Here is a 42,823-nt window from a genome sequence, read left to right on the forward strand (position 1 = left end):
CGCCACAAGCGCGCCGCGTCGCACTTTCCCAGAGGAAAACATGAACAAGACTTTTGCATTGGTGTGGAGCGAACCACGCGGAGGCTGGGTCGCCGCCGGTGAAGGCGCGCGCCGGCGCGGCAAACCGCCGGGCGCGTTGCGGCGGGTCGCGGTCGCGGTGGCGCTGATGGGCGTTGTTGGCATTGTCCATGCTCAGGATTTTCCGAAGGACGGGGTGGTCAAGCTCGGCGCTGTCGACTTCACCGTGGATGCCGACAAGAAGACCATGCGGATCAATCAAAAGACGGACAAGCTGATCATCGATTGGCATCGGTTTGACGTGGGCGCCGGCAAGCACGTGGTTTTCAACCAGCCCGGCCGAGAATCCGTCGTGCTGAACAAGGTCCTAAGCGACTTCTTCAGCGACATCCGGGGGGAGATCAGCGCCAACGGCAGCGTATTTTTGATCAATCCCAACGGGATCGTGTTCGGTCAATCGTCGCGGGTAAACGTAGGAAGCCTGCTTGCCTCGAGCAAGCCTGTCAGCCACGACGATTTTCTTAGTGGAGGCCCAATGCAATTGACAGGTGCAGGCAACGCCGGCATCACCCACTTGGGTTCGATCACCGCCCATGGTGGCGGCAGTGTCATCCTGGTCGCCGACAATATCAAAAGCTACGGCAGCATCCAGGCGGACCGGGGCAGCGTCGCGCTGGCATCCGGCAAAACGATAACCGTGTCTTTGGCCGGGAATTCGTTGATAGACCTGCAAGTGGAAGGGGCCACCTTGAACCCCTTGATAGAAACTACCGGCTTGCTGCGCGCGCATGGCGGGCAGGTACTGCTCAAGGGGCCGGCCAAAGACGCCATGTCGGCCCTCGTGGTCAATAATCGTGGCGTGATCGAAGCCAACTCGCTGGACGGAAAATCCGGCACCATCGTTCTGGACGGCGGCAACTTCGGCCATGTCCAGGTCGGTGGACGCCTGACCGCTACGGGCGGCGACACCATGGCGGGCGGCACGATATCCGTCATCGCAAAATCCCCCTCCATCCACCCGTACGCCGACATCGACACACGCGGCGCGCCCGGACAAACCGGCCTGCTGTCGATAGCAGCGCACAACGTGAACGTTGCCGGGGACGACTCCGAAACGGGCGCCACGTTGTCCGCCAGCGTGCTGAACAAGAACCTGGCCACCACCAACGTTGCGCTGATCAGCCCATACGGCAACGTCGCGATCAACGCGCCCGTGCAGTGGAATGGCGCCACGTCGCTGACCTTGCAAGCCGCCAGGGACGTAGAGTTCAACGCCCCGGTAATCGCCCACGGAGACGGCGCGGGCCTGGCCGCCAAGACGCTGGGCGGCGATCTGCGCATCAATGCCCGCATGACGCTGGCAGGCGACAACGCGGCGCTGGCATTGATTGCAAGATCAGACTTCGACCTGAACAACGGCGTGACCATCGAACTGAGCGGTAAGGGCACCACCTACGAAACCCGCCAGGGACGCTATGACGTCATCAACGATATCAGCCAGTGGGAATCCATGAACAAGGATCTGGCCGGGCGCTATGCGCTGGGCAAGAGCCTTGAGGCGGGCGGCAAAGTCGCCACCATCGGCGATGACCACAACGTATTCACCGGCGAATTCGAGGGCATGGGCCACACACTAAGCCAGTTCGAGGTCGACGCCGACAACCACGCGGGCCTGTTCGCCCAGTCCTCGGGCAACATCCGCAACCTGAATCTGTCGGACATATCCGTGACCACGGCCAAAGGCGCGCGATCGATCGACAAGGCCGCCGGCGCGCTGGTGGGCACCAACTCCGGCGCCATCACCAACGTGCATGCGACGGGATCGCGCATGACCGACCTGGGCGCGGGTATCGGCGCGGTCGGCGGTTTGATCGGCCGCAGCAATGGCGGAACGATCGACAGATCGAGCGTCACGGCTTCGACACTGCGAGCCACGGGCGGACGCGTCGGCGGCATGATCGGCGACAACAACGGGGGCTTCATCAGCGACTCGGTGGCCAACGTCGCCGTGCAGGTATCGGGCAACGTCCACGCCGGTGGCTTTGCCGGCTATCACGAGGCGGCCGGTGCGCTCTACAACGTGCAAGCACGTGGCTCGGTCACCCATAGCGGCGAATCCGGCAATGGTCACTTTGGTGGCCTGGTCGGCGCCAACCAGGCGATCATCGCCAGTTCCGCCGCCTACGGCCGCGTCCAAGTGCAAAGCGGCTCGGCGTTTTCCGTGGGCGGGCTGGCCGGATACAACGGCGGCATGATCGAGAACGCCACCGCATACGGCCACACCAGCGGGGGCCATCACAGCGCCGTTGGCGGCCTCGTCGGGTACAACAACGGGAAGCTGACCCATACCGAAGCCAGGGGCAATGTCGCGGGGCGGGATCGGGGCGACGTGGGTGGATTGGCCGGCGTGAACCGCGGCAGTATTGAACATTCCGTCGCGAACGGCACCGTACGCGGCGAATACAAGAGTCGGATAGGTGGCTTGGTAGGCCGCAATCTGGTTACCGCCGAGATCATGGGCGGCACCGCGCACGGTGACATCAGCGGCGGCCTGCACGTCACGATGGGCGGCCTGGCCGGTGTGAACGAAGGGCTGATCCATCAGTCGCATGCGCGCAATAGCGTGAATTACTGGTGGGGCCAGTGGTTGCTGCAAACGCGCGGCGCATTGGTGGGCCGCAACACCGGTACGGTCTGGTAGGCCGCGATGGTGCGATGACGAAGGTGGCGCAATCCGACAGGACTGCGCCACCTTTTCTTGCGACCGCGATGCGTCGGCTTCGCGGACTGATGCGATACCTAGGGAAATTCGAACGTGAATTCCGCAGCGGCATTGGCTACGCCTCCTTGTACGTCGTCGCGGTCACGCGCCGTGCGGATGTAGCGGGCGGCCAACGACAGTTGCGCGCTACCGTCCATCAGCGTCATCGCATAGTCAGGGCCATAGGCGCCGCCGACGGGCCCAAACCGCACGCGTCGGTCTTGCGCATCGACCACGATGATGCCGATGCCCCGGGCCGGCTTCTCGCCCTTGGCGTTCGCGCCGTGCAGCGCCAGGACCGTATCGGTACCCGCAACGAGGCCGCTTTTTGCCCGGAACTTGACCTGTGGCCGCGCCAGTGCGCTGCATTTATTCAGCCGGATGTTGAAGGGTTTCGGCGCGGCGGTCGCGCCCTCAACGGGAAAGTCCGCGACAAAGGCGGGGGGCATGTCGACCCTGATGTCCTGATGCGCGCCGGCGTCGCACTGGTGCTTGATATCGATGCCGGGTACCGTCCCCCCGGCTCCGATCTCCAGAATCTGGCTGCCCTGATACACGGCCTTCATGGCGCACAACTTCAGCCCGGGAGGAATCGTCTGGGGTGGCGGTTGCCACGTAGGCGGGACGATGCCGACCTGGCCGGGCTTGGTAGCACCGACGCGGTTCGTGAATATCTCCAGGACCAACGCGGTATGGGGCGCTACCCCCGTTACCTTCAAGTCGCGAGGCAGATCTTCCGGCCTTGCCATCAACACCAACTGCTGGACAAACGGCATGTATTGCATCCCCCCCAGCCCGGCGACGCCAACGTTGAGGTCCGCCGCGTCTATAACCAACGAGACGCGATCCAACGCGATGACGGTGTCGCGATAGATGATCCTCATGCCTATGCCGGCCACGTTGGTGGCGACAATGCCCTCAGCCAGGTACGTCGGATTGCGCCACATCCCGGTGGTGAACAGTTTGTGCGGCTCGGTCATGCCAGGCAGCCTTGCCACCAAAAACGTGATTGCCAGCGGCGCCACTCTTTCGTACAGCACCTGGTGAATTTGCGACTGCGTCGTCAACGGCTCAACCTGCCGCCACCCTTGGCCGAAGATCACGTCGTTCTTGCAGTCCGCTGCCGCGATCACCGCGTCGGCGCCCCACGCCCATCGCGGCTGTGCGCTTGTCGCCAGCACCGCCGCTATCGCCATTGCGGCACCCCATCCTGTCCAACGCCGCGGGCGGCGCCATCGTTCATGCTGCATCTCGATCTCCTTGCCCTGCCCTGCCGCCCGGCGATAGCCCCCCGGTTGGCATGGGTGTTGGTTTTGCCTTACCGAAGGCCCAGCGCCAGCCGGCCTTCAATGATGTCGCCGTCGTCGTTTGCGGCCTGGTAACGCAGTGCGTCCTTGCCTGCCCGGGGCATCGCCCCCTTTGGCAACGGGAAGCGCGTGCGGGACAGCGGTGCAACGGTCAGCCCCATCAGTGTGATGAACGCGCCGGGCTTTTCCTGGGTGTCCAGCTCCAGCCGCGCCAGCGACACCGCATACGGCGCCGCGTTGACTGCCTCGATTTCGTGATCCGCCGCGTGATACGTCCACAACACCTGTCCGATAGCTTCGTAGGCGGATCCCGACAGGCCGTCGGGCCGATACAGCACTTTCATGCGTAGCCGATACGACAGCTGAAGCAGGTTGTTTTGCGTGCGATCCCGCGCGGGCACTTCCAGGAAATTGATCCAGAAAACGGATTCGCGATCTGACGGCAGGCGTTCTCCCGTGTGCCGCAGCAACAGGCTCGCGCGCTGCCCCGGGTCCAGTCGGTACACCGGCGGCGTCAATAGGAATGGCACGGTTTGCAAGCTGGGGTCCGAGGTGAAGTCGCCGGTGTCCAGCCAGCTTTGCACCAGGATGGGATGCTGGCCGGTATTGGCGGTGCGCAAGGTCAGTGACTGTTGCGTGGCCGGGTAGATGAAGCGCGTGCCGGTCACGACCAGATCGGCCTGCGCACTCCCAGGGCACCAGACGCACCAGGCAGCCGTCAGGGCAAGCACCAGCGTGAATCGCCAGCGGCCCCATGCGCGCGGCCGGCTCATCGGAGCGTCAGCGGTCCGACGCCGCCTTGAGGTGGGGTGGAGGGCGGATCGGCCTGCGCCGCCTGCACGCATTCCCGCTCCAGGATGTCGTAAGCGCTGTCGCCCCGCAACGCGCGGTCAGGCAATGCGTACTCAACAAAACAACGTTCGCCGTCGCCCTCTCCCCATTCGACGCGTACCGTGCCACGGTCTTTTTCCGCGCGCATGACGATGCGGCTTCCCTGCCCCACCGCGCCCACCGCCACGCCGGTGTCCGGGTCGATGACTTCGGCGCCGAAAGGCAACGGCGACCCGTCTTCCAGCTTGCCCACAATAAGCACCTGGCGAGCGCGCAACGTCGGGTAGACCAGCTTGATGATCGCCCCGGCTCGTGGCGCGATGTTCAGCGAGCTTGCCTTGAGTTCGATGTCGGCGGGCAGGTCCGCCGGGTCCACGTCCACGGCGTTCAAGCGGTACGGGCTCAGGCTGCCCACCACGGCGTAGCCAGCCGCGTCCACGCGGTTCAAGCCGTATCCCACCCGCATACCCTGCGCGTCCTTGGCCTGCACCAGCGCCACCGTTTCGCCCAGGGTCTGTGCCAACGTCAGGCCGCCACTGTGCAAGACCATGGCGCCCATGGCGTTCAACGACGCCTGGCGATATCCGCGCCCTTGGCCCACGCTGGCCGACACCGCGGCTTGCGGAAAGTTGTAGCCCAGGCCCGCGTCCGCCGAATTGGCGTTGGTGCGGCCGTTGTGCGACGCCGATAAGGAATACGAGCCCGCGCCGGCATCATCCAGCGCGCCGCTGACGCTGGAGGATACGCGCGCACCCTCGCGGCTGTCGGCGGTGTAGACGGCGCTGACGCGCGTTGCGCGCGATGACGTCGCCCGGCCAAGCGGAATGGCCACGTTAAGCGTCATCTGCGTGCTTTTGACGCTGCCGCCGCCCCAATAGTCCGAGCTGGCGCCGTGAACGCGTTGCAGCGCAATGGAATACGACACATCCTTCCAGTCGTTGTTGTAGCCCACGGAGAAGTTCATGTCGTTGCCGGCCTGCTTCCAATAGTTGGCCGTGGATGCCGACGCATACAGGCTGCCCAGGCTGCCGCCCAGGCTTTGGCTGACGTTCAGGTCGAAGCGGCTGCGCATGCGACCATCGTTCTGGTAGCGCGTGTTCTGCGGCAGGTTGCCCAGCGCCACGGCGTCGCGCAAGCCCAGGTAGCCGCTGGTCGAATAGCGGTAGGCCAATAATGAAAAGTTGGTGCCGCTGTTGGGCAGGTCGCGGCTATAGGTCAGCCGGTAGCTGGCCCCGGCGCGCGATTCCCGCGAGGGCAACTTCGCACGCGCGCCCGTCACATCAAACGCAAAGGCGCCTATCGCCGTGCTCATCGCGGCGCCCAGCAGCGCCGAGCCATAGTGGTCGGTAAACGCCAGCCCGCCGTAGCCGGTCACCGAGTCGCCCACTCCGCGCTTCAGCGTGCCCTGCAACACGTAGCGGGAGCTGCTGCGCAAGCCGGGGTCGGCCGCGCGGCCCGCCGTTACGCTGTATTGCGTCACACCCGGGCGCAACAGCTGCACGATGGTGGCAAGCGGCACCACAAAGCTGCGCAAGCTGCCATCGGCTTCCGTCACGCGCACGTCCAGATCGCCACCGTAGCTGGCGGCGCGCACGTCTTCGATGGCAAAGGGGCCGGGGGCCACGGTGGTCTCATAAATAAGGAAGCCACGTTGGTACACGGACACTTTCGCGTTGCTGTTGGCCGTGCCGCGCACGATGGGCGCGTAATAGCGCATCGTCTCGGGCAGCATGCGGTCGTCGCTGCCCAGCTGCACGCCCCGGAACGACACCGCGTCGAACAGTTCACCGCTGGTTGAGCTTTCGCCCACCAGCAACTGCGACTTCCAGGTCGGGATATCGGTTTGCAGAAAATAGGAATTGGCTTGATAGCGCGCGCCGCTGGTCTGCGACCAGGACGCCGAGCCGCTGTGCCGCAACCGCACCGCGCCCAGATTCAGCCCGGCATTGATACCGGCGTAGCCACGCGTCGTGCGGCGGCCATTGCTTTCGGTGCTGAAGACGTTGGTGTTGTAGTTCAGCCGTGCGGCGGTGATGCCGCTGTCCCACTGCGACGGGTCCACGTAGCGGTTGGACGCCGCCAGCCGTTGGAGGTACTCGGGATACGTCACGTACAGGGCCAGCTGCGCCATATCGACCCGTATCTTTGCGCCGGGCACATACCGACCCAGGTCGTCGCAGGCAAGCACCTCGGGCAGCGGCTCGACGCCATCCGCGCGCGACACCTTGCCCAGGTCCAGCCCGCCACGCTCCAGCATCAATGCGTCGTAACAGGGCGCGGCGCTGTCTTGTCCCGGCACATTGCGAAATTCGATGTCGTCGACGCCGCGCCATTGCCCGTTGAAATACAAGTCCAGGCGATGCATGCCGGGATCGGCAAAGTTCACCCGCTGAAAGCGGCGCGTGTCGATCGTGGCGCCGCCCACTTCCTGCATCAGCATGTAGGGGTCGAAAATCGCGACTTCGTCTTGCGCCGCCGCGCTGCTGGCCGTGACCGCGCAGGCGGCCGCAAGCAAGCAGCGGCCGGTGCGCCGCCAGGGGCGCATGCGTCGCCGCGCCCCGACAGGCGTGAAAACAGGATGGCGAACCGAAGGTCGCGCAAGTCGAACGTTGATCAAACCGGAGAAACTCCCGCGACAAAGGCCAGGTAAAGCGCTCAGTCCAGCAAGCGTTTGTTGATTTCGCGTCGTCCGCCAAAGTCGTTGATGGCTTCGTACTGGACGGTGGATTTCGCGCTTTGCAAGCCAGCCGCATTGGAGGAAAGCGCAAAGTTCGTTTGCCCAAACGGGGCAACCATGCCGTTATCCACGGCTATCGTCTTGCCTCCCGACACCAGCCCGACACGCGCAAACGACACATGGAACGGCGTGGGGTTGGTGACTTCAAGCTGGCGCTTTCCGCCCGCGCCGCCCACCAGCTTCCAGGTCAGCTTGTCGGGCGCCGTCGCGGCCTCGTCGGGCAGCGTGACGGGCCGAAAGAAAATCTTGATGCGGGTATGAAAGGAAAATTGCAGCACGTTGACGGTGGCTGGATCTCGCGGTGGCGTTTCCACGACGTTCAGATAAAACAGGGTCTCGCGATCGGACGGCAGCGGTTCCTTGGTGTAGCTGATGCGGATATTGGCCGCGCTGTTGGGTTCGATTCGCATGATCGGCGGCGTCAACACGAACGGCAGGCGCAAATCGGTAGGCAGCACGCCTTCCTTGCCGTCGTCGATCCAGTTTTGCGCCAGCACGGGGCTTGCCCCGTTGTTGCGGACAATCATGATGGCATCGCGCGCGTCGGACTTGATGACCAGGCGCGTGCCTTGCAAGACCAATGCGGCCTGGGCGGAAAACGCCCAGGCGCACAGGACCAAAGCGAGCGATAGCACGCGCGTGAACGCATGGCGGGCAAGCGCCCCGATGATCGTTTTCATTGCGGTCGCCGAGCTTAGTTGTAGCGCAGCGTGTAGGTCACGAAGGAATCGCCGCCCCCCATGCCGACCGAAGTAGCGGAGGGATCCTGCGGGACGTATTTGGCCGAGTAGTACAGGATGGCCTGATTGTTCTTGACCTCGGCGACTTGCGGGTTGGGGTCGGTGATGCCCAGCCGGATCGGCGTGGTGTTGGCGGGGGCTTCGCTGCGGTTGTTGCGGATCTGGATCTGCACGCCGGCAGCCGGGTCTGCGCCCACCAGCTTCAGGTTGCCCGTCACCTTGTCGACGTTCGGGTGGTTGGCATGAAATTGCAGCCGCACCTTGGTGTCATCCGTGCAATCGACAGAGCCGTGCACCTTGATCTGAAAGTCGCGTTCGGGCGCGGACCCATTCACGACGTCCGCGGGATTGACCGTGCCGAACGAAGGCACGTCGGTGACGCCATTGGCGCCGCCCGCGCTGCCTTCAACGTCGCACGTCACGTCGCTGATCGTGCCAAAAAAGTTGACGGTGCCGCCGGCGGCGAAACTGGCGCCCGGCGCGAATGCGGCGAGCAGCAAGCCAGAGGCGGCAAGGGATGTCACGATACTGCGCTTCATGCGTATTCCTTTTGTGAAGATGAATATGGCGGCTGAAAAAGGCGACGCGGTGAACCACGGGTTTGCGGATACGCCGCGGGCGCGATATGCCGCCGAAGCCTTGATGACTGCCAGAACCCGGCACACCGTGTCCTGGCAACAGGGCTCGCCAACCCCGGCAAGACAATGCCGCGGGGATGGGTTGGTACGAGTCCATGAACGATACGATTTAGGCGCGCGGATTTAACTAGGAAGATGCTTAATTGGCGCTCTGATAAATCAGAAAAGCAGCCCTTTTGCTGAATGTCGAACGCCATTTGTATTGCTGCATTGCAAAACAGCTTTCATCCCTTTGCCAAAGCGGTCCCACGCTTGAATTGATGCACTGCCACAGGCGCGTCCACGGCTTGTTCAAGCGCGACATATTCGGGTCGCAATCAGGCTGGCCATCAACCTCGCTACACTGGCCAAGCGCAGACTGCCCCGCGCCGCTTTGATTCGACCCCGCCCGCGCTGCCGGCCGGGGCCATGCAATGCAACCCCGGAGGTAATGTGAACACCGACATGGTCAATCTCTCGATCACCGAGGCCTATGAGTTATCGCTTGATGTGTTGAGCCGCAACGGCTTTTCAATGGCGCACGCCAAGGCCATCGCGCAAACGATCACGGCGGGTCAGCGCGATGACTGCCAGTCTCATGGCATGTACCGCCTGCTCGCTTGCGTGCGCACCTTGCAGTCCGGGCTGGTTGACCCTGAAGCCCTGCCCATCGTCACGCACCCCACCGCAGCCGTGGTGCAGGTCGATGCGCAGCGCGCGTATTCCTTGTTGGCATTTCAAGAAGGCTTGCCGCATCTGGTGGACAAGGCCAAGCGCAACGGCGTGGCCGTGCTGGCCATCAACAATTGCTTCCACTTTTCCGCGCTGTGGCCGGAAGTCGAAGCCATTGCGCAGCATGGCCTTGCGGGCCTGGCGATGACGCCCAGCCATAGCTGGGTGGCGCCCGCGGGCGGTACGCGTCCGGTGTTCGGCACCAACCCCTTGGCGTTCGCCTGGCCGCGCCCTGGCCCCTCCCCGTATGTGTTTGACTTTGCCACCAGCATGGTCGCGCGCGGCGAAATCGAATTACACCGCCGCACCGGGCGCGCCATTCCAGAAGGCTGGGCGATCGATGCGCAAGGACGGCCCACCACCGACGCCGCAGCGGGACTGGCGGGCGCGATGCTGCCGTTCGGTACCTACAAGGGGTCGGCACTATCCACGATGATCGAGCTGCTGGCCGGACCGCTCATCGGCGACTGGACCAGCATGCAGTCGCAAGCGCACGATGCCGGCAAGGGCGGCACGCCCCTGCACGGGGAATTGGTGATTGCGCTGGACCCGAACATCCTGGGCCGTGGCCTGGCGCCGGCCAACGCCGACGCCGCCGAAGCCATGCTGGACGCCATCAGCGGCCAGGGCGCACGCCTGCCTTCCGAACGCCGCTTCAAGGCGCGCGCCAAGAGCGAACAGGAAGGCGTATGGGTCGGCCGCGCGCTGTATGACGAGATCAGGTCGTTGGGGTCATTGAAGACGCAGGGCTGACACGCGCGTCGCCCAGCCGGCACCTTGGCGCGCTGCCGGCCGCTGGCGGCAGGCGGCGACGCGGCTGGGAATCACTGTCCTGGTCAGCTCAGCTCAGCTCTGGCAAGCCCGGCAGCAGCTTGTCCAACGTGATCGGGTAGTCTCGCACCCGGACACCGGTGGCGTTGTAGATCGCGTTGGCAATCGCCGCGCCCACGCCGCACAGGCCCAGCTCGCCCACGCCCTTGGCTTTCATGGGCGAGGAAATCGGGTCGGTTTCATCCAGGAAGATGACCTCCTGGCTTGGGATGTCGGCGTGCACCGGCACCTCATACCCGGCCAGGTCGTGGTTCACGAAGAAGCCGACCCGGTCGTCCACCGCCAGCTCTTCCATCAAGGCCGCGCCCACGCCCATCGTCATGGCGCCGATCACCTGGCTGCGCGCCGTCTTGGGGTTCAGGATGCGCCCGGCGGCGCACACGGCCAGCATGCGCCGGATGCGCGTCTCGCCGGTGGCCGCGTCCACCGCCACTTCGACAAAATGCGCGCCGAAGGTGGACTGCTGGAACTTCTTGTCCAGGTCACCGAATTCCATCGTGTCTTCCGCGACCAGGTCGCCGCCCGCCGCCGCATCGCGCAGCGTTGCCGTTCGGCCATTTGCATCGGTGACCGAGCCGTCCGCGAACACCGCCCCGTCCGTGGCGAAGCCCAGGCGTTGCAGAATCTGGGTGCGCAGCTTGTCGCACGCCGCGTACACGCCCGCCGTCGAGCTGTTGGCGCCCCACTGCCCGCCCGAGCCGGCCGACACCGGGAAGTCGGAATCGCCCAACCGCACGACGACCTTGGCCAGCGGCACGCCCAACATTTCGGCGGCCGTCTGCGCGATGATCGTGTAGCTGCCGGTGCCGATGTCCGTCATATCGGTTTCAACGATGACCTGGCCCGCGGCGTCCAGGCGCACGCGCGCCGCCGAGGTGGTCACCAGGTTATTGCGAAACGCCGACGCCACGCCCATGCCCACCAACCAGCGCCCTTCGCGGCGAGTACCGGGCTTGGCGCTGCGATTGGCCCATCCAAAATGGTCCGCGCCCAGGCGCAGGCATTCAATGAAGCGGCGCTGCGAGAACGGCCGCTCCGGCTTGGCCGGGTCCACCTGCGTGTCGTTGCGCACCCGAAATTCCACCGGGTCCAGCCCGGCCGCTTCCGCCATTTCGTCCACGGCAATTTCCAGCACCATCATGCCCGGCGCCTCGCCGGGCGCGCGCATGGCGTTGCCTTCGGGCAGGTCCAGCTGCATCAGGTTCAGCGCGGTCAGCCGGTTGGCGCCGGCATACAACAACCGCGTTTGCTGCACGGCCAGCTCGGGCTGGCCGCCGGGCAAGTCGCCCGACCAGCTTTCGTGGCCGATGGCGGTGATCTTGCCGTCTGGCGTCGTGCCGATGCGCACACGCTGAATCGTTGCGGGCCGATGCGTGGTGTTGTTCGCTATCAACGGGCGTTGCAGCGCCACCTTGACCGGTCGGCCCGCCGCCCGCGCACCCAACGCCGCCATCAAGGCATCCGCGCGCACAAACAGCTTGCCGCCAAAACCGCCGCCCACATAGGGCGAGATCAAGCGCACCTTTTCGCGCGGCACACCCAGCGTGCGCGCCAGGTCGCCACGCCCCCAGTCCACCATCTGGTTCGACGTCCACACCGTCAGCGCATCGCCTTCCCATTTGGCAACGGACGCATGCGGCTCCATCATCGCGTGCGACTGGTCGGGCGTGGTGTAGGTGTGGTCGATCTTCACCGGCGCCTGCGCATAGGCGCTTTCGAATTCACCCACGCGGTCCTCTTGCGGATCGTTCTTTCCAGCCTTGTCCGTAGACGCCTTCTCGGCGGCCAGATCGAACGCGCCCTGCGTGCGTTCGTACTGCACGCGGATTAGCCGGCTGGCGGCGCGCGCCTGTTCCAGGTTTTCGGCCACCACCAGGGCGATGGCCTGGTGATAGTGCTCGATGGCGGGGCCGCCCAGCAGCGTGGCGGTGTTCATCTTGCCCTTGCCCAGCTTGCCGGCGTTTTGCGCGGTCACCACCGCCAGCACGCCGGGCGCGCGGCGCGCGGCCTCGATGTCCATCGACGTGATGCGGCCTTTTGCGATGGCAGAACCCAGTACATAGCCCACGGCGGCATCCGGCGCCACGTCATGCCGCTCGTACGCGTAGGGCGCCCTGCCGGTGGTTTTCAACGGGCCGTCGATGCGGTCGACGCCATGGCCCACGACCTTTAGCTGGTCGATGGGATTTTGGGTAGCGGGAGTATCGAATTTCATCGCGTCAGGCCCTCGCTTGCGCCAGCACTGCACTCAGGGTTCTTGCGGCCAGTGTCAGCTTGAATGCGTTGTCGTCGGTGGGCCGGGCGTCGGCCAGCAGGCGGTCGGTGACCGCCCGCGCGCCTTGCGGCAACGCGGCGTCGGCGGCGTCCAGACGCCACGGTTGCGGCGCCACCCCGCCCAACGCCACCCGGCCGCTGCCGTCTGGCTGCACCACGGCGGCCACGGACACCAGCGCAAACGCGTAAGAGGCGCGGTCGCGCACCTTGCGATACACGTGCGTGCCACCTGCCGGCTTGGGCAGGGCCACCGCCGTGATCAGCTCGCCGGCTTCCAGCGTGGTTTCAATGTGCGGCGTATCGCCGGGCAGGCGGTAGAAGTCCGCGATCGGAATCACGCGCGTGGCGCCGTCCGGGCGCACCGTTTCCACCTGCGCGTCCAGCACGCGCATGGCCACCGCCATGTCGCTGGGGTGCGTGGCGATACAGGCGTCACTGGTGCCTATCACGGCTAATTGACGCGTCACGCCGCCGATGGCCGAACAGCCCGTGCCCGGCGCGCGCTTGTTGCACGGCATGTTGGTGTCGTAGAAATACGGACAGCGCGTACGTTGCAGCAGGTTGCCCGCCGTGGTCGCGCGATTGCGAATCTGCCCCGACGCGCCGGCCAGAATGGCGCGCGACAGCACGGCGTAATCGCGCCGCACGCGCTCGTCGGCGGCCAGATCGGTGTTGCGTACCAGGCTGCCGATGCGCAGCCCACCTTCAGGCGTCGGCGTGATCTGGTCCAACGCCAGCCCGTTCACGTCGATCAGGTGCGTGGGCGTTTCCACTTCCAGCTTCATCAGGTCCAGCAGATTGGTGCCGCCCGCAATGAAGCGGGCGCCGCGTGCCTGGGCGGCGCTGGCGGCGGCGTCGGCGGGGGTGCGTGCGCGTTCGTAGGTAAACGGCCTCATGCTTTGCTCCCCGCCACCTCGGTGATGGCTTCAATGATGTTTGAATACGCGCCGCAGCGGCAGATGTTGCCGCTCATGCGTTCGCGGATTTCGTCCACGCTAAGCAGCGGGCGCTCGGTCAGGCTCTCGCTGACGTGGCTGGGCACGCCTTGCGACAATTCTTCCAGCATGGCCACCGCCGAACAGATCTGGCCCGGCGTGCAGTAGCCGCACTGATAACCGTCGTGCTTGACGAAGGCGGCCTGTAGCGGATGCAGCGCCGTGGGCGAGCCCAGCCCTTCAATGGTGGTGATCTCGGCGCCGTCGTGCATCACGGCAAGAGTCAGACAGGAATTGACGCGGCGTCCGTCCAGCACCACCGTACAGGCGCCGCACTGGCCGTGGTCGCAACCCTTCTTGGTGCCGGTCAGATGCAAGTGTTCGCGCAGCGCATCCAACAAGCTGGTGCGCATGTCCAGCGACACTTCGCGTGACGCGCCATTCACCCGCAGCGTCACGGTGGCGGACATCGGCTGCACGCCGGTCTGCGCGGCCTGCTGGGCCAACGACACCGACGATGAGGCAGCCATGGCGGTTGCGGAAACGGCGCCCGCCTTCAGCAGGTTGCGCCGGGTGATCTTGATTGCTGATGAGTTTTCCAAGTCTGCCCCTTTCGTTTAGTCGGCGACGCGGATGGCGGCGCGTTGCGGGTCGGGTTGCGGGTCGGGTTGCGGGTCGCACGGCGGGTCGCACGGCGGGTCGCATTGCGGATCGGATTGCGGTCCGGCATGCAGCAACCCGCATTCCCATTCCCGCCGGGAATGCGCGGCGGCCTGTGTCGTATGTTGAATACGTTGCTGCGTCAGCTCCGCCAGGATCGACACCGCGATCTCTGGCGGGGTGCGGCTGCCGATGGGCAGGCCCACCGGGCCGCGCAGGCGCGCAACCTGCGCTTCTGTAAAACCGAAGTGTTCACGCAGACGCGCGCGTCGCTGTTCGTTGGTGCGGCGCGAGCCCAGCGCGCCCACAAAGAACGCCGGCGACGGCAGCGCCTCCAGCAAGGCCATGTCGTCCAGCTTCGGGTCATGCGCCAGCACGATGATCGCCGTGCGCACGTCGGGCGCAAGGGCCATCACCGTGTCGTCCGGCATCGTCGTGACGAGTCGTGTACCCGGCACGTCCCACGATGCGGCGTATTCTTCGCGCGGATCGCACACGGTGACGTCGAATCCCAGGGCTACCGCCATCGGCGCCACATAGCGCGCGATGTCGCCGGCGCCCACCAGCAGCAAGCGCCATTGCGGGCCGTGCAGCGTGGTCAACACTTTGCCGTTCCAGTCGAACCGGTCGCCCGGCTGCGCCGGCGTCAGCTGCGCGGTGCCATCGGCCAGGCTCAACGTTCTTTTGACGAGTTCGCCCTGGCGCAGTCGGTCGGCAAGGCTATGCAGCTGCGCCGCATCCGGCTTGGGTTCGATCAGCAGTTCCAGGATGCCGCCGCAGGGCAGGCCAAAGTTCAACGCTTCGTCGCGGGTGGCGCCGTAGGTCAGCGCATAGGGGCCGGCGCGCCAAAGATCGCCGCGCCGCATCTTGTCGATGAGATCATCTTCGATACAGCCACCGGATACCGACCCGGCAATGCGCCCATCGTCGCGCACCGCCAGCCACGATCCGCGCGGCCGTGGCGAGGCGCCCCAGGTTGCGGCTACCGTCGCCAGGACAAACGCGTGGCCCTGGCGCCGCCAGTCCTGGATAGCGGCCAACACTTGTAGATCAAGACTTTCCATGTTGGTGCCTTTGGAAATATCGGACTCACTCTACCAGTGGCCCGCCCGGCAAGAAAAGAGGCAAAATCCGCATACACCGTTGAGTGAAATTCACGAATCAACGGGGGAATGTCAGGAGTGGCGCGGGTTGTCCAAGACGCCACGTCTCCACCCCCCAGTTGCCCACTGTCAACCGTGATCGCCCAGCAAGCGCCATGCCTAAGCCGTTACCGTCTTCGTCAGCCTCTGCTTTGTCAGCCTCTGCTTGGTCAGCCCCTTCCTTGTCCGCCCCTTTCTTGTCAGCGCCTTCCTTGTCAGACCCTTCCTTGTCAGCCCCTTCCTTGTCCGCCCCTTCCTTGTCAGCGCCTTCCACGCCCCCCTCTTCCGCGTTGCGCGCTTTGCCCTCGGCCGCGTGCGTCGGCATCTTGCTGGCGGCGGGCCATGGGCGGCGCTACGCCGCAGACGCCCCTGGTCAAGACAAGTTGATGGCCCGGCTGGAAGATGGCACGCCGGTGGCGGTGGCGTCCGCCCGCGCGCTGGGCAGCGCCACGTCACGCACCATTGCGGTGCTTCGACCCGACCAGGCGGCGCTGGGCGCGCTGCTGCAAGCGGAAGGATGCGAGCTGGTCATGGTGGGCGCGAACGCGGACGGCATGGGCGATAGCCTGGCGATTGCCGCCCGCCACTTGCTCGGCCTGGGCATGGGCCGGGGCGAAGATTTTCCACCCGGAGGGCGAGACGTTCACGCTAAGACGCAGCGCTTGCCCGCGGCATCGTCGTGCCTGGTCGCCTTGGCGGACATGCCGTGGTTGCGCGCCGACACCTGCATGCAAGTGGCCGCCGCAGCCCCGCACCATCGCATCGTGACGCCCACGAGGCAAGGCAAGCGCGGCCACCCCGTCGCCTTCGCTCGCGAGCTCTGGCCTGAGCTTGCCGCGCTATCGGGCGACGTGGGCGCGCGCCGCTTGCTGCTGCGCCATCCCGTGCACGAGTTGGCAGTGGACGATCCCGGCGTGCACGCCGATGTCGACACGCCGCAAGATCTGCAAGGCGGTCATTGACCCTGCCGGATCGTGGCGATGTCTTTCATCGCGCGCCTTCCCGCCCCTTCTCGCCACTTCTCGCCCCTCCCCGCGCCCACTTCGTGCCCGCGCTTGCCCACGCTTGCCCACGCTTGCCCGCGCCACAGGCCGACGTTTGCACGGCTGCCGGTGTTGAACCTTGCGCCCGGGCGCGCCACCTGCTCAGGGGGCGTCGGTAATGCCTGCCTCGCTAACGATCTTGCTCCAGCGCGCCTCTTCCTGCTTCACGTAGTCCCCCAGCGCGGCGGGCGTGCCGACATTGGCCACCAGCCCCTCCAATTCCAGCGCCGTCTGAAAATCCGCCTTGCCCGACACGTTCTTGATGGCGGCGTTCAGCCGGTCAATGACGGCGGCGGGCGTGCCTTGCGGGACGAACACGCCGTACCAGCTGTCCACGTAGTAGCCCGGCACCCCTGCTTCGGCCACGGCGGGCACGCCGGGGTACGACGGTGAACGGTCTTGGGTCGTGACGGCCAGCGCGCGCAACTGCCCGGTCTTGACGTGGCCGCTGACGCTGGCCGACGTAGAGAAGATCATGTCGATCTGCCCCCCCATCAAGTCATTGATGCCGGGGCCCGCGCCCTTATACGGCACATGCAGGACGTCGACCTTGCCCAGGCTTTTGAAGAGCTCGCCGGCCAGATGCGCCGACGTGCCATTGCCGTAGGAACCGAACGTCAGCTTGCCGGGATGGGCGCGCGCGTACGCCAGGATGTCCGGCACGCTCTTGAATTTGGACTTGGGTGACACCACCAGCACATTGGGCGACTTGCCGATCAGCGCAACGGGCGCAAACGCCTTGTCGGTGTCGTAGGGCAGCTTCTTGTGAATGGCCGGGTTGACCGCGTGCGCGAACGTCGCCATCAGCAGCGTGTAGCCGTCGGGCGGACTCTTGGCCACGTTCTCGGTGCCGATGATGGTGCTGCCGCCCGGCCGGTTCTCGACGATGACGGATTGGCCAAGTTCGTCGGTCAGGCCCTTGGCCAGCTGGCGCGCAATGATATCCGTGCCGCCGCCGGGCGTGAACGGCACCACGATACGCAGCGGCCGGTCGGGAAATGCGGCGTGCGCTTGCGGCGCGGCCACGGCGCATATCGTCAACATCGCGGCGGCGACTGCCTTGATGGGCCGCAACACAAATGGGTAGGTCTTCATCGTTGTCTCCTGATATTTTTTTGCGCCGGTCTTGTGCGGATCCTGTGCGGCGCGTCGGCAAAAAAGTTGCGTGGGGGGAAAGGACGGCGGGGCTGCCCGCCTAGTCCTTCATCACCACGACGCCATCGGCCGCGCAGACGCCCTGCCCTGTCGGCTTGACGAACAGCGGGTTGATCTCGGCTTCCAGCAACTGGTCTTGCAAGGTGCTTGCCATGCGCGCAAACGCCAACACCGCCTGCACCAGCGCGGGCACGTCGCAGGTCGGTCGGCCGCGATAGCCGTCCAGCAAGGGCCATGTTTTCAAGCGGCGCAGGGCCGCCTCGACGTCTTGCGCCGTCAAGGCCGCGCCGTCGTCCGGCAATAGCAGCAAGGTGGTGTCGCGCACCAGCTCGGCCACCACGCCGCCCATGCCCAGCAATATCGCCGTGCCCAGCGGGTCCTGATGCAGGCCGACGATGACCTCGGCCGCGCCGGTGACCATCTCTTGCACCAGGTAGGCCTGGGGCGGCTTGCCGGTGTGCTGGCGCACATCGATGCGCATCTGTCGCAGGCGCTGCGCGATGTCTTCCGGCGCGACATTGACGGCTACGCCGCCCACGTCGCTCTTGTGGGTGATGTCGCGCGACAGCAGCTTGAGCACCACGCGCGGGCCCAATGCACGGGCGGCGCGGGTGGCGTCGGCTTCGGCGTCGGCTTCGGCTTCGGCTTCGGCTTCGGCATTGACGATGATTTCCCGCACGCCCGGGATTCCGAACTGCGCGAACAGCGCCTTGGCCTGTGCTTCGTCCAGCGCCTTGTGCGGTTCGACGGTTGCGGGCGAAGCCGCGTGCGCTGGCGTGCCGTCGCGCACCGGGCGCACCGCGCGCACTCCGCTCAGCTTGCCACCCTGCACCCGCCGCATGGCGGACAACGCCGCGCCGACGCTTTCGGGCGCGGCAAAGGCCGGCACGCCGTAGCGGCTCAGGACTTCCGCGGCGCGCGGGGCGTGCGGACTGATATATGCCAGTACCGGTTTGCCGTCAGGCGTCAGCGAATCGCGCAGCGCACCGGCCATCAGCTCGGGCTGCGCCACGGCGGAAGATCCCGCGATGACGACCAGCGCATCGTACTGATCGCTTTCCAGCACGATGCGGATGGCGTTGCGCAGCAGGTCCGGCTGCAAGCCGGCCAGCGTCACGTCGATCGGGTTGCGATCCAGCGCGGCGTGGTCGCCGGTTTGCAGCGCGCGCAAGGCGGCGCCCGTGGCGGCATCGGGCGCCGGCAGCTCAAAGCCTGCCACGCCCAGGCTGTCGGCCACCAGCGTGCCCGCCCCGCCGGTTGACGTCAGCACCGCCACGCGATTGCCGCCCAGCTTGCGATCGCCGGCCAGCGCGGCGGGTATATCCAGCAGGTCGGCAAACGTTTGCGCGCGAATGATGCCCGTCTCGTCGAACAGCGCGTCGTACATGGCGTCGGCACCGGCCAAGGCGCCCGTATGCGAGGCCGCCGCCTGCGCGCCGGATGCCGAACGGCCGACCTTGAACGCCACGATGGGCTTGCCGGCCGCCGCCGCCTTGCGCGCCGCCGCGCGGAACGTCCTGGGGTTGCGGATGCTTTCCACATACAGGGCGATGACGCGCGTGGCCGGGTCGTCCACCAACGCATCCACAAAATCCGCCAGGTCCAGATCGACCTCGTTGCTGGTGGAGATCAGCTTGGAAAACCCGATGCCGCGCGCCGCCGCGCGTGACAGCAACGCACCCAGGATGCCGCCGCTTTGCGACACCAGCCCAATCGCGCCGCTGGTCAGCTCATCGACTTCCAGCGCGCCGCTGGCGGATAGGGTGATGCGGTCGGTCAGGTTGACCAGGCCGATGGTGTTTGGCCCCAGGATGCGCATGCTGCCCGCCGCCTCGCGCAGCTCGCGCTGACGGCGTGCGCCCACGTCCCCGGTTTCCGAGTAGCCGCTGGCCAGCACGATGGCCGCGCCCGTGCCCATGGCCGCCAGTTCGGCAATCGCCTGCTGCGTGCGCTGCGCGCTCAGCAACACGATGGCCACGTCCGGCGCTTCCGGCAAGGAGCGGATATCGGGGTAGCAACGCAGCCCGCCAATCTCGGACGCTTTGGGATTGACGGGATAAATGCGCCCTTCAAAGCCATGCTTTTGCAGATAGGCCACCGGCCGGCCCGACGTCTTGGCCGGGTCCGCCGACGCCCCCACGACCGCAACGCTGCGCGGTCGCAGCAATTTCTGTATGCCGCTCATTGCGCGTCTCCGTCGCGACCGCCCGAAGCGGCCTTGGCCTGGGCCATCTTAGCCAGGAATGCCGCAACGGATTCGCGGTGTTCGCTGCTGGTGTAGCAGATGCCCTGCGCCTGGCTGCCCATGGCGAAGACCTGGTCGGCGGTCAGCTCGGAACTCTGGTCAAGTATCGATTTGCTAAGCGCCAAGGCCGTGGCCGAGCCCTTGGCCAGTTCGGCGGCCCAGGCCTGCGCCGCGCGCACTTCGTCGCCAGCCGGGGCGAGCCGGTCGGCGATGCCCAGGGCCAGGGCTTCTTCCGCCAAGACCTTGCGGCCGGAATAGATCAGGTCCTTGGCGCGTGCCAGCCCCACGCGACGAGGCAGGAAAAACATGCCGCCACCATCCGGAATCAATCCCCGCGCGATGTAGCTCCAGGTGAACGACGCACTGTCCGACGCCACGATGAAATCGCAGCTAAGCGCCGTGTCTGCCCCCAGGCCGGCGGCCGCGCCGTTAACGGCGGCGATGGTGGGCTTGGGCATGCGAAACAGCAGGCTGACCGCATGGTGCACACGCTGCTGCCGTGACCAGCCGTTGAAGGCGACTTCGCCCGAGGGCGCGTCCATGCGGCGCTGCATGCCAGAGATGTCGCCGCCCGCGCAGAAGCCCTTGCCTTCCCCTGTCAGCACCAGCGCCTTGGTGCCCCGGTCAGCGGCCACGGCCTCCAGCGCATGGATCAGTTCGGCACGCATGGCGTCGCTGATGGCGTTGCGCTTCTCGGGCCGGTTCAGCGTTAGCGTCGCCACGCCGCCGTCCGCGTGCAGTTTGATGAATTCGTAGTCCGCCATCTTGTTGCTCCGTCTTGGTCGATAGGCCAGCGCGATCCGATGCTTTTTTTTCGCTGGCGATATCGACACGGTAGGCGCTACAGTGGGCAAAAACACCGGCCCAATTCCACCTGATGGAATTGGGCCGGCGGGCTTCAACGAGGATGGCTTCAAGGATGATGGCGACTGTGACACCCGATGATGCGCCCCCCGCGCAGCAACGTTTCGATGGCGTCAGCCAGAACCGGTCGCTGGCCCGTGGCCTGGAAATCCTGCGCGCGTTCAAGCCCGGCACCGACCTGCTTGGCAATGGCGAGCTTGCCGAGCGCACCGGCCTTTCCGCCGCCACGGTCAGTCGGCTGACTCAGACGCTGGTGACCAGCGGCTTTCTGGAATACGAGCGCGGCGCGCGTGCCTACCGGCTGGCCGCGCCGGTGTTAAGCCTGGGCCACGCCATGCGCGCTGCGTCGCCGGTATTGAACGCCGCCACGCCGTTCATGCGCGACGTATCCAACAAACTGCACGTCAATATCGGCCTTGCCAGCGCGGACCGCACTGAAATGGTTTATCTGGAATCCATCCGCTATAACCGCCGGGCCTCGCTTCGCACCATCGTGGCGGGCCAACGGGTACCGATCGAACTCACGTCCTTAGGTCGCGCGTATCTGGCCACGCGCCCCGCGGCGGCGCGCCAGGCGCTGCTCAAGAAAATAATGTCGGGATATCGCAGCGCATCGTGGAAACCGATCGGCGCGGAAATCGATCGAGCCATCGCAAAAGTGGTGGCTGCGGATTATTGCGTGGCGTCATGGCAGCCCGGCGTTGTTGCGATGTCTACCCCGCTACGTGTGCCCGGTGGCCAGACGCTGGCGTTGAACCTGAGCTTGATGACGGACGACACGGCGGCGTCCGTGGAAAAGCTGCACGCGGCGGACTTGCTGACATTGAAAGACAAGATCGTTCACGAGCTGGAACGCCGCGCGCCGCCACATTAGGCGGCGACTTTTTCAGCCACGGACGCCGGTCACCGGCTTGATCCGCACAGCGCTGTGATCGGAGTCCGATGTACAGCTACCCGGCACCGGCGCGTTCCACTTCATATAAATATCTTTTTGGATCAATACGATTATTCGGGTACCAGGGGGGTGTTGCGCACAGATTATCTCCTGCCTTATTTTTTGTGATGGCCAGAGCACAAGTAACACAGCCACATGCACTATCACCGCCCTATTGAACATCCCGGATTCGCATTTCTACACGGACCGCGAAGTGTAGTGAGGGATGCGTCCCCGATGTTTAGGAAAGGCAATCAAACCAGACAGAAAGTATCTAACGCGTTAACTTTATTGCGGATTATTCTGTAATAATCCGCCAGCGAGATAATCCGGCCAGATAATGCGCGTTAATAAGACTATTGACCGGCCGGGGCCGCGCTCAAGGTATTTTTGTAAACCTTGCCGTCTTTCATGATGAGGCGCAGATGGGTCTCCGGGTCACCCAGAAAATCCAGATTGCGAGACGGGTCGCCGTCGGCCACCAGAATGTCGGCCAGGGCGCCCGGCGCGATACGGCCCAGCGGCTTGGGGTACGGGTTGCGTTCGCCCGACAAGGCCAACAAATCGCCGTTGACCCCGGTTGCCTGCGCCAGCAAGGTCAGGGGGTCATAGAACCGCACCAGCTTGGCCAACTGGCGTCCTTGGCTGGGCGTGTTCTTGGCATTGAACAGAATGTCGGTGCCCCAGCCCGTCTTGATGCCGTATTTTTGCGCCAGTTCATAGGCGCGCACCGTGCCTTCCGACACGCGCCGCTGTGATTCCTGACGCGCGGCATCGGGATACGTGTTGGCGTCCTCGTCCATCAAGAACGGTTGCAGACTCCACCAGACGCCCTCTTCACGCATCATGCGCACGCTTTCCTCGTCCGCCAATTGCCCGTGTTCGATGCATTTGACGCCGGCCTTGATCGTGCGCTGGATACCCTTGGGCGTGTAGACGTGGGCCATCACATAGGTATTCCAGTCGGCCGCCGCGTCAACGGCGGCCTGCAATTCCACTTCAGAAAACTGCGTGCTGTCCAAGGGATCGTAAAGCGACGACACGCCGCCGCCCGCCATGACTTTGATTTGCGACGCGCCCAACATCAGCTGCTCTCGCACACGCCGCAATACTTCGGCGGTGCCGTCGGCAATCATCGCCACGCCGGCGCTTTCCACAAAGCTCAACGGGGTATTGGCCGCGCGCGGCAAGTCGCTGCGTAAGCGAAAATCCCCATGACCCGAGGTTTGTGAAATCATGGCGCCGCTGGGATAAATGCGGGGACCGGGAACCATGCCTTCATCGATGGCGCGCTTTAATGCAAACGCCGGCCCGCCTGCGTCACGAATCGAGGTAAACCCACGCATCAACGTGCGCTCGGCCTCCTCGGCAGCCGCGATATACAGATACCCCAGGTCGGCCGTCATGGCGACGGTTTGGCCCACCGCCGCCAACATGGAATGCCAGTGCACGTCGATCAAGCCCGGCATGACGAGCTTGCCCTGGCAATCAATCACCTGTGCGCCGTCAACCGATTGCCCGGCGCTGGGCAAGGCGGCAATTACGTTGCCTTGAATCAATACCTGCACGCCGTTTTGTACCGATTTGCCCGAGCCATCGAACAAACGCAGGTTGGTCAACAGCAAGGGACGATCGGAAGGCGTGGGGTGACGCAGCCAGTTGCTGGCCGCGCGCGCGCCTGTAAAGGGAAGCATCATGGCCGCCGCGCCGCCGAGGAACTTGCGACGCGACATATCCGCCATCACCCGCTGGTAAATCAAGCCACAGGCTACGCTGCCACATTGGCAGGGCCGCTTGAGGCTCAATACGCCGTTGCCGCCGTTGGCGCCATTGGCACCGTTCGGCGCGCGGCCGGCTCCGCCACTGAATAAATAACGCTGCGGAGAATCGACTGCATGAGCGGTAGCGCGGGCCATCGAACTTCTCCTGATGTTGAATACACGGCAATGCGATGTGCCGATGCTACTCAATAAACAGGATGCCAGCGCAAATAATTACCGGCCTGATTGCCGGTCTGTAACCAAGCCGATCAATAACGGGAATTGCGTGCCGCGCGTGCAATTCCTTGCGGGCGTCGAGAGGCTACTGCGCCATGCGCCGCAGCCGATCCAATTCCGCCTTATTCAGGCGTTTGGCCTCCAGCTCGGCGTAATTTCGTTCGCCCGCATCGTAAGACCCTTCAAAGATGCAGCGGCTGCGCAGAATCTTGCAGTTATCGCTGACCACCCGCTCGGACGCGGCAACCTTGGCGGTTTCGCTAGAGCCCGTCGGTGTGGTCGGCGTTGACGAACAGGCGGATATCAGTGCGGCAAACAAGAGCGCCACGCTGTGGCGGCTCAACAATCGAATCAACATTTTCCCTGGCCCATGGCTTCATCAGCGGTATTTATAGCAAGGCAAACGTCAAAAAATCGTTCCAAGTCGTAGCAGCGCGGCCCGGCGGTCACTCTTCTTCGACGCCCGACAGGTCGGTGAAATCCGCCACTTCGCCGTCCTGGAAGTTGACCATGATGCCGTAGGGTTCGCAGATGGGAAACACCCCTTCCTCGAACAGAATGGACCAGTCTTCCTCACCATGGAAGATGACTTCCGGGCCATCCACCAGGGGCACGCCCACCGGAAGCTGGAACGACGCGTCGCAGCCCAGCACCTCGGGATCGCTGCGATACACCTCTTCCAAGTACGCCGTCGCCTTGGCGATCCACGCGCCCAGATCCGCCATGATCCGCGTAAACGCCGCCATCCCGACCTCATTGTCGCGAGAGTCCGCCAGCACCTGGACGGACACATAGACCTGGCCCCCGTTTATGTCTGGCGTATCGACATTGCCTTGCAGGTAACGCAGGCCGTCTTCGCTGGTATTCAGGGTCAAAGAGGAAAGGGACGGATCGATGGAGGGCATGGGGGGCCTTTAAAGAATGGGAGTGCCGGCAGCGCGTAGCCTGAGCTTCACCGTAGCGCCGATAGATCAGGCTACGAGATTAGCATTTGCCCGTGGCCGATAAACCGTCTGTCCGGCGCATCCCCCTCACGCGTTTGGTGTCGCCCCTTGGCCTGATAGCCCGGTCCCAACGGCCTCCAGCGTATGCGACAAACAATAAATATCCGACCACGCGGCGGCCGGGTCGGCGTGCCTCGCCAGTTCCTCGGCGTTGCGCACCTCGCCTTCGCAGGCAGTGACCGCGTTGATGTCGTAGCCGTTGACGATATAGATCCAATCGGCAACGCCGTCGCGGGCGCCGCGTATGGCTTGCTCGGTCGTTTGCGCAATCGCGGGGGTCTGCGTCATCAGCAGATGCGCGCCCGAAATGCCCGGGCGCACGCAGCAGGCGGCAGCATGCGCTTTTACAAACGCGCGCAATGCGTCCTGCGCGCCTGCGCGCGGTGACAAACGCAGGGTCAGCGCGTACCGCGCCAAACCACCTCCGACGCTTTCCAGCACCCTGCACTGGCTGCGGATCATGTTGCGATGTTGCGGCATCAGCTTGGTGGACCAAGGCGTGGGCTGATTCAACCTGCCCAGGTAGGCGGGCGAACTCAGCGTGTCGTAGCCGTCCAGTTCGTACATGACGAAAAAGCCTTCTCCGCCATGGGCGCTGACCCAGCGCGAGCCGCGCCGGAAACCCGGCACGCCCATGCGCTCGGGGAAGTGTTCATGCGAATGCCAGTCTTCGAATTCCGAGCGCCATGCCGGCGCAATATCCCACCACATGGCGATGGCGGCGCTGCCCAATAGCGCCATGATCAGCGCTTTGCCCGCAGCGCGGACAATTCCGTGGCCACCTGCTGCATCACGTCCGTGCCGATCTCGCCGGCGAACTTGTCGACCACCGGTTTGACGGCCTGGCGCAAGCCGTCTACCGCCTGGGGCGACGGCTCGTTGACCTGCATCAGCTTGCGCAAGTCGTCGATGGCCACGGCTTCCTTGGCCTGCGAGATCTTGCGTTCTTGCTGCTTGGCTTCGTTGGCCGCGTCCAGGATGATCTGGCGTTCGGCCGGCGACATGCCGTCCCACGTCTTCTTGCTCATCAGGAAGGGCATACCGGTATAGATGTGCCGTGTCAGCGACAGGTACTTTTGCACCTCGGCGAACTTCGCGGACTGGATCACGCCCACGGGGTTGTCCTGCCCGTCGATGGCCTTGGACTCCAGCGCGCCATAGACTTCGCCGAACGTCATCGGCACGGGGTTGGCGCCCAAGGTTTTGAACATCTCGATATACACCGGCGCGGCGATCACCCGGATCTTCAAGCCCTGAAAATCCTGCACGCCGGTAATGGGGCGGCGGCTGTTGGTCATGTTGCGAAAGCCCAGGTCCCAGATTCCCAGGCCGACCAAGCCGTGGTCGGCCAAGCCGTCCAGCAGGCGCTTGCCCACCGGGCCATCGGACACCGCATACGCTTCGCGCGCATCGTTGAACAGAAACGGCAGGTCAAACACCATGAAGCGCTTGTCGATGCCGGCCAGCAGCCCCGTGGCCATCGACGTGAAGTCCAACGTGCCGCCGCGCACCGCCGACAGGTTTTGCGGGTCGCCCCCCAGCACGGCGTTGGCATAGATCGACACCTTCATCTTGCCGCCGCTTTTCTCGGCGACCAGGTCGGCAAACTTCTGCGCGCCCTGCCCCAGCGGATGATCCGCGGCCAAGCTGAATGCAAACTTCAAGGTACGCGCCTTGACCTCTTGCGCGGCCACGGTGGCGGTCAGCGCCAGGCAAACCGAAAGAGATGCGGCGGCGGTTACGGCAAGGCGAAATAACGGCTTTCCAATCTGCATCACAACCCCTCTGGTTTGGTGTCGGCAAGGAATATTTCGCTGCGAGCATAGGGCATAATTTTGAATGCCGTTCAAATTTTGGCCGAATTCAAAATTTGAATTTGGCGGCATTCAGCGCTCGGTTTTTTCATGGTGGCCAACCCAAGGAGTTGCAATGAGCGGGGCAATCGAAAAGACATTGGCATTGCTTGAATACCTGGCCAAGCACCCCGACGGCGTCGCGCTGGCAACGGTGGCCGACGACCTGAACCAGTTGCGCAGCGGCTGCCACCGCACCCTGCACGAGCTGATGAAGTACGGCTACGTGCGGCAGACGCCGGTGCGCGGCGAATATGCGTTGACGACCAAGCTGGCGTCGATGGGTTTGAGCTTTCTGGGGCGTTCGGGCGTGGTCGACATTGCGCAACCGGTCATCGACCGCCTTGCCCTGGCCACCGGCGAACTGGTGCGGCTGGCCATCGTCGACGGTAAGCGGCTGACCCTGGTGGCCAAGGCGCAAGGGGCAAAGTCGGGGCTGCTGTATGACCCCGACATGGGCATCGACCTGCGCCTGTCTTGCAGCGCGGCCGGCCACGCCTGGCTGATGACGTTGCCGGAGGACCAGGCGATTGCGTACGTCACCGAACAAGGGCTGGGCAAGCCGCGCGATTTCGGGCCGAACGCGCCCACGTCGATCCGCGCGTTGCTTGCCGGCCTGGACGGCCACCGGCGGCGCGGGTACAGCATGCTGCAAGACGTTTATGCGGCGGGCATGAGCGCGATGGCGGCACCGATTCGCCGCCCCGGCCACGCAAGCACCGGCATCCTGGTGGTAGCCGGCCCGTCGCAACGCTTGACGCTGAAGGCAATGGAAAAGTTTGGACCGGCGCTGCTGCGCGCGGCCAGCGAGCTGGCGCAGGCGGCAGAGGCGTCGCCGCTACTGCGCTCGGCCCGCGTGGGCACGTGGGGCAATGGCCCGGCCGCAGAGGACTAGCGCGCCGTGGCCGGTTCACGGCCTACTTCGCCGTATCGTCGCCGTCACTACGGCCCTGCATGGGAAAGCGCTTTCGGAACATCGGCGACGCCAGGCTTGCCAGCGCCAACTCTTCGGTGGCCGCCAGCAACTGAGGGCCCAGTTCCAGCATGCGCGCTTCGGTCAGGCGCATGGCCGGGCCCGCGATACTGAGCACGCCGATGGCGTCTTCGCCCTTGCGCTGCACGGGCGCCGCCATGGCCGTCATGCCGGGCGCAAACACTTCGTTGATCATCGCGTAGCCGCGCTTGCGGCCGGCTTGCAGCATCTTGGTCAACGCCGCAATCGTGGTGGGCGCGTTGGGGCCATATTCCGCCGGCGAACCGAAGCCTTGGCGCGACACCAGATCCAGCGCGCGCTCGTCCGACATCGTCAACATCCACGCGTGCCCGGACGCGCTGCACGACAGCCGCGCGTCCGATCCCATTTCCGGGTCGTACCGCAAGCCGTGACGCGCGCCCTGCGCCTTGGCGACCCACGTCAGCCTTTCGTTATCGACGATGGCCAGGCGCACCAGTTCGCCGGAGATATCGGCCAGCCGGTCGACCAGCGGCTGCGCGATATCGACGATGCCGGTCGCCGCCAGATAGCTCAGGCCAATGGAGGCCACGCGGGCGGTCAGCGCGTAGTCGCCGTGGTCGCGGATCTGCCTGACGTAGCCGCAACGGCACAGGTCGGTCAGCAAGCGATGGGCGGCGCTTTGGGGGATCTCAAGCTGCTGCGCCAGCGAGGCTAGCGGCACGCCTTCGGGTCGGGAGGAAAGGTGCTCCATGACGGCAAGCGCGCGTTCGAGGACTCCGGCCATGTCATCTCAACAAGTAATGGGGTGATGGATGATAACCCTAGGTGGAAAACTATTCCACTCGGAATTACATTCCACTACCGAGTCCTCCAAGACATCGAAAACATTCCAAAAAAATCACGGAAGGAGACAACGATGAAGACCCGCATTTTCTGCCTGGGCCTGATGGGCCTGCTGTGCTCGACCGCCATGACGGCCCATGCGCAGGACATCCAGGAACGCACCATCCGGTTCGGCCACCTGAACAACACCGACCACCCCGTCAGCGCGGGCGTGCAGAAGTTTGCCGAGATCCTTGCCAGCAAAAGCGGCGGCAAGATGAAGGTGAAGGAATTCCCCGCATCGCAGCTGGGCAATGAAATGCAGCAGCAGTCCGGCCTGCAAGGCGGCGTGCAGGAAATGTCGGCGCCCGCGTCCACGTCGCTGGCCGGCATCGTCAAGGAATTCGGCTTGATCGACCTGCCCTTCTCGGTCACCGACTTTGGCCAGGCAGACGCGCTGCTGGACGGGCCGCTGGGCCGCGCGCTGATCGCCAAGCTGCCTGAAAAAGGCCTGGTTGCGCTGGGTTTCTGGGACCTGGGCTTTCGCAACGTGACCAACTCCAAGCACGCCATCACCAAGCCCGAAGACCTGGCCGGCCTGAAGATCCGTGTCATTCCCAACCCGGTATTCCTGGACACGTTCAAGGCGTTCAAGGCCAACCCCGTGCCCATGCCGTTTGCCGAGCTGTACGGCGCGCTGGAATCCAAAGCGGTGGACGGGCAGGAAAATCCGTATTCGGTGATTCTGTCGAACAAGTTCTACGAAGTGCAGAAGTACGTCAGCGCGACCAACCACGTTTACGCCGCCAACATCGTGCTGGTCAGCAAGAAATTCTGGGACAAGCTGTCGCCCACCGAACAGCGCCTGATGCAAGAGGCGGCCGACGAGGCGCGTGGCTACCAGCGCAAGGTCAGCCGTGAAGCCGCGCAAAAAGCCGTGGCGGAATTGCAGGCCAAGGGCATCCAATACAACACGATCGAACCGGCGGAAAAAGTCCGCATGCAGCAGGTCGTCAAGCCGGTCATTGAGCACTTCACCGGCAGCTACGACCCCGCCATCGTCAAGCTCTACAACGACGAACTCGCACGCATCCGCAAGTAAACGCACCGGCGTATCCATCATGAAGATTCTTGTTTTGCACGGCCCGAACCTGAACCTGTTCGGGCGCCGCGAGCCGCACATCTACGGCACCACGACCTTGGCTGAAATCAACCAGCGCCTGGCCACGCTGGCGGACGAATTGGGCGTGGAACTGGCCACGCTGCAATCGAACCACGAAGGCGCGTTGATCGACTTTCTGCACCAGAACATCGACGCGGCGCAAGGCGCGCTGGTCAATCCGGCCGGGCTGACGCAGCACGGCGTGCCGCTGCACGACGCCATCAAGGCAATGCCGTTTCCGACGCTGGAGGTGCATATGTCCAACATCGCCGCGCGCGAAGCGTGGCGCGCGCATTCGATCATTTCGCCGGCGGTGCGCGGCACCGTGCAAGGGCTGGGGCCGCATTCGTACCTGACGGCGCTGCGCGGGCTGGTCGACATCCTGCAAGAAGCGCGCGCGTGACACCGCGCACGCTTTGCACGCTGAAGGGGGCGGCTTCATGGTTTACATAGACGGGTTCATCGCGGTCGCGTGCCGCGTGCTGGAACTGGCCATCGCGCTGCTGCTGGCGGCGATGGTGGTGCTGGTTTTCGGCAACGTCGTTGCGCGCTACGGCTTCAATTCCGGCATCACCTTGTCGGAAGAACTGTCGCGCTGGATGTTCATCTGGCTGACGTTCCTGGGCGCCGTCATCGCGCTCAAGGAACGCGGCCACCTAGGCATGGACATGGTGGTGGCCAAGCTGCCGACGGCGGGCAAGAAAATATGCCTGGTCGTGGGCCAGATCATCATGCTGTACATCGTGGGCTTGATGTTCAAGGGCAGCTGGGAACAGGCCGTGATCAACGCGGACGTCAGCGCGCCGGTCAGCGGATTGCCGATGGCGATCGTGTATGTGGCGGGGCTGGTGTTCTCGGCCTTGGCCGGGCTGATCATCGCGGTGGATCTTTATCGCGTGCTGGCCGGCAAGCTGCGCGACCAGGACCTGATCATGGTCCAGGAATCCGAAGAAGCCGTGCAGCTCAAGCAGATTCTGGACGACGCCAACCACGGCGCGCCGGGGAGAAGCGCATGACCATCTTCGTATTCATCGGGTCGCTGCTGGGCGTGATGGCGTTGGGCGTGCCCATTGCCTTTGCGCTCTTAGCCAGCGGCGTGGCGCTGATGTGGCATCTGGATATCTTTGATTCGCAGATCCTGGCGCAGAACGTAATCGGTGGCGCGGACAGCTTTCCGCTGCTGGCGGTGCCGTTCTTCATGCTGGCCGGCGAAATCATGAACGTGGGCGGCTTGTCCAAACGCATCGTGGACCTGGCCCTGGCGCTGGTCGGGCACGTCAAGGGCGGGCTGGGCTACGTCACCATCATGGCGGGTTGCCTGTTGTCGGCCTTGTCCGGTTCCGCCGTGGCGGACGCGGCGGCGTTGACCGCGTTGCTGCTGCCGATGATGGTCAGCGCGGGCCACAAGAAATCAACGGCCGGCGGCTTGATCGCGGCCACGGGCGTGATCGGCCCGGTGATCCCGCCCAGCATTGGCCTGGTGATTTTCGGCGTGGCCGCGAATGTGTCGATCTCGAAACTGTTCATGGCGGCAATCGTTCCCGGCTTGCTGATCGGGGGCGCCTTGTGGCTGACCTGGGCTTGGCTAGTCCGCCGTGAAAAAGTGGTGCCGCCGCCGCGTAAATCCGCCAAGGAAATTGGCACGGCGGCGCGCAATGCGCTGTGGGCGCTGATGCTGCCGGTCATCATCCTGGTGGGCCTGCGCATGGGCGTCTTCACGCCGACGGAGGCCGCCGTGGTGGCCGCCACGTACGCACTGCTGGTATCGACGCTGGTCTACCGCGAGCTGAAGCTGAATCAGTTGTACGCGGTGTTCGTGTCGGCCGCCAAGACCAGCGCCATCGTCATGTTCCTGATAGCCGCCGCCATGGTCAGCGCGTGGCTGATCACCGTGGCCGACCTGCCCGCCAAAGTCGTGGACATGCTTCAGCCATTCATCGGCAACAAGATCCTGCTGATGGCGGCGATCATGGTGTTGGTGATGGTGGTGGGCACCGCCATGGACATGACGCCCACCATCCTGATCCTGACGCCCGTGCTGATGCCGGTGGTGCGCGCGGCCGGCATCGACCCGGTGTATTTCGGCGTGCTGTTCATCATCAACAACTCGATCGGCCTGGTGACGCCGCCCGTGGGCACCGTGCTGAACGTGGTGGCGGGCGTGGGCAAGATGAAGATGGACGACGTCACACGCGGGGTCATGCCGTTCATGGCGGCGGAGTTCGCCATCATGTTCCTGATGGTCGTTTTCCCGGCGCTGGTGATCGTGCCCGCGCGCTGGTTCGGCGGGTGATGCGCAGGCGTTGTGCGGGGCGGGTCAGGCCTGCACCCGCACAGCCGTATCGCACGCCCTGATCCGCTACACAAAGGAGAATTTTCGCAATGTCCGATCTTGCCCAATACCGGCGTCCGTTCTGGAACACCCAGCCCGCCTACCGCTTCGACGCTTATGGTTCCACGCTGCTGCGGTCGCCGAATGAGCCGCTGATCGCCGTGCCGCAGACCCTGTCCGAAATCACCGGCCCCGCGTTCGGCGCCGCCTTCGTCAAGCAGGGCGACAACAACCTGACGCGCATCGCCAGCGCCGACGCCATCGGCGAACGCATCATCGTGTCCGGCCGCGTGCTGGACGAGAACGGTCGGCCGGTGCCCGATGCGCTGATCGAAATCTGGCAGGCTAACGCCGCCGGCCGCTACCTGCACAAACGCGATCAGCACGACGCACCGCTGGACCCGAACTTCAGCGGCGAAGGCCGAACGGTAACGGACGCGCACGGCCGCTATCAGTTCAAAACCATCAAGCCGGGCGCCTACCCTTGGGGCAACCATTACAACGGCTGGCGCCCGCAGCACATCCACTTTTCGTTGTTCGGCCGTGCGTATGCCACGCGGCTGGTCACGCAGATGTATTTCCCCGGCGATCCGCTGCTGGAATTCGACCCCATCTTTCAATGCGTGCCGGACGCCAAGGCGCGCGCCCGCCTGGTCGCCACGCTGGACTGGGAAACCACCGTGCCCGACTACGCGCTGGGCTACCGCTTCGATATCGTGCTGCGCGGCCGTAACGCTACCCCGATGGAGTAACGCATGCTCTACCCCACTACCTCGCAAACCGTCGGCCCCTACCTGCACATCGGCCTGTCCGGCCTGAACTGTGCGGACTTGACGGCGGGTCAGCCCGACCTGGGCGCGCCCCCGGTCGTGATTGAAGGCCGCATCATCGATGGCCAGGGCAACCCGGTGCCCGACGGCATGATAGAAATCTGGCAAGCCGACGCACGCGGCGTGTACCGTCACCCGGACGATCCACGCCATGCGGACAACGCCGCGCCAGCCGGCTTCACGGGATTCGGACGCGTGCCCACGGAAGCAGACGGCTCGTTCCGCTTCACCACGATCAAGCCCGGCGGCGTGCCGGCGCCCGACGGCTCGCTGCAAGCGCCTCATCTGCTGGTGTCCTTGTTCATGCGCGGCCTGCTCAAGCATCTGTCCACCCGCCTGTACTTCCCGGACGAAGCGCAAGCCAATGAACGGGATTGGGTCCTGCGCCAGACGCCTGCCGCGCGCAGAAGCACGCTGATCGCGCAGGCGTCGGACAACGGCGTACTGCGCTGGAACGTCGTCTTGCAGGGCGCGGGCGAGACCGTGTTCTTCGACCTCTGACCGCGTCAGCAACGGACGCAACATGACCATTCTTTCCGGCCTGACCGAACAGATCTATTCCGACCGCGACATCATGGGCTTGTTCTCCGGCCCCGGCACCATCCGGCGGATGCTGGCGGTGCAAGCCGCGCTGGCCCGCGCGCAGGCGCGCTGCGGCGTCATCCCCGACAGCGCGGCGCGCAGCATCCACAAGGTCTGCCATGCCGAAGACATCAACAGCATCCTGGACCTGGACGCCATCGCTTCCGCCTCCATGCTGGCCGGCAACATCGCCATCCCCTTCGTCAAGCAACTGACCGCCGCAGTGCGCCAGGCAGACGCCGAGGCGGCACGCTTCGTGCATTGGGGCGCGACCAGCCAAGACGTGCTGGACACCGCGCTGGTCTTGCAACTGCAACAGGTTGCCGCGCAGCTGGACCAGGACCTGGACGCGGCGCAACGCGCATGCGCCCGGCTGACGGCGACGCATCGCGACACGATCATGGTCGGCCGCACGTGGTTGCAACACGCACTGCCCACCACCTTTGGCGTCAAGACGGCCGGTTGGTTGGAAGCGCTGACCCGCTCGCGGCAACGCCTGCGGCACGACGCCGAACAATGCGCCCTGCTGCAATTCGGCGGCGCCGCCGGCACGCTGGCAAGCCTGGGCAACGCCGCCCCCGATGTTGCGCGCGTCCTGGCCGAAGAACTGGGCCTTGCCCTGCCCGACATGCCCTGGCACACGCATCGCGACCGCCTGGCCGACTTGGCGGCAACACTGGGCGTGCTGACCGGCACGCTGGGCAAAATCGCCCGCGACGTGTCGCTGATGGCGCAGACCGAGATCGCCGAGCTAGCCGAACCCACCGGCCCGGGGCGCGGCGGCTCCAGCACCATGCCGCACAAGCGCAACCCCGTCAGCAGCGCCGCCATCCTCGCCGCCGCCACCCGCATGCCACCGCTGGTGTCCACCATGCTGTCCGCGATGGTGCAGGAACACGAACGCGCGTTGGGCGGCTGGCAAGCGGAATGGGACGTCCTGCCGCAGATCTGCGCGTTGGCGGGCGGCGCATTACGGCATCTGGCGAGCCTGCTGGACGGGCTGGAAGTGCATCCGGCAAACATGACCCGAAATCTTGGTGCGACGAATGGCTTGATTCTGGCCGAAGCTTACGCGCTGGCGCTCGGGGCCAGGATGGGTCGTATCGAAGCGCATGAATTGGTCGAACGGGCGTCCAAGGAGGCGGTTCGCAGGAACTGCACGCTGAAGGTTGCGATGCAGGAAGCGCTCGCGGCGCATGAGGGCACGCGGGATCTGCTTGGGAAGGAAGAGCTGGATCGCTTGAGTGATCCGGCGAATTATCTGGGGCAAGCGGGGGAGGTTTGTGATCGGGTGTTGGCGGGGTGGAGGGCAAACCCAGCCTGCGCCGAATAGCATGGGCTTATTTGACGATGGCCGTACTACCCCGCCTTGCCATCCCTGCCTCTAGAATCACTCCTTTTAGGCGGACGACCCCTATGCGCACCTATCAAGGCTCCTGCCATTGCGGCGCGTGCCGCTTTGAAGTGGACATGAACCTGGACCATGTCCGCAGCTGCAATTGCTCGATCTGCAAGCGGCGTGGCGCGCTGATTCATCGCGTACCGACCGCAGCACTGCGCATGTTGACGCCGCTGGATGATTTGAGCGTTTATCAGTGGGGCTCAAAGACCGCAAAGGACTACTTTTGTCCGCACTGCGGGATCCTTCCGTTTCGAGTGCCCAGCGCCCCCACGGCTCAAGAGCTGGCGCAGGGGAAGCAGGCGTTCGTCGGTTGGGCGGTCAACGTGCGGTGTCTTGATGGGGTGGATCTGGCGGGGGTGCCGGTCCTGAAGGTGGACGGGGCGGGGCTGGCGATTTGAAAATCAGCGGAATGTTGTTAGTAGCGCAGCAGAAAGGGCTTGAGCGGATTTTCTATTACATTACGCTTTGATTAGAGTTACTAGCTGTATCATCGTCTACCCACACCGCTAATCATTTGGAAGCCCGAGTCGCCATGAAAAAGTCATGTTTTGCTGCTCCTGTACTCCTCGCCCTCGCGGGCTGCGCAGGCACCGTCGATTACGACACCAAAGCACGGGCACAAGCCCCGATCGTATGTTCGGGCGCTGAGCAATGCGGGAAGCTATGGGATGGTGCCCAGGTTTGGCTGGCACAAAACGGGGCGTACAAGATCCAGAGCGTGTCCAGCTCGGTGATCCAGACCTATGGCCCCACGCGCAACTCTCCGCAGCTGGCTTACACGGTCATCAAGGAACCGGGTCCTTACGGTACTCACACCATCAAGATGGCTGCAACCTGCGACAACATGTTTGGGTGTCAACCCAACGCTTTCATAGCTATCGCCAATTTCAAGGATTATCTGTTGGCCCTGCCGTAACCCGCCAGGAATATACGAATCGCCGACCGCCCGCAGACTTGCGGGCGTTTTTATTGCAGCGGCGTCCGGCGCGGAGGTATGCCGCCCTTTCGGCACGCGCCATAAAGCAACGCCGTAGACGAGCGTATTGGTCTATTTAGCTGTTAGCGAATTTCGAAAGGGGTATGCCCTTGGGTTCGCTGACTATTCTGGCGCGGCAGGAGGGGCTCGAACCCCCGACCCCGGGCTTAGAAGGCCCGTGCTCTATCCAGCTGAGCTACTGCCGCGCAGTCTTTGACACCCGGCAAGAGATCCGGGCGGCGCATTTTACCTTGTTGCGGGAAACTTTGCGGCGGCTCCTTGCTCCTACGCCGGCGCCTTTACTCTTCCTCGATGTCCGCGTGCGTCGACACCCACAGCACAATCGCGTCTTCCGGGCTCAGGCTGATGACGCGGTGGCCCATCCGGCTGTCTATATAGAAGCTTTCGCCGGATTTCAGACGGGCCGGCTCGTAGAACTCGGTGAAAAGCTGGACTTCGCCTTCCAGCACGTAGACGAATTCCTCGCCGCCATGGCGGCTCCAGTCCTGGAATTCGTCGAACGACCGGGCCTTGACGCGGGTGTGAAACGGCATCATGCGCTTGTGCGACAGGGCCGTGCACAACAGGCGGTGGTCGTAGTACGGGGTTTCGTATTGGCGGCCCTCGCCCTGGCGGCTGAGGCTGCGGCGGCCGGTGCCCATGTGGGCGTCGGACGCGGTGAACAGTTCGGCCACGTCCAGTTCCAGGCCCGCGGCGATCTTGATCAGGTTGTCATAGGTGGGCGACAGCAGGCTGTTTTCTATCTTGGACAGCGTGGACGCGGCGACGCCGGTGGCCGCCGCCGCCTGCTTCAGTGTCCAGTCACGCGCCTGGCGCAGGGCTCGCAGCCGTTGTGCCAATGCGCTTTGTTTGTTGCCTTGCATCCTGTGTACCTTGTCATGCCCGCGTAGTGCGCTCCCGCCACCAGTCGCGCGCCTGGTAAGACCAATAAGTCAGTTGAACCGCCGCCGTGCCCAGGCCGCCGCCGTTCCAGGCCAGGCCAAAGGGTGCGAACAGTTTGTAGCGCTGCGTGTCGCCGGTGATCCCTTCGGCCACGACGCGTCCGCCGATCGAGGTGGTGTTCATGCCGTGCCCGCCAAACGCCGTGCAGTACCACACGTCCGGCGCCAGTAGGCCGATTTGCGGCATCAGGTGGCGGGCGTAGGCCATGCGCCCCGACCATGCAGTTTCAACGCGCACGCCTTTTAACTGCGGGTAAACGGACAGCAATTCGCGGCGCAAGGACTCGGCCAGATCGGGCGGGTCGTCGACACGGGTGGTGATTCTACTGCCCCAGCCGATGCGCCCGCCATCGAGCACACGGTAATAATTGCCGGCGCGCCGATCGTCGCCGATGGCGGCGGTGCTGCGGATGGCTTCCTTGACACGGTCGCCCAGCGGTTCGGTCAGCATGATGTAGGTGGCAATCGGCAACATGGCGCGCCGCAGCGCCGGCACGACATCGCCCGTGTAGCCGCCGGTGGCCAACACCACGGCGCGCGCGTCGACCTGGCCTTGCGCCGTCTTCAGGTGTTTGACCGCGCCTTCCAGCGCCAAACCGGTGACCGCGGAATCTTCATGGATCCGCACGCCCAGGCGCTGGCATTCTCGGGCCAGCGCGCGCGCGTAATTGAGCGGATGGAAGTGGAACGAAGACGGGTCTTCAATGCCCTGGTGATAGACGTCGGACACCAGCCGTTCGCGCACCTGCTCGCGCGTCAGAAAACGCACGTCGCGGCCGAAATCACGGCGCTGCGCCTCGCACCACTGCTGAAGCGCATCGGTGGCTTCGTAGCGCACCACGCGCAGGCGGCCGTCGACCTTGTGCGCGTCGGCGATGGCCAGCGTACGGATGTTGTCGCGGATGATCTCCACGCCTTCCATCGACAGCCGATACAGCTGCCGGTAATGGTCTTCGTCCACATGGCGCTTGATGGCGTCGGCGCCGGCCGAGAACGCGGGCGACACCGAGCCGCCATTGCGGCCCGACGCGCCCCAGGCAATGCGCCGCCCTTCAAGCAACGTAACGCTGCGCCCACGCCGGGCCAGTTCCAGCGCGGTGGACAAGCCCGCCAGCCCGCCGCCCACCACGCAGACGTCGGTGCTGGCCACGCCGGCCAGCGGCGCGTAGCGCGTATCGCTGCCGGACAGGGTGCGCTTGTAATAGGTGTCGATGTACTCGGAGGCCATGCCGGTGGGGTCCGTGTCAGTGCAGGCTTGCGCCTTGCAGGCCGCCCGTCAGGCGCTTTTCCAGCCAGTTGGCCAGGCGCAGCAACGGGTAGCAGTAGATGAAGTAGATGGCGGCGATCAGGCCGTAGATGAATAGCGATTTGGCTGGGAAGGTGATGATGAAGACCTCGCCCTGGCGCGTCAGTTCGGTGATGCCGACCACCGACAGGATGGCGGTGCTTTTGATCAGCATGACGTAGACGCCGCTCATCGGTTGCACGATCAGGCGCATGGCCTGCGGCAACACCACCAGCCGCAGGATTTGCAGGGGCCGCAGGCCCAGCGTCATCGCGCCTTCGGTCTGGCCGCGCGGCACGGACTGGATGGCGCCCATGACGATTTCGGCAACATAGCAGGACGTATACACCGACAGCGACACGAACGCGGCGGTGCCGGAATCCCAATGCAGCAGCTCGATGCCGGAGCTGGGCAGCACGAAGTAGAAGATGTAGAGCTGCACCAGGAACGGCGTGCCGCGCAGAACGTGGATGTACAGCCCAAGCAGCTGATGGATAACACGTATGTGATAGCTTCGGATCACACCAATCACAAAGCCCAGCAATGACCCGGCGATGATGGCTACAAAGGATATCTTCAGCGTCTCCCAGAAGCCCTTGAGCAGGAAGGGCAGCACGACGCCGGCGGTGGACAGATAGGAATCCAGCATGCTTACCTCGCGTTCCAGGCCGGGCCGGCCAACCACAGGCTGACGCCTCGCGACAACAACAGCATCACGCCGTAGATCAGCAGATAGCCAGCGGCAATCGTCAGGAAGCTTTCGCTGGGCACGATGCGGTCACTGTTCATCTGCACGCCCGCGGCCACCAGTTCAAACACCGTGATCAGCGACAGCAACGACGTGTCCTTGATAAGAACGGCGGTCTGCCCCAGCAAGGGCGGCAGCGTATTGGCAAAGGCTTGCGGCAGCACGACGTAGCGCAGCCGCTGTTGATAATTCATGCCGCACGCCTTGGCGCCTTCGACTTGGCCACGCGGCACGGACTCGATGCCCACGCGGATGATCTCGCTCATGTAGGCGGCGTGATGCAGCGTCATGGCCAGAATGCCCAGGATCATTTCGCTCCAGCGCCCGGCGCCCGGTATCAGCATGGGCACCGCGTAATAGACCAGGTAGATCTGCACCAGCAAGGGAGTGGACCGGATGAACTGCACGTAGGCGGCCACCGGCCGCCACACGGCGGCGCGGCGCGACATGTGCAGCAAGGCCAGCGGCACGCCGGCCAACACCGACAGCACCAGGCTGGCGCCCGCCGCGATCAGCGTGTTGCCCAGGCCCCTGGCGAATTCGCCCGTGTACTGGCTGACGATGCGCCAGTTGTAATAGTCAGTCAACCAGTCCATGGGCGCTTCGGCCTCCCCTGTTGTGCCGCGCTATCGATCGGTGATCGGTGATCAGTGGTCCTTCTTCCAGTCGGTGGAATACCAGTACTTCACCTGATCGGGCAGCGTGTTGTCGGCGGTCTTCAGCGTTTGCCAGTTATCCAGCCAGAACTTCAGGCGAAAGGCGTTGGGGCCGACGGCGAAGGCCAGCGGTTCGCGCACCATCACGCCGTCCAGCACGCGCAGGTTGCCGAAGTCCACCAGGAACTGGTTGGCGGTGGACATGGACATGATGCCGGCGTCCAGACGACCGCTGGACAAGGCCTGACCGACCGGCGCGCTGCCGCCCGAGAACTCTTTCATGGTGGCCTTGGGCAACATCTTCTTGCCCACTTCGGCGTACGTGCTGGCGCCCAGCACGCCGACGTTCACGCCTGCCTTGTCCAGTTCCTCGTACGACTTGTAGGGCGAGTCCTTGGGCACGACGGCAACCGTTTCGGCGTAGAACATCGGCGCCGAAAACAGCACCTGCGCGGCGCGCTGAGGCGTGGGCGTCATGTCGGCCGCCACCATGTCGGCCTTGCCCGACAGCAGCGCGGGCAGCAAGCCCTTCCATTCGTAGTCTTGCAGTACAAGCTTGACGCCCAGGTCGTCGGCCATGCGCTTGGCCACTTCCACGGCCAGGCCGGTGCGGTTGCCCGACTTGTCCATGAAGCTCATCAGGGGCCCGGACGTCTGCACCGCCACGCGCAATTCGCCGCGCTTGATGATGTCGCCCAGCTCGTCGGCCTGCGCCGGCAGCGCCACAGTGGCCGCCGCGAACGCGACGCTGGCCACGCCCAGCCATTGTTTGATTTTCAACATTTGAATGTCCCCTAGAGGTGGATGAAACCTTGTCATTCCGGGCAAAGCGTTGTGTTGCCGCATGGCCGGCAGCGCCCGGATTTGCCGGACCGGCCTGTGCTTGGACTACAGGATCTTGTCCAGGAAGGCGCGCGTGCGCGGCTCCTTGGGATGGCAGAACACCTCGTCGGGCGTACCCGTTTCCACGATGCGGCCCGCGTCCATGAACAGCGCGCGGTCACCGACGTCGCGCGCGAAACCCATTTCATGGGTCACCACCGCCATCGTCATGCCGTCGCGCGCCAGTTGCCGCATCAATTCAAGAATGCCGCCCACCGTTTCGGGGTCCAGCGCCGAGGTGGCCTCGTCGAACAGCATCAGCTTGGGGTCCATGGCCAAGGCGCGCGCAATCGCCACGCGCTGCTGCTGGCCGCCGGACAACTGGCTGGGATAGCGCTGGCCGTAGTCGGCCATGCCGACGCGGCCCAGCAGATCAAGCGCATATTTTTCCGCGTCGGCGCGGCTGCGGCCACGCACCACGCGCTGGGGTAGCGCAACGTTGTCCAGCGCAGTACGGTGTTGGAACAGGTTGAAGTGCTGAAACACCATGCCCACTTCGGTGCGCCAGTGGTTCACGTCGGTAGCCGGGTCGGTCAGCGACACGCCGTCCACGCGGATCGTGCCGCTATCGATACTTTCCAGACCATTGAGCGTGCGCAGCAAGGTGCTTTTACCGGAGCCGGACGGCCCGACGACCACCATGACCTCGCCTCGATTCAACTGGCAGTCCACGTGATCCAGCGCCAGATGCGGGGGCTGCCCGTCGCGTTGGAACGTCTTGGTGACTGCCTGGACATCAAGTAAAGCGTCTGCCACTGATGCACCTCGAAGAGGGGTTTTTCTATTGCCCGCGCCCACCGCCAACGGGCAAACGACGCTAAAGCCGGTTTAGAAAAAAAGTTTCGCAATTCACGCTGGAGTTTCGTATAGTAAATTTTTTTCCCGAATCGCCACTTAGGCATAACCCGCATAACCCCCGCATTTCCCGCATAACCCGCATAACCCGCATAACCACTTAGCGAAGCATTGATTTCGCTGGCACTCCAAGGAACCGGCATGGACACCCCTCAAACCATCCTGCAAGCGCTCGGCCTTTCCGCCGACGCCCTTACCGGCGGCACCCTGACCGCGCGCAGCCCGATCGACGGCGCTGAGCTGGCCCGGGTGCACGAACACACGGTGGCCCAGGCCCATTCCGCCATCACGCGCGCACGCCAGGCCAGCCTGGCCTGGCGCGACGTGCCCGCGCCCCGCCGCGGCGAACTGATCCGCCTGCTGGGTGAAACGCTGCGCCAGAACAAAACCGCACTGGGCCGCCTGGTCAGCCTGGAGGCCGGCAAGATCCTGGCCGAAGGCGAAGGCGAAGTGCAGGAAATGATCGACATCTGCGATTTCGCCGTCGGCCTGTCGCGCCAGTTGTACGGCTTGACCATCGCGTCCGAACGCCCCGGCCACCGCATGATGGAAACCTGGCACCCGTTGGGCGTCATCGGCGTCATCAGCGCCTTCAACTTCCCCGTTGCCGTCTGGTCCTGGAACGCCGCGCTGGCCATCGTCTGCGGCAACGCCGTGGTCTGGAAGCCGTCTGAAAAAACGCCCTTGACCGCCCTGGCCTGCCAAGCCCTGTTCGCGCAAGCCATGCAACGTTTTGGCGACGCCCCCGCCGGCTTGTCCGAAGTGCTGATCGGTGGCCGCGAAGTTGGCGAAGCGCTGGTCGATTCGCACGCCGTCGCGCTGGTGTCCGCCACCGGCTCCACCCGCATGGGCCGCCAGGTCGGCCCGCGCGTTGCCCAACGCTTCGGCCGCGTGCTGCTGGAACTGGGCGGCAACAACGCCATCATCGTCGGCCCCACTGCCGACCTGGACATGGCCGCGCGCGGCATCGTCTTTGGCGCCATCGGCACCGCCGGCCAGCGCTGCACCACCACCCGCCGTCTGATCGTGCACGAAAGCGTGGCCGACGCCCTGGTCCAACGCCTGCACAAAGCCTACGCCAGCGCCACCATCGGCAATCCGCTGGACGCTGGCAACCTGGTCGGCCCGCTGATCGACCGCGGCTCGTTCGACGCCATGCAAGACGCCCTGCGCGCCGCGCGTGAACAAGGCGGCACGGTCACCGGCGGCGAACGCGTGCTGGAAAAGGACTATCCCAACGCCTGGTACGTGCGCCCCGCCATCGCCGAAATGCCTGGCCAGACCGACGTCGTCTGCCACGAGACCTTCGCGCCCATCCTGTACGTGATGCGCTACAAGGAATTTTCCGACGCGCTTGCCCTGCAAAACGGCGTGCCCCAGGGCCTGTCGTCCGCCATCTTCACCAACGACCTGCGCGAAGCTGAAACCTTCCTGTCGGCCTCCGGTTCCGACTGCGGCATTGCCAACGTCAACATCGGCACGTCCGGCGCGGAAATCGGCGGCGCCTTCGGTGGTGAAAAAGAAACGGGCGGCGGCCGCGAATCCGGTTCCGACGCCTGGCGCAACTACATGCGCCGCGCCACCAACACCATCAACTACTCGCGCAACCTGCCACTGGCGCAAGGCATCAAGTTCGGCGAATAAACCCGCCCCCGCGTGATTTGATGCACAAGGCCCCGCGCGTTGTCCGCAAC

The 42,823-nt window shown here is 64.6% G+C and carries 39 protein-coding genes and 1 tRNA gene; 15 read left to right on the forward strand and 25 right to left on the reverse strand.

Annotated features, from left to right (window positions below; translation table 11 throughout):
* Positions 1-40 precede the first annotated feature (40 nt).
* The gene (locus AC6LJY_RS23685) at positions 41-2,719 is read left to right on the forward strand and encodes a two-partner secretion domain-containing protein (RefSeq protein ID WP_498136893.1); all 2,679 of its coding nucleotides are present in this window, start codon (positions 41-43) and stop codon (positions 2,717-2,719) included.
* Positions 2,720-2,817: 98 nt separating this feature from the next.
* Here the strand turns inward: AC6LJY_RS23685 and AC6LJY_RS23690 are convergent, their stop codons facing one another.
* From AC6LJY_RS23690 to AC6LJY_RS23710, 5 genes are all read right to left on the reverse strand, one after another.
* Positions 2,818-4,029 carry a fimbrial protein gene (locus AC6LJY_RS23690; protein WP_314363877.1) on the reverse strand — a complete coding sequence of 404 codons (1,212 nt, stop codon included), beginning with the start codon at positions 4,027-4,029 and terminating at the stop codon, positions 2,818-2,820.
* A gap of 68 nt (positions 4,030-4,097) precedes the next feature.
* Positions 4,098-4,859 (reverse strand): fimbrial biogenesis chaperone, encoded by a 762-nt coding sequence (locus tag AC6LJY_RS23695; protein WP_498136894.1) that lies wholly within the window; start codon positions 4,857-4,859, stop codon positions 4,098-4,100.
* Positions 4,856-7,462, reverse strand: coding sequence for a fimbria/pilus outer membrane usher protein (locus tag AC6LJY_RS23700; protein ID WP_498136895.1), 2,607 nt, complete (start codon positions 7,460-7,462; stop codon positions 4,856-4,858). Before AC6LJY_RS23700 ends, AC6LJY_RS23695 begins: the two co-directional genes overlap by 4 nt.
* Before the next feature lie 110 nt (positions 7,463-7,572).
* Positions 7,573-8,334, reverse strand: coding sequence for a fimbrial biogenesis chaperone (locus tag AC6LJY_RS23705; RefSeq protein ID WP_314363868.1), 762 nt, complete (start codon positions 8,332-8,334; stop codon positions 7,573-7,575).
* Between the two features lie 14 nt (positions 8,335-8,348).
* On the reverse strand, positions 8,349-8,933 hold the full coding sequence (locus AC6LJY_RS23710) for a fimbrial protein (protein WP_498136896.1): 585 nt from the start codon (positions 8,931-8,933) through the stop codon (positions 8,349-8,351).
* Between the two features lie 507 nt (positions 8,934-9,440).
* Here AC6LJY_RS23710 and AC6LJY_RS23715 point away from each other — a divergent pair.
* Complete coding sequence (locus AC6LJY_RS23715) at positions 9,441-10,496, forward strand: Ldh family oxidoreductase (protein WP_498136897.1); 1,056 nt, start codon at positions 9,441-9,443, stop codon at positions 10,494-10,496.
* Between the two features lie 88 nt (positions 10,497-10,584).
* Here the strand turns inward: AC6LJY_RS23715 and paoC are convergent, their stop codons facing one another.
* The 4 genes from paoC to AC6LJY_RS23735 are packed head-to-tail and all read right to left on the reverse strand — an operon-like array spanning position 10,585 to position 15,507.
* Positions 10,585-12,789 (reverse strand): aldehyde oxidoreductase molybdenum-binding subunit PaoC, encoded by a 2,205-nt coding sequence (gene paoC, locus AC6LJY_RS23720; RefSeq protein WP_046806012.1) that lies wholly within the window; start codon positions 12,787-12,789, stop codon positions 10,585-10,587.
* Between the two features lie 4 nt (positions 12,790-12,793).
* Positions 12,794-13,744 (reverse strand): FAD binding domain-containing protein, encoded by a 951-nt coding sequence (locus AC6LJY_RS23725; RefSeq protein WP_120156452.1) that lies wholly within the window; start codon positions 13,742-13,744, stop codon positions 12,794-12,796.
* Positions 13,741-14,385 (reverse strand): aldehyde dehydrogenase iron-sulfur subunit PaoA, encoded by a 645-nt coding sequence (paoA, locus tag AC6LJY_RS23730; RefSeq protein ID WP_219990652.1) that lies wholly within the window; start codon positions 14,383-14,385, stop codon positions 13,741-13,743. The genes AC6LJY_RS23725 and paoA overlap by 4 nt, the downstream gene beginning before the upstream one ends.
* A gap of 15 nt (positions 14,386-14,400) precedes the next feature.
* Positions 14,401-15,507 carry an XdhC family protein gene (locus AC6LJY_RS23735; protein ID WP_498136898.1) on the reverse strand — a complete coding sequence of 369 codons (1,107 nt, stop codon included), beginning with the start codon at positions 15,505-15,507 and terminating at the stop codon, positions 14,401-14,403.
* Positions 15,508-15,875: 368 nt separating this feature from the next.
* Between AC6LJY_RS23735 and AC6LJY_RS23740 the strand changes: the two genes are divergently transcribed.
* Positions 15,876-16,547 carry a nucleotidyltransferase family protein gene (locus AC6LJY_RS23740; RefSeq protein ID WP_498136911.1) on the forward strand — a complete coding sequence of 224 codons (672 nt, stop codon included), beginning with the start codon at positions 15,876-15,878 and terminating at the stop codon, positions 16,545-16,547.
* Between the two features lie 183 nt (positions 16,548-16,730).
* Here AC6LJY_RS23740 and AC6LJY_RS23745 read toward each other — a convergent pair whose 3' ends face one another.
* The 3 genes from AC6LJY_RS23745 to AC6LJY_RS23755 all read right to left on the reverse strand — a co-directional run bounded on the left by AC6LJY_RS23745 (position 16,731) and on the right by AC6LJY_RS23755 (position 20,792).
* A complete protein-coding gene (locus AC6LJY_RS23745; RefSeq protein ID WP_498136899.1) occupies positions 16,731-17,723 on the reverse strand; it encodes a tripartite tricarboxylate transporter substrate binding protein in 993 nt (330 codons plus the stop codon).
* Between the two features lie 100 nt (positions 17,724-17,823).
* Positions 17,824-19,968: an acetate--CoA ligase family protein gene (locus tag AC6LJY_RS23750; protein ID WP_498136900.1), complete on the reverse strand. Its 2,145-nt coding sequence runs from the start codon at positions 19,966-19,968 to the stop codon at positions 17,824-17,826.
* Complete coding sequence (locus AC6LJY_RS23755; protein WP_498136901.1) at positions 19,965-20,792, reverse strand: enoyl-CoA hydratase/isomerase family protein; 828 nt, start codon at positions 20,790-20,792, stop codon at positions 19,965-19,967. Before AC6LJY_RS23755 ends, AC6LJY_RS23750 begins: the two co-directional genes overlap by 4 nt.
* Positions 20,793-20,947: 155 nt before the next feature.
* Between AC6LJY_RS23755 and AC6LJY_RS23760 the strand changes: the two genes are divergently transcribed.
* Positions 20,948-21,766, forward strand: a complete 819-nt coding sequence (locus tag AC6LJY_RS23760; RefSeq protein WP_498136902.1) for an IclR family transcriptional regulator — start codon at positions 20,948-20,950, stop codon at positions 21,764-21,766.
* A gap of 416 nt (positions 21,767-22,182) precedes the next feature.
* Here the strand turns inward: AC6LJY_RS23760 and AC6LJY_RS23765 are convergent, their stop codons facing one another.
* The 5 genes from AC6LJY_RS23765 to AC6LJY_RS23785 all read right to left on the reverse strand — a co-directional run bounded on the left by AC6LJY_RS23765 (position 22,183) and on the right by AC6LJY_RS23785 (position 26,602).
* The gene (locus AC6LJY_RS23765) at positions 22,183-23,559 is read right to left on the reverse strand and encodes a metal-dependent hydrolase family protein (protein ID WP_485857163.1); all 1,377 of its coding nucleotides are present in this window, start codon (positions 23,557-23,559) and stop codon (positions 22,183-22,185) included.
* A gap of 349 nt (positions 23,560-23,908) precedes the next feature.
* A complete protein-coding gene (locus AC6LJY_RS23770; RefSeq protein WP_046804889.1) occupies positions 23,909-24,181 on the reverse strand; it encodes a hypothetical protein in 273 nt (90 codons plus the stop codon).
* Between the two features lie 88 nt (positions 24,182-24,269).
* Positions 24,270-24,728, reverse strand: a complete 459-nt coding sequence (locus tag AC6LJY_RS23775) for a hypothetical protein (RefSeq protein ID WP_498136903.1) — start codon at positions 24,726-24,728, stop codon at positions 24,270-24,272.
* A 126-nt stretch (positions 24,729-24,854) separates the two neighbouring features.
* Positions 24,855-25,568: a hypothetical protein gene (locus AC6LJY_RS23780; protein WP_120156459.1), complete on the reverse strand. Its 714-nt coding sequence runs from the start codon at positions 25,566-25,568 to the stop codon at positions 24,855-24,857.
* 2 nt (positions 25,569-25,570) lie between these two features.
* Positions 25,571-26,602 (reverse strand): TRAP transporter substrate-binding protein, encoded by a 1,032-nt coding sequence (locus AC6LJY_RS23785; protein ID WP_498136904.1) that lies wholly within the window; start codon positions 26,600-26,602, stop codon positions 25,571-25,573.
* A 154-nt stretch (positions 26,603-26,756) separates the two neighbouring features.
* Here AC6LJY_RS23785 and AC6LJY_RS23790 point away from each other — a divergent pair, with 154 nt between their 5' ends.
* A complete protein-coding gene (locus AC6LJY_RS23790; RefSeq protein ID WP_498136905.1) occupies positions 26,757-27,575 on the forward strand; it encodes an IclR family transcriptional regulator in 819 nt (272 codons plus the stop codon).
* A gap of 22 nt (positions 27,576-27,597) precedes the next feature.
* Here the strand turns inward: AC6LJY_RS23790 and AC6LJY_RS23795 are convergent, their stop codons facing one another.
* Positions 27,598-28,419 (reverse strand): IclR family transcriptional regulator, encoded by an 822-nt coding sequence (locus AC6LJY_RS23795; RefSeq protein WP_120156462.1) that lies wholly within the window; start codon positions 28,417-28,419, stop codon positions 27,598-27,600.
* 132 nt (positions 28,420-28,551) lie between these two features.
* On the opposite strand from AC6LJY_RS23795, the gene AC6LJY_RS23800 reads away from it, so the two are divergent.
* The 9 genes from AC6LJY_RS23800 (at position 28,552) to AC6LJY_RS23840 (ending at position 35,681) form a co-directional block, all read left to right on the forward strand.
* A complete protein-coding gene (locus AC6LJY_RS23800; RefSeq protein ID WP_046804883.1) occupies positions 28,552-29,559 on the forward strand; it encodes a TRAP transporter substrate-binding protein in 1,008 nt (335 codons plus the stop codon).
* Positions 29,560-29,578: 19 nt separating this feature from the next.
* Entirely contained in the window at positions 29,579-30,022 is a 444-nt protein-coding gene (locus tag AC6LJY_RS23805) for a type II 3-dehydroquinate dehydratase (RefSeq protein ID WP_498136906.1), read from the forward strand.
* A gap of 37 nt (positions 30,023-30,059) precedes the next feature.
* Entirely contained in the window at positions 30,060-30,635 is a 576-nt protein-coding gene (locus tag AC6LJY_RS23810; RefSeq protein WP_219990661.1) for a TRAP transporter small permease, read from the forward strand.
* Positions 30,632-31,912, forward strand: coding sequence for a TRAP transporter large permease (locus AC6LJY_RS23815; protein ID WP_498136907.1), 1,281 nt, complete (start codon positions 30,632-30,634; stop codon positions 31,910-31,912). Before AC6LJY_RS23810 ends, AC6LJY_RS23815 begins: the two co-directional genes overlap by 4 nt.
* A gap of 89 nt (positions 31,913-32,001) precedes the next feature.
* Complete coding sequence (pcaH, locus tag AC6LJY_RS23820; protein ID WP_498136908.1) at positions 32,002-32,703, forward strand: protocatechuate 3,4-dioxygenase subunit beta; 702 nt, start codon at positions 32,002-32,004, stop codon at positions 32,701-32,703.
* 3 nt (positions 32,704-32,706) lie between these two features.
* Positions 32,707-33,282 carry a protocatechuate 3,4-dioxygenase subunit alpha gene (gene pcaG, locus AC6LJY_RS23825; RefSeq protein ID WP_120156463.1) on the forward strand — a complete coding sequence of 192 codons (576 nt, stop codon included), beginning with the start codon at positions 32,707-32,709 and terminating at the stop codon, positions 33,280-33,282.
* Positions 33,283-33,304: 22 nt separating this feature from the next.
* Positions 33,305-34,696 (forward strand): 3-carboxy-cis,cis-muconate cycloisomerase, encoded by a 1,392-nt coding sequence (locus tag AC6LJY_RS23830; protein WP_498136909.1) that lies wholly within the window; start codon positions 33,305-33,307, stop codon positions 34,694-34,696.
* 83 nt (positions 34,697-34,779) lie between these two features.
* Positions 34,780-35,163 carry a GFA family protein gene (locus AC6LJY_RS23835; protein ID WP_104144068.1) on the forward strand — a complete coding sequence of 128 codons (384 nt, stop codon included), beginning with the start codon at positions 34,780-34,782 and terminating at the stop codon, positions 35,161-35,163.
* A gap of 134 nt (positions 35,164-35,297) precedes the next feature.
* Positions 35,298-35,681 carry a hypothetical protein gene (locus AC6LJY_RS23840; RefSeq protein ID WP_485801699.1) on the forward strand — a complete coding sequence of 128 codons (384 nt, stop codon included), beginning with the start codon at positions 35,298-35,300 and terminating at the stop codon, positions 35,679-35,681.
* Between the two features lie 189 nt (positions 35,682-35,870).
* Here the strand turns inward: AC6LJY_RS23840 and AC6LJY_RS23845 are convergent.
* From AC6LJY_RS23845 to AC6LJY_RS23875, 7 genes are all read right to left on the reverse strand, one after another.
* Positions 35,871-35,947: transfer RNA gene (locus tag AC6LJY_RS23845), tRNA-Arg, on the reverse strand.
* 93 nt (positions 35,948-36,040) lie between these two features.
* Complete coding sequence (locus AC6LJY_RS23850) at positions 36,041-36,625, reverse strand: helix-turn-helix domain-containing protein (protein ID WP_046804865.1); 585 nt, start codon at positions 36,623-36,625, stop codon at positions 36,041-36,043.
* Between the two features lie 13 nt (positions 36,626-36,638).
* Complete coding sequence (locus AC6LJY_RS23855) at positions 36,639-37,931, reverse strand: FAD-dependent oxidoreductase (protein ID WP_314363811.1); 1,293 nt, start codon at positions 37,929-37,931, stop codon at positions 36,639-36,641.
* A gap of 16 nt (positions 37,932-37,947) precedes the next feature.
* Positions 37,948-38,637 carry an amino acid ABC transporter permease gene (locus AC6LJY_RS23860; RefSeq protein WP_046804863.1) on the reverse strand — a complete coding sequence of 230 codons (690 nt, stop codon included), beginning with the start codon at positions 38,635-38,637 and terminating at the stop codon, positions 37,948-37,950.
* Positions 38,638-38,639: 2 nt separating this feature from the next.
* Positions 38,640-39,332, reverse strand: a complete 693-nt coding sequence (locus AC6LJY_RS23865; protein ID WP_046804862.1) for an amino acid ABC transporter permease — start codon at positions 39,330-39,332, stop codon at positions 38,640-38,642.
* 51 nt (positions 39,333-39,383) lie between these two features.
* Complete coding sequence (locus tag AC6LJY_RS23870; protein ID WP_046804861.1) at positions 39,384-40,175, reverse strand: ABC transporter substrate-binding protein; 792 nt, start codon at positions 40,173-40,175, stop codon at positions 39,384-39,386.
* A 105-nt stretch (positions 40,176-40,280) separates the two neighbouring features.
* The gene (locus AC6LJY_RS23875; RefSeq protein ID WP_104144074.1) at positions 40,281-41,030 is read right to left on the reverse strand and encodes an amino acid ABC transporter ATP-binding protein; all 750 of its coding nucleotides are present in this window, start codon (positions 41,028-41,030) and stop codon (positions 40,281-40,283) included.
* 240 nt (positions 41,031-41,270) lie between these two features.
* Between AC6LJY_RS23875 and amaB the strand changes: the two genes are divergently transcribed.
* Positions 41,271-42,773: an L-piperidine-6-carboxylate dehydrogenase gene (amaB, locus tag AC6LJY_RS23880; protein WP_498136910.1), complete on the forward strand. Its 1,503-nt coding sequence runs from the start codon at positions 41,271-41,273 to the stop codon at positions 42,771-42,773.
* The last annotated feature ends 50 nt before the right edge of the window (positions 42,774-42,823 follow it).

The sequence above is a fragment of the Achromobacter sp. RT286_PF genome, from assembly GCF_059760425.1.

Bases quoted from the DNA above. Each gene is read 5' to 3' on its own strand.
- AC6LJY_RS23850 (WP_046804865.1), bottom strand. From the start codon at position 36,625: ATGCAAGGCAACAAACAAAGCGCATTGGCACAACGGCTGCGAGCCCTG.
- AC6LJY_RS23790 (WP_498136905.1), top strand. From the start codon at position 26,757: ATGAGCGGGGCAATCGAAAAGACATTGGCATTGCTTGAATACCTGGCC.
- AC6LJY_RS23860 (WP_046804863.1), bottom strand. From the start codon at position 38,637: ATGCTGGATTCCTATCTGTCCACCGCCGGCGTCGTGCTGCCCTTCCTG.
- AC6LJY_RS23835 (WP_104144068.1), top strand. From the start codon at position 34,780: ATGCGCACCTATCAAGGCTCCTGCCATTGCGGCGCGTGCCGCTTTGAA.
- AC6LJY_RS23865 (WP_046804862.1), bottom strand. From the start codon at position 39,332: ATGGACTGGTTGACTGACTATTACAACTGGCGCATCGTCAGCCAGTAC.
- AC6LJY_RS23725 (WP_120156452.1), bottom strand. From the start codon at position 13,744: ATGAGGCCGTTTACCTACGAACGCGCACGCACCCCCGCCGACGCCGCC.
- AC6LJY_RS23830 (WP_498136909.1), top strand. From the start codon at position 33,305: ATGACCATTCTTTCCGGCCTGACCGAACAGATCTATTCCGACCGCGAC.
- pcaH (WP_498136908.1), top strand. From the start codon at position 32,002: ATGTCCGATCTTGCCCAATACCGGCGTCCGTTCTGGAACACCCAGCCC.
- AC6LJY_RS23800 (WP_046804883.1), top strand. From the start codon at position 28,552: ATGAAGACCCGCATTTTCTGCCTGGGCCTGATGGGCCTGCTGTGCTCG.
- AC6LJY_RS23715 (WP_498136897.1), top strand. From the start codon at position 9,441: ATGCAATGCAACCCCGGAGGTAATGTGAACACCGACATGGTCAATCTC.
- AC6LJY_RS23710 (WP_498136896.1), bottom strand. From the start codon at position 8,933: ATGAAGCGCAGTATCGTGACATCCCTTGCCGCCTCTGGCTTGCTGCTC.
- AC6LJY_RS23690 (WP_314363877.1), bottom strand. From the start codon at position 4,029: ATGCAGCATGAACGATGGCGCCGCCCGCGGCGTTGGACAGGATGGGGT.
- AC6LJY_RS23780 (WP_120156459.1), bottom strand. From the start codon at position 25,568: ATGGCGCTATTGGGCAGCGCCGCCATCGCCATGTGGTGGGATATTGCG.
- AC6LJY_RS23760 (WP_498136902.1), top strand. From the start codon at position 20,948: ATGATGGCGACTGTGACACCCGATGATGCGCCCCCCGCGCAGCAACGT.
- AC6LJY_RS23705 (WP_314363868.1), bottom strand. From the start codon at position 8,334: ATGAAAACGATCATCGGGGCGCTTGCCCGCCATGCGTTCACGCGCGTG.
- AC6LJY_RS23735 (WP_498136898.1), bottom strand. From the start codon at position 15,507: ATGGAAAGTCTTGATCTACAAGTGTTGGCCGCTATCCAGGACTGGCGG.
- AC6LJY_RS23765 (WP_485857163.1), bottom strand. From the start codon at position 23,559: ATGTCGCGTCGCAAGTTCCTCGGCGGCGCGGCGGCCATGATGCTTCCC.
- AC6LJY_RS23870 (WP_046804861.1), bottom strand. From the start codon at position 40,175: ATGTTGAAAATCAAACAATGGCTGGGCGTGGCCAGCGTCGCGTTCGCG.
- AC6LJY_RS23855 (WP_314363811.1), bottom strand. From the start codon at position 37,931: ATGGCCTCCGAGTACATCGACACCTATTACAAGCGCACCCTGTCCGGC.
- AC6LJY_RS23685 (WP_498136893.1), top strand. From the start codon at position 41: ATGAACAAGACTTTTGCATTGGTGTGGAGCGAACCACGCGGAGGCTGG.
- AC6LJY_RS23805 (WP_498136906.1), top strand. From the start codon at position 29,579: ATGAAGATTCTTGTTTTGCACGGCCCGAACCTGAACCTGTTCGGGCGC.
- AC6LJY_RS23695 (WP_498136894.1), bottom strand. From the start codon at position 4,859: ATGAGCCGGCCGCGCGCATGGGGCCGCTGGCGATTCACGCTGGTGCTT.
- AC6LJY_RS23700 (WP_498136895.1), bottom strand. From the start codon at position 7,462: ATGCGCCCCTGGCGGCGCACCGGCCGCTGCTTGCTTGCGGCCGCCTGC.
- AC6LJY_RS23840 (WP_485801699.1), top strand. From the start codon at position 35,298: ATGAAAAAGTCATGTTTTGCTGCTCCTGTACTCCTCGCCCTCGCGGGC.
- paoC (WP_046806012.1), bottom strand. From the start codon at position 12,789: ATGAAATTCGATACTCCCGCTACCCAAAATCCCATCGACCAGCTAAAG.
- AC6LJY_RS23770 (WP_046804889.1), bottom strand. From the start codon at position 24,181: ATGTTGATTCGATTGTTGAGCCGCCACAGCGTGGCGCTCTTGTTTGCC.
- AC6LJY_RS23785 (WP_498136904.1), bottom strand. From the start codon at position 26,602: ATGCAGATTGGAAAGCCGTTATTTCGCCTTGCCGTAACCGCCGCCGCA.
- AC6LJY_RS23775 (WP_498136903.1), bottom strand. From the start codon at position 24,728: ATGCCCTCCATCGATCCGTCCCTTTCCTCTTTGACCCTGAATACCAGC.
- AC6LJY_RS23810 (WP_219990661.1), top strand. From the start codon at position 30,060: ATGGTTTACATAGACGGGTTCATCGCGGTCGCGTGCCGCGTGCTGGAA.
- AC6LJY_RS23755 (WP_498136901.1), bottom strand. From the start codon at position 20,792: ATGGCGGACTACGAATTCATCAAACTGCACGCGGACGGCGGCGTGGCG.
- AC6LJY_RS23750 (WP_498136900.1), bottom strand. From the start codon at position 19,968: ATGAGCGGCATACAGAAATTGCTGCGACCGCGCAGCGTTGCGGTCGTG.
- AC6LJY_RS23795 (WP_120156462.1), bottom strand. From the start codon at position 28,419: ATGGCCGGAGTCCTCGAACGCGCGCTTGCCGTCATGGAGCACCTTTCC.
- pcaG (WP_120156463.1), top strand. From the start codon at position 32,707: ATGCTCTACCCCACTACCTCGCAAACCGTCGGCCCCTACCTGCACATC.
- AC6LJY_RS23745 (WP_498136899.1), bottom strand. From the start codon at position 17,723: ATGAAGACCTACCCATTTGTGTTGCGGCCCATCAAGGCAGTCGCCGCC.
- amaB (WP_498136910.1), top strand. From the start codon at position 41,271: ATGGACACCCCTCAAACCATCCTGCAAGCGCTCGGCCTTTCCGCCGAC.
- AC6LJY_RS23815 (WP_498136907.1), top strand. From the start codon at position 30,632: ATGACCATCTTCGTATTCATCGGGTCGCTGCTGGGCGTGATGGCGTTG.